This window comes from Marinactinospora thermotolerans DSM 45154, assembly GCF_900167435.1.
Taxonomy (GTDB): domain Bacteria; phylum Actinomycetota; class Actinomycetes; order Streptosporangiales; family Streptosporangiaceae; genus Marinactinospora; species Marinactinospora thermotolerans.
Map to the genome: position 1 here is coordinate 112,008 of NZ_FUWS01000003.1, position 57,243 is coordinate 169,250.

52 protein-coding genes (2 of these 52 running past the window's edge) are annotated in these 57,243 nt (G+C 71.3%); 30 read left to right on the plus strand and 22 right to left on the minus strand.

The annotated features are described in order from the left end of the window. From B5D66_RS06075 to B5D66_RS06090, 4 genes are all read right to left on the minus strand, one after another. Window positions 1–27: the beginning of a glutamyl-tRNA reductase gene (locus B5D66_RS06075; RefSeq protein WP_078760649.1), read on the minus strand. 1,422 nt of this gene lie to the left of the window's left edge; 27 of the gene's 1,449 nt are visible here — the first part of the coding sequence; the start codon lies at window positions 25–27; its stop codon lies off the left edge, out of view. A gap of 87 nt (window positions 28–114) precedes the next feature. Beyond that, window positions 115–807 carry a redox-sensing transcriptional repressor Rex gene (locus tag B5D66_RS06080; RefSeq protein ID WP_144389988.1) on the minus strand — a complete coding sequence of 231 codons (693 nt, stop codon included), beginning with the start codon at window positions 805–807 and terminating at the stop codon, window positions 115–117. Window positions 808–1,017: 210 nt separating this feature from the next. After that, window positions 1,018–1,269, minus strand: a complete 252-nt coding sequence (locus B5D66_RS06085) for a glutaredoxin family protein (protein ID WP_078760651.1) — start codon at window positions 1,267–1,269, stop codon at window positions 1,018–1,020. Window positions 1,270–1,303: 34 nt separating this feature from the next. Next, entirely contained in the window at window positions 1,304–1,564 is a 261-nt protein-coding gene (locus B5D66_RS06090) for a MoaD/ThiS family protein (RefSeq protein ID WP_078760652.1), read from the minus strand. Window positions 1,565–1,670: 106 nt separating this feature from the next. Here B5D66_RS06090 and B5D66_RS06095 point away from each other — a divergent pair, with 106 nt between their 5' ends. The 7 genes from B5D66_RS06095 (at window position 1,671) to pstB (ending at window position 9,399) form a co-directional block, all read left to right on the plus strand. Next, complete coding sequence (locus tag B5D66_RS06095; RefSeq protein WP_078760653.1) at window positions 1,671–2,417, plus strand: winged helix-turn-helix transcriptional regulator; 747 nt, start codon at window positions 1,671–1,673, stop codon at window positions 2,415–2,417. Window positions 2,418–2,677: 260 nt separating this feature from the next. Beyond that, a complete protein-coding gene (locus tag B5D66_RS06100; RefSeq protein WP_144389989.1) occupies window positions 2,678–3,739 on the plus strand; it encodes a hypothetical protein in 1,062 nt (353 codons plus the stop codon). Window positions 3,740–3,786: 47 nt separating this feature from the next. After that, on the plus strand, window positions 3,787–4,776 hold the full coding sequence (mshD, locus tag B5D66_RS06105) for a mycothiol synthase (RefSeq protein WP_078760655.1): 990 nt from the start codon (window positions 3,787–3,789) through the stop codon (window positions 4,774–4,776). A 271-nt stretch (window positions 4,777–5,047) separates the two neighbouring features. Continuing rightward, window positions 5,048–6,163, plus strand: a complete 1,116-nt coding sequence (pstS, locus tag B5D66_RS06110; RefSeq protein ID WP_144389990.1) for a phosphate ABC transporter substrate-binding protein PstS — start codon at window positions 5,048–5,050, stop codon at window positions 6,161–6,163. Window positions 6,164–6,484: 321 nt separating this feature from the next. Beyond that, window positions 6,485–7,471, plus strand: coding sequence for a phosphate ABC transporter permease subunit PstC (gene pstC, locus B5D66_RS06115; protein WP_078760657.1), 987 nt, complete (start codon window positions 6,485–6,487; stop codon window positions 7,469–7,471). Further along, entirely contained in the window at window positions 7,472–8,572 is a 1,101-nt protein-coding gene (pstA, locus tag B5D66_RS06120) for a phosphate ABC transporter permease PstA (protein ID WP_078760658.1), read from the plus strand. It begins immediately after the preceding gene. Between the two features lie 47 nt (window positions 8,573–8,619). Beyond that, a complete protein-coding gene (gene pstB / locus B5D66_RS06125) occupies window positions 8,620–9,399 on the plus strand; it encodes a phosphate ABC transporter ATP-binding protein PstB (RefSeq protein ID WP_078760659.1) in 780 nt (259 codons plus the stop codon). A 114-nt stretch (window positions 9,400–9,513) separates the two neighbouring features. Here the strand turns inward: pstB and B5D66_RS06130 are convergent, their stop codons facing one another. Continuing rightward, window positions 9,514–10,515, minus strand: coding sequence for an inorganic phosphate transporter (locus B5D66_RS06130; RefSeq protein ID WP_078760660.1), 1,002 nt, complete (start codon window positions 10,513–10,515; stop codon window positions 9,514–9,516). A gap of 98 nt (window positions 10,516–10,613) precedes the next feature. Next, the gene (locus tag B5D66_RS06135; protein WP_078760661.1) at window positions 10,614–11,231 is read right to left on the minus strand and encodes a DUF47 domain-containing protein; all 618 of its coding nucleotides are present in this window, start codon (window positions 11,229–11,231) and stop codon (window positions 10,614–10,616) included. A 491-nt stretch (window positions 11,232–11,722) separates the two neighbouring features. Between B5D66_RS06135 and B5D66_RS06140 the strand changes: the two genes are divergently transcribed. From B5D66_RS06140 to purM, 3 genes are all read left to right on the plus strand, one after another. Continuing rightward, window positions 11,723–12,196 (plus strand): sterol carrier family protein, encoded by a 474-nt coding sequence (locus B5D66_RS06140; RefSeq protein ID WP_078760662.1) that lies wholly within the window; start codon window positions 11,723–11,725, stop codon window positions 12,194–12,196. A 91-nt stretch (window positions 12,197–12,287) separates the two neighbouring features. Beyond that, the gene (gene purF / locus B5D66_RS06145; protein WP_235000842.1) at window positions 12,288–13,739 is read left to right on the plus strand and encodes an amidophosphoribosyltransferase; all 1,452 of its coding nucleotides are present in this window, start codon (window positions 12,288–12,290) and stop codon (window positions 13,737–13,739) included. Between the two features lie 85 nt (window positions 13,740–13,824). After that, complete coding sequence (gene purM / locus B5D66_RS06150) at window positions 13,825–14,880, plus strand: phosphoribosylformylglycinamidine cyclo-ligase (RefSeq protein ID WP_078760664.1); 1,056 nt, start codon at window positions 13,825–13,827, stop codon at window positions 14,878–14,880. Window positions 14,881–15,053: 173 nt separating this feature from the next. On the opposite strand, the gene B5D66_RS06155 is transcribed toward purM, so the two are convergent. Next, a complete protein-coding gene (locus B5D66_RS06155) occupies window positions 15,054–15,323 on the minus strand; it encodes a DUF3073 domain-containing protein (RefSeq protein ID WP_078760665.1) in 270 nt (89 codons plus the stop codon). Window positions 15,324–15,736: 413 nt separating this feature from the next. Here B5D66_RS06155 and B5D66_RS06160 point away from each other — a divergent pair, with 413 nt between their 5' ends. Continuing rightward, window positions 15,737–16,672: a DUF8083 family protein gene (locus B5D66_RS06160; RefSeq protein ID WP_078760947.1), complete on the plus strand. Its 936-nt coding sequence runs from the start codon at window positions 15,737–15,739 to the stop codon at window positions 16,670–16,672. Between the two features lie 688 nt (window positions 16,673–17,360). Continuing rightward, window positions 17,361–17,564: a developmental transcriptional regulator BldC gene (bldC, locus tag B5D66_RS06165; RefSeq protein ID WP_067965399.1), complete on the plus strand. Its 204-nt coding sequence runs from the start codon at window positions 17,361–17,363 to the stop codon at window positions 17,562–17,564. 138 nt (window positions 17,565–17,702) lie between these two features. Here bldC and B5D66_RS06170 read toward each other — a convergent pair whose 3' ends face one another. Beyond that, window positions 17,703–18,269, minus strand: a complete 567-nt coding sequence (locus B5D66_RS06170) for a TetR/AcrR family transcriptional regulator (RefSeq protein ID WP_078760666.1) — start codon at window positions 18,267–18,269, stop codon at window positions 17,703–17,705. A 48-nt stretch (window positions 18,270–18,317) separates the two neighbouring features. On the opposite strand from B5D66_RS06170, the gene B5D66_RS06175 reads away from it, so the two are divergent. Continuing rightward, window positions 18,318–19,286, plus strand: a complete 969-nt coding sequence (locus B5D66_RS06175) for a DMT family transporter (protein ID WP_078760667.1) — start codon at window positions 18,318–18,320, stop codon at window positions 19,284–19,286. Here the strand turns inward: B5D66_RS06175 and B5D66_RS06180 are convergent. From B5D66_RS06180 to B5D66_RS06205, 6 genes are all read right to left on the minus strand, one after another. After that, window positions 19,283–20,023, minus strand: coding sequence for an ABC transporter ATP-binding protein (locus tag B5D66_RS06180; protein ID WP_235000803.1), 741 nt, complete (start codon window positions 20,021–20,023; stop codon window positions 19,283–19,285). The two genes, B5D66_RS06175 and B5D66_RS06180, sit on opposite strands and share 4 nt — an antisense overlap. Before the next feature lie 11 nt (window positions 20,024–20,034). Further along, window positions 20,035–20,835, minus strand: coding sequence for an ATP-binding cassette domain-containing protein (locus B5D66_RS06185; RefSeq protein WP_078760669.1), 801 nt, complete (start codon window positions 20,833–20,835; stop codon window positions 20,035–20,037). Next, the gene (locus B5D66_RS06190) at window positions 20,832–21,743 is read right to left on the minus strand and encodes an ABC transporter permease (protein WP_078760670.1); all 912 of its coding nucleotides are present in this window, start codon (window positions 21,741–21,743) and stop codon (window positions 20,832–20,834) included. The genes B5D66_RS06185 and B5D66_RS06190 overlap by 4 nt, the downstream gene beginning before the upstream one ends. Before the next feature lie 185 nt (window positions 21,744–21,928). Continuing rightward, window positions 21,929–22,909, minus strand: a complete 981-nt coding sequence (locus B5D66_RS06195; RefSeq protein WP_327308099.1) for an ABC transporter permease — start codon at window positions 22,907–22,909, stop codon at window positions 21,929–21,931. Between the two features lie 51 nt (window positions 22,910–22,960). Then, window positions 22,961–24,526 carry an ABC transporter substrate-binding protein gene (locus B5D66_RS06200; RefSeq protein ID WP_078760671.1) on the minus strand — a complete coding sequence of 522 codons (1,566 nt, stop codon included), beginning with the start codon at window positions 24,524–24,526 and terminating at the stop codon, window positions 22,961–22,963. Between the two features lie 176 nt (window positions 24,527–24,702). Further along, window positions 24,703–25,065 carry a YkvA family protein gene (locus B5D66_RS06205; protein ID WP_078760672.1) on the minus strand — a complete coding sequence of 121 codons (363 nt, stop codon included), beginning with the start codon at window positions 25,063–25,065 and terminating at the stop codon, window positions 24,703–24,705. Window positions 25,066–25,238: 173 nt separating this feature from the next. Here B5D66_RS06205 and B5D66_RS06210 point away from each other — a divergent pair, with 173 nt between their 5' ends. Further along, on the plus strand, window positions 25,239–26,102 hold the full coding sequence (locus tag B5D66_RS06210) for an N-acetylmuramoyl-L-alanine amidase (protein WP_078760673.1): 864 nt from the start codon (window positions 25,239–25,241) through the stop codon (window positions 26,100–26,102). A 285-nt stretch (window positions 26,103–26,387) separates the two neighbouring features. After that, window positions 26,388–26,984, plus strand: a complete 597-nt coding sequence (locus B5D66_RS06215) for a DivIVA domain-containing protein (RefSeq protein WP_078760674.1) — start codon at window positions 26,388–26,390, stop codon at window positions 26,982–26,984. 39 nt (window positions 26,985–27,023) lie between these two features. Here the strand turns inward: B5D66_RS06215 and B5D66_RS06220 are convergent, their stop codons facing one another. Further along, the gene (locus B5D66_RS06220; RefSeq protein ID WP_078760675.1) at window positions 27,024–27,398 is read right to left on the minus strand and encodes an RNHCP domain-containing protein; all 375 of its coding nucleotides are present in this window, start codon (window positions 27,396–27,398) and stop codon (window positions 27,024–27,026) included. 393 nt (window positions 27,399–27,791) lie between these two features. Here B5D66_RS06220 and B5D66_RS06225 point away from each other — a divergent pair, with 393 nt between their 5' ends. After that, window positions 27,792–28,724, plus strand: coding sequence for a M48 family metallopeptidase (locus B5D66_RS06225; protein ID WP_078760676.1), 933 nt, complete (start codon window positions 27,792–27,794; stop codon window positions 28,722–28,724). A gap of 21 nt (window positions 28,725–28,745) precedes the next feature. Here B5D66_RS06225 and B5D66_RS06230 read toward each other — a convergent pair whose 3' ends face one another. After that, on the minus strand, window positions 28,746–29,357 hold the full coding sequence (locus B5D66_RS06230; protein ID WP_078760677.1) for a TetR/AcrR family transcriptional regulator: 612 nt from the start codon (window positions 29,355–29,357) through the stop codon (window positions 28,746–28,748). 298 nt (window positions 29,358–29,655) lie between these two features. Here B5D66_RS06230 and B5D66_RS06235 point away from each other — a divergent pair, with 298 nt between their 5' ends. The 3 genes from B5D66_RS06235 (at window position 29,656) to B5D66_RS06245 (ending at window position 32,703) form a co-directional block, all read left to right on the plus strand. Beyond that, the gene (locus B5D66_RS06235; RefSeq protein WP_078760678.1) at window positions 29,656–29,925 is read left to right on the plus strand and encodes a DUF6504 family protein; all 270 of its coding nucleotides are present in this window, start codon (window positions 29,656–29,658) and stop codon (window positions 29,923–29,925) included. A gap of 669 nt (window positions 29,926–30,594) precedes the next feature. Further along, window positions 30,595–31,278: a response regulator transcription factor gene (locus B5D66_RS06240; protein ID WP_078760949.1), complete on the plus strand. Its 684-nt coding sequence runs from the start codon at window positions 30,595–30,597 to the stop codon at window positions 31,276–31,278. 3 nt (window positions 31,279–31,281) lie between these two features. Then, a complete protein-coding gene (locus tag B5D66_RS06245) occupies window positions 31,282–32,703 on the plus strand; it encodes a sensor histidine kinase (protein ID WP_078760679.1) in 1,422 nt (473 codons plus the stop codon). A 52-nt stretch (window positions 32,704–32,755) separates the two neighbouring features. On the opposite strand, the gene B5D66_RS06250 is transcribed toward B5D66_RS06245, so the two are convergent. After that, a complete protein-coding gene (locus tag B5D66_RS06250; RefSeq protein WP_078760680.1) occupies window positions 32,756–33,241 on the minus strand; it encodes an NUDIX hydrolase in 486 nt (161 codons plus the stop codon). 39 nt (window positions 33,242–33,280) lie between these two features. Next, complete coding sequence (locus B5D66_RS06255) at window positions 33,281–34,213, minus strand: TAXI family TRAP transporter solute-binding subunit (RefSeq protein WP_078760681.1); 933 nt, start codon at window positions 34,211–34,213, stop codon at window positions 33,281–33,283. A 188-nt stretch (window positions 34,214–34,401) separates the two neighbouring features. On the opposite strand from B5D66_RS06255, the gene dctA reads away from it, so the two are divergent. From dctA to B5D66_RS06270, 4 genes are all read left to right on the plus strand, one after another. Beyond that, a complete protein-coding gene (gene dctA, locus B5D66_RS06260) occupies window positions 34,402–35,928 on the plus strand; it encodes a C4-dicarboxylate transporter DctA (RefSeq protein WP_078760682.1) in 1,527 nt (508 codons plus the stop codon). A 1,187-nt stretch (window positions 35,929–37,115) separates the two neighbouring features. Then, window positions 37,116–37,622, plus strand: a complete 507-nt coding sequence (locus B5D66_RS26535) for a DUF5753 domain-containing protein (RefSeq protein ID WP_394330035.1) — start codon at window positions 37,116–37,118, stop codon at window positions 37,620–37,622. A 176-nt stretch (window positions 37,623–37,798) separates the two neighbouring features. After that, window positions 37,799–38,275 (plus strand): hypothetical protein, encoded by a 477-nt coding sequence (locus B5D66_RS06265; protein WP_144389992.1) that lies wholly within the window; start codon window positions 37,799–37,801, stop codon window positions 38,273–38,275. A 642-nt stretch (window positions 38,276–38,917) separates the two neighbouring features. Beyond that, entirely contained in the window at window positions 38,918–39,538 is a 621-nt protein-coding gene (locus B5D66_RS06270) for a YigZ family protein (RefSeq protein WP_078760684.1), read from the plus strand. Window positions 39,539–39,582: 44 nt separating this feature from the next. Here B5D66_RS06270 and B5D66_RS06275 read toward each other — a convergent pair whose 3' ends face one another. After that, window positions 39,583–40,065 carry a glutathione peroxidase gene (locus B5D66_RS06275; protein WP_078760685.1) on the minus strand — a complete coding sequence of 161 codons (483 nt, stop codon included), beginning with the start codon at window positions 40,063–40,065 and terminating at the stop codon, window positions 39,583–39,585. A gap of 80 nt (window positions 40,066–40,145) precedes the next feature. Between B5D66_RS06275 and B5D66_RS06280 the strand changes: the two genes are divergently transcribed. From B5D66_RS06280 to B5D66_RS06295, 3 genes are all read left to right on the plus strand, one after another. After that, window positions 40,146–41,105 (plus strand): PfkB family carbohydrate kinase, encoded by a 960-nt coding sequence (locus tag B5D66_RS06280; RefSeq protein WP_078760686.1) that lies wholly within the window; start codon window positions 40,146–40,148, stop codon window positions 41,103–41,105. 83 nt (window positions 41,106–41,188) lie between these two features. After that, window positions 41,189–42,643, plus strand: a complete 1,455-nt coding sequence (locus tag B5D66_RS06290; protein ID WP_144389993.1) for a hypothetical protein — start codon at window positions 41,189–41,191, stop codon at window positions 42,641–42,643. 200 nt (window positions 42,644–42,843) lie between these two features. Next, on the plus strand, window positions 42,844–43,434 hold the full coding sequence (locus B5D66_RS06295) for a sigma-70 family RNA polymerase sigma factor (RefSeq protein WP_078760689.1): 591 nt from the start codon (window positions 42,844–42,846) through the stop codon (window positions 43,432–43,434). 13 nt (window positions 43,435–43,447) lie between these two features. On the opposite strand, the gene B5D66_RS06300 is transcribed toward B5D66_RS06295, so the two are convergent. Then, window positions 43,448–44,938, minus strand: coding sequence for a hypothetical protein (locus B5D66_RS06300; protein ID WP_078760690.1), 1,491 nt, complete (start codon window positions 44,936–44,938; stop codon window positions 43,448–43,450). Window positions 44,939–45,162: 224 nt separating this feature from the next. Between B5D66_RS06300 and B5D66_RS06305 the strand changes: the two genes are divergently transcribed. The 4 genes from B5D66_RS06305 (at window position 45,163) to B5D66_RS06320 (ending at window position 56,321) form a co-directional block, all read left to right on the plus strand. Beyond that, entirely contained in the window at window positions 45,163–50,058 is a 4,896-nt protein-coding gene (locus tag B5D66_RS06305) for a hypothetical protein (RefSeq protein ID WP_144389994.1), read from the plus strand. Between the two features lie 49 nt (window positions 50,059–50,107). Continuing rightward, the gene (locus B5D66_RS06310; protein ID WP_078760692.1) at window positions 50,108–51,181 is read left to right on the plus strand and encodes a hypothetical protein; all 1,074 of its coding nucleotides are present in this window, start codon (window positions 50,108–50,110) and stop codon (window positions 51,179–51,181) included. Window positions 51,182–51,553: 372 nt separating this feature from the next. Then, window positions 51,554–51,850, plus strand: a complete 297-nt coding sequence (locus tag B5D66_RS06315) for a WXG100 family type VII secretion target (RefSeq protein WP_078760693.1) — start codon at window positions 51,554–51,556, stop codon at window positions 51,848–51,850. A gap of 82 nt (window positions 51,851–51,932) precedes the next feature. Continuing rightward, window positions 51,933–56,321, plus strand: coding sequence for an FtsK/SpoIIIE domain-containing protein (locus tag B5D66_RS06320; RefSeq protein WP_078760694.1), 4,389 nt, complete (start codon window positions 51,933–51,935; stop codon window positions 56,319–56,321). 196 nt (window positions 56,322–56,517) lie between these two features. Here B5D66_RS06320 and B5D66_RS06325 read toward each other — a convergent pair whose 3' ends face one another. Beyond that, window positions 56,518–57,156 carry a hypothetical protein gene (locus B5D66_RS06325; RefSeq protein ID WP_078760695.1) on the minus strand — a complete coding sequence of 213 codons (639 nt, stop codon included), beginning with the start codon at window positions 57,154–57,156 and terminating at the stop codon, window positions 56,518–56,520. A 46-nt stretch (window positions 57,157–57,202) separates the two neighbouring features. Next, window positions 57,203–57,243 carry the 3' portion of a hypothetical protein gene (locus tag B5D66_RS06330; protein ID WP_078760696.1) on the minus strand. The gene runs 250 nt beyond the window's last position, so the window shows 41 of its 291 coding nt (coding positions 251–291); the start codon falls outside the window, past its right edge; the stop codon is at window positions 57,203–57,205.

The window sequence follows — 57,243 nt, forward strand, 5'->3', positions numbered from 1 at the left end:
GCTCAGCCCAACGGCGAGGACACTCATCTGCACTCCAAAGCAGGAACTACTGCTACGCTGCGCGCGGCGCGGCCGTGGTTGCCCGCGCGCGCGACGCTACGGCCATCGGTCATGTCATGCCTCCAGGGCCTCGATCCATTCGGGCCCTCCCCGGCCGTCGGCCTTCCGTTGCTCGTGGAAGGCCAGGATCTGAAGCTCGATCGACAAATCGACCTTACGCACATCCACGCCGTCCGGCACATTGAGGACCACCGGCGCGAAGTTGAGGACGCTGGTCACTCCCGCGCCGACGAATCGGTCGCAGACGCCCTGGGCGGCCGCCGCCGGCGTGGCGATGACCCCGATGGAGACGTGCTCACGCGCCACGACCTCCTCCAACGAGTCAATATGCCCTACGCGCAGGCCCGCGACGGCGTCTCCCACCACCGCGGGGTCGGCGTCGAGGAGGGCCGCGATGCGGAACCCGCGGGTCCCGAACCCCCCGTAGTTGGCCAGTGCGCGGCCGAGGTTGCCGACGCCGACGATCGCCACCGACCAGTCCTGGGTGAGACCAAGTTCACGGGAGATCTGGTAGATGAGGTACTCGACGTCGTAACCCACGCCACGGGTACCGTAGGAGCCGAGGTGCGACAGGTCCTTGCGGAGCTTGGCGGAGTTCACCCCCGCGACGGAGGCCAGCTCCTCGGACGAGACCGTGGGCGTGCCACGTTCGTCGAGCGCCTGCAGTGCCCTCAGGTACAGCGGGAGCCTCGCGACGGTCGCCTCCGGGATTCCCCTTTCCCGGGGCCGTGGTGGACGGCGGGTCACAGGCGTGCGCTCCTGGGCAACTGTCGGCGGTGCGGATGGTGTTCGGGCCGACATGGGTTCGATGCTCCCCTATAAGCACGCGTTCGACCCGTCGAGATCCCGGCCGGATGATGATTTGACCACCAGATTACGCCCTTGTGAATGTATGCACAAAGTGGGGTGGCCGTAGGGCCACCCGCCGGCGTGTCCGTTATTCGGGGTGCTCTCGCGTCAGGACAGGGCCGCGCGCAGACGCTTCTCGCTGACCCTCCAGAAGTCGTGCTGAACGCCATCGACGAACGTGACGGGGATCTTGTCCCAGTACTCGTCGCGCTCCTCCTGCGAGGCGTGGGTGATGTCACGCACCTCGTAGCGGACGCCCAGGTCGGCGGCCACGGTCTCGATGACCTTCAGCGCCTCGTCGCACAGATGACAGCCCGGCTTTCCGAGCATGGTGATCACCCGAGGTGATTCGTGTGACATATCCGCAATCTCCCCATCTCTTTCTCGCGGCCGTTCACCCGCCGGCGAAAGGAGGCAGCACCTCGATGACGCCCCCTTCGCTCAGGCGCACCTCGGCATGGGGCCGCCGCCCCACGGGCGCCTCGTCGACCAGGAACGAGCAGCGCCGCAGGACCTCGATCAAACGGGGGCGGTCGGCGTGTCGCCGGCGCACCTCCTCCAACGCCGTGGCCAGCGTGTCGGCCTCGTAAGGCTCCTCCGCCACGCCCGCGGCTTCTTTCGCCGCGGCCCAGTACCGAATGGTTCCGCTCACCATCGATTGATTATCCTTGTATTTCTCGGAGGCAACATTCAGATATTTCCGACCGGGGGCAATGGCGCCTTCGACCAGCCGCTTCATGCGGGGTGACGGGAAGAGACGCATGAGCCACCTGCTGTTACTGACGAACTCCAACGAGCCGTCCGACCACGTTCTGCCCGCCCTCGGCCTGCTCCTGCACTCGGTGCGCGTGGCCCCGGCCGAGGCGAGCGCCCTTCTCACCCCGGGACACGACCGTACGGGGGGTGCCCCCGTCGACGCCATCCTGGTCGACGCGCGCACCGACCTCGTCAGCGTCCGCAACCTGTGCCGCCTGCTCGACACCACGGGGCTCGACTGCCCGCTCATCGCGATCCTCACCGAGGGCGGTGTCGCCGCGCTCACGCCCGATTGGCAGGTCGACGACTTCATCCTGACCACCGCGGGCCCCGCCGAGGTCGAGGCCCGGCTGCGCCTGGCCATCGGCCAGTCCGAGGCCGCCGCCGACGATCCCGACGAGATCCGGCGTGGCGACCTCACCATCGACGAGGCCACCTATATCGCGCGGCTGCGCGGACGCATCCTCGACCTCACCTTCAAGGAGTTCGAGCTCCTGAAGTTCCTGGCCCAGCATCCCGGACGGGTCTTCACCCGCGCCCAGCTGCTCCAGGAGGTGTGGGGCTACGACTACTTCGGCGGCACCCGGACGATCGACGTCCACGTGCGGCGGCTGCGCGCCAAGCTCGGCAGCGAGCACGAGTCGCTGATCGGCACCGTGCGCAACGTCGGCTACCGGTTCGTCCCCGACACTTCGGCAAAGGCCCCGGTCGGGGAGCCCGACCCCGTCGCCCACCAGGTCCACACCGGTTGACCCGTCGCCGGGCGCGTGGACGGTGCCGCACGCGCCCGGCATGAACGAAACGCCGGAAATAATGGTGGATCCTCGGATTCAGGTCTCGTGATCATGGCACCCCAGCGCCTAGGATGCGGAACAGTCGACGTTCGCGGTCACCCCCGATCAGGAGACGAGCGCGCAGCGTCAACCTTCCGGTCGCGGTGTTCGTCATGTTCTCCGCGACCGGGGTCCACCGGCGCGAACGGAGAGTAAGGCGACCGAGGAGGTCATGGCCCATGGCCGGCGGCAGGGACCGAAACGCTTCCAGCAGATCGACGCGGATGGTCGCCTGGGCGCCCCTGGGGGCGCTGTTCGTCGGTGCCGCGCTGGCCGGACCGGCGTCCTCGGCCTGGGCCCAGCCCGATCCCTCCTCTCCTCCCCCACCTCCGACCCCTCCCCTGGTCACCCTCGCGCCGACCGCCAAGCAGTTCGAGCTCGCCGAGGCGACCGTCGAGGTCTCCTTCCTGCTCCAGGTGGTCGCCCGGGCCGAGACGGGGGTGTGCCTGTACGGCCCCACGGTCACCGCGGACGGCTTCACCGCCGCCCCGTTCGAGTCGCCCACCCTCCTCGCCCCCGGATCCTCCGCCCAGACCCGGGTGTCCGGCCCGGTCGGCGCCCCCGGACCGGTGTCCGCCACGGGCTCCCTCGACTACGCCGTGCCCGGCGAGGCGGGCGCCTGCCCCGAGGCCGGCACGCACACGGTCTCCTTCACGGGGTCGGCCCAGGTCGTCCGCTCCAAGCCCGACCCCTCGCCCACCCCCGACCCGACGCCTCCTCCCGAGACCACGCCTCCCCCTTCCTCCCCGCCTCCCTCGTCGCCTCCGCCCGACAACGATGACGGGGAGGACGGTGACCAGACCGGCGCCCCCTCTTCGACCCCCACTTCCTCGGCCTCTCCCACGCGCCGGCCCGATCGCGCGAGCGGACAGGACCGCCCCCCGCGCCCCACTCGCAGCGCGGCGCCGCACAGTCCCGTGTCGACCACCACGCGCGGCGGCGCCGACGACGGGGCACTGCGTCCCGCCCTGCCGACGGGCGAGGCCACGCTTCCCTCGGTGGGCTCCTCGGGCGGCGAGGGCATCGGCGAGGAGTACGCGGAACTGCCGATGGTGACCCCCGGCGAGGACGAGTCGGCCACCACCGTCGCGACCGAGGCCGCGCAGGTGCGCGGCGGGATCACGCCGAGTGTCCTGCTGCTCTTTCTGATGCTGCTGTTGCTGCTGTCGGCGCCGCTGGCGCCGGTCCGCCGGGTACGCACCGGTTCGGTCGGCTACCGGGGACGTCGCCGCAAGGGCTGAGCCCGGCACGCCGCACGCCTCCCCGGTCGAACCGTAGGCTCGCCACCATGAGCCACATCGACATCACCGACGCCCTCACCGGGGAGCAGGCCCGGGCCGTGGGCGAGCTCGCCGCCGCCGCCCGCGCCCACGACGGCATCGCCCCCCTGTCGGAACAGACCCTGTTGCGCGTACGCCATGGCGCCCCCGGCGGGGGCGCCCGGTTCCACCTGCTCTACGCGGACGACGGTGAGGACACGTCCCGGCTCGTCGGATTCGGTTTCGTCGAGCGTTCGGGGGAGGAGCCCGACTCCGGCGAGCTCGTCATCGTCCCCGACCACCGGCTGCGCGGGTTGGGACGGCGCCTGCTGACCTCCCTGGCCGAGGACGCCTCGCCGCGCGGCCTGCGCGTGTGGGCGCACGGCCGGCTTCCCGGAGCCGTCGCGCTCGCCCGCTCGGCCGGCTGGCGCCAGGCGCGCGGCCTGTGGAAGATGCGCCTTCGGCTGCGCGCCGAAGAGGGCGCGTCGGACTCCGCGGTCGCGAACCTCCCGGAACCTCACCTACCGGGCGGCCTGGGGGAACGGGTCGTCATCCGCGCGTTCGAGGTGGGCCGGGACGAGGAGGCGTGGCTGCACGCCAACGCGCGGGCCTTCGCCGACCACCCCGAGCAGGGCGCGGTGACCCTGGAGGACCTGCGCCAGCGCGAGGCCGAGGAGTGGTTCGACGCCGGCGGGTTCTTCGTGGCCGAGGATCGGGCCAGCGGACGGATCGCGGGGTACCACTGGACGAAGGTCCACGCCGACGGGGCGGGGCTGACCGACGGCGAGGCCGTGGGCGAGGTCTACGTCGTGGGCGTGGACCCCGACTGGCAGGGGACGGGGCTGGGCCGCGCGCTGACGTTGGCCGGGCTGCGGCACCTGCGCGACCGGGGTCTGCCCTGGGTGCTGCTGTACGTGGACGAGGAGAACCGGCCCGCGGTCCGCCTGTACGAGTCGCTGGGCTTTACCCTGTGGGACGCCGATGTGATGTATGCGGCACCGCAGGGACCGTCGGCCTGACCCTCCAGGGGTGATGACGCAACGTGACAGACTACCGGATAAGCCGTCATCACCCCTGTTCAAGACCGGACATTACCCCCCAAAAAGGACGTGGTTCATCCGACATACACCTGTGATCCAACCCCTTTTCCAGCACTTTCGCTCCGCCGTTCACCCTTCGTTCACCCTGCCTGGTACATCTGGTCACCTCTCCTCCCTACCTTCGCATTTGGCGAGGTCGTACGGCGTCTCGCCCAAACATGACGAAGTCCAGAGGAAGGACACCGGGGCTGTGAAGCTCTCAAGGTTTGGCCAGTTCGCGGGAGCGGCCCTCGCCGGCGCCCTTGCACTCACCGCCTGTGGCAGTGACCAGGCGGTCGCCCCCTCCGAAGGCGGCAGCACGGCCGCGGGCAGCGCCGAGTGCGTCGAGGGCGGTGGCACCCTCGCCGGCGCGGGCGCCAGCTCCCAGGAGAACGCCATGGCTGCCTGGGTCGCCGCCTACAGCGGTACCTGCGAGGGCACCACGGTCAACTACGACGCGGTCGGCTCCGGCGCGGGCGTGTCGCAGTTCCTCGACGGCGCCGTCGCGTTCGCCGGCTCCGACTCCGCGGTCGCGGGCGAGGAGCTGGAGCAGGCGACCGAGCGTTGCAACGGCTCCGACGCCGTGAACCTGCCCGCCTACATCAGCCCGATCGCCGTCATCTTCAACCTCGAAGGCGTCGACTCCCTCAACCTCAAGCCCGAGGTCATCGCCGAGATCTTCAGCGGCGAGATCACGAAGTGGAACGACGAGAAGATCGCCGCGGACAACCCCGACGTCGAGCTTCCCGACTCCGAGATCACGCCGGTCAACCGTTCCGACGAGTCCGGCACCACCGAGAACTTCACCGCCTACCTCGCCGCCGCCGCGGGTGACGCCTGGCCGCACGAGCCCGAGAAGACCTGGCCCGTCGAGCCCAAGGAGGCCGCTCAGGGCTCCTCCGGTGTCGTCTCCGCCGTCGAGGGCGGCCAGGGCACCATCGGCTACGTCGACGCCTCGCACGCCGGTGAGCTCGGCACCGTGGCCGTCGGCGTGGGCGACGGGTTCGTCGAGTACAGCCCCGAGGCCGCCGCCGCGATCGTCGACACCGCCGAGTCCGCCGCGAGCAACGACAACGACCACGCCATCGCGCTGGACTACACCACCGACGACACCAGCGTCTACCCGATCGTCCTGGTCAGCTACCACGTCGCCTGCATGGAGTACGCCGAGCAGGCCGAGGCCGACCTGGTGAAGAGCTTCCTCGGCTACGTCATCAGCGAGGAGGGCCAGCAGGCCGCCGCCGACGAGGCCGGCTCCGCGCCGATCTCCGACGAGGTCCGCGAGCGGATCCAGGGGACCCTCGACCAGATCACGGCAGCAGCCTGATCACCACAACCCACACCGTGAACCGGGGTGGGGCTCACACCGCCCGGTGCGAGCCCCGCCCTTCACGGCGTTTCGGGGAACCGGGCGCCGAAGGCCCCGGCCGACGGCCACACAGCCCCGGAGCCCCGATTCCACACCGGGGGACACGGCTCCCCCGAGCCGGCGACAGGCGGTCCGATCCCGCCCGCGGTACCCCGGTGCGGTCAGAGCTCCACCGGGCAAGCTTCAGAATGTAACAGGCCCCGTCAACGCCTGTCAGGGATACGCACAAGTTGCTCTGTCCGGGGGGCGGACCTTGAACCATTTCGACCGGAGTCTCACATGATCAGCAAAGAAGACTCGCCCACGACGACCCGGGCGCCCGAGGGGGGAGCCCGGGTGCCCAAAGGCAAGCGTCGTGCCGGTGACGTCATCTTCGCCGGCGGCGCGCAGGGGTCGGGGATCCTGATCCTCGCGATCTTGGCGGGCGTCGCGGCCTTCCTCGTCATCCAGTCGTTCGACTCGCTGATGGCGAACACCGCGAACTTCTTCACCACCAGCGAATGGGACCCCAACGTCCGCGAGGAACCGGCCTTCGGTGTCGCGGCGCTGGCCTTCGGCACCGTCCTCGCCGCCGCCATCGCGTTGCTGATCGCGACTCCCGTCGCCATCGGCATCGCGCTGTTCATCGTCTACTACGCGCCGCGCCGCGTCGCGGCCGTCCTGGGCTACGTCGTGGACCTGCTGGCGGCCATCCCCAGCGTCGTCTACGGCCTGTGGGGCATCGGCTGGCTGGTCGTCGAGCTCGGCCCCTTCTACCAGATCCTTGAGGAGTACCTCGGGTTCATCCCGCTGTTCGCCGGGCCGATCTCCACGACCGGGCGCACCATGCTGAGCGCCGGGATCGTGCTGGCCGTCATGATCCTGCCGATCATCACGGCCATGTCGCGCGACGTGTTCCAGCAGGTCCCCCAGGCGCACCGGGAGGCCGCGCTGGCGCTCGGCGCGACCCGCTGGGAGATGATCCGCATGGCGGTCATCCCGTTCGGCCGCCCCGGCATCATCGGTGGCGCCATGCTGGGTCTGGGCCGCGCGCTCGGCGAGACGATGGCCGTGGCGATGATCCTGTCGCCCTCCCTGGTCATCTCTTGGTTCCTGCTCCAAAGCGGCAACCAGACCATCGCCGCGCACATCGCCCTCCAGTACCCCGAGGCCACCGGCTACGGCGTCTCGGCCCTCATCGCGGCAGGTCTCGTGCTCTTCGCGATCACGCTGGTCGTCAACATGGCAGCGCGCTTCGTCGTCTCGCGCCGCAAGGAGTTCTCCTAAATGACCACCCCGACCCGTCAGACCTCCGCCGGCGCTCCTGGCGGCGGAGCCACCCCCAGCCCTACCGGCGGCCTGCTGCTCAGCAGGAGCCTGCCCCGGTTCTTCGAACCGGCCCTGCTCCTCGTCCTGGCCGCGGTGGTCGGCGGCGCGCTGTTCCTCACCGGTCTGTTCAACGTGCCGCTGCTCGCGGTGGTGACACTGCTGGCCTACATGGTGACCATCACCATCGCCTCGGCCGTCGTCGAGAACGGCCGCAAGGCCAAGGACCGGCTCGTCACCGCGGTCGTCTACGCCTGCTTCGCCCTGGCGATGGTGCCGCTGGTGTCGCTGCTGTGGACGGTGATCGTCAACGGTCTCCAGCGGCTCGACGGCTACTTCCTCACCGTGTCCATGAACGGTGTCACCCCGAGCATGGACGCCGGCGGCGTCTACCACGCCATCATCGGCACGCTGATGATCACCGGCCTCGCCGCGGTGATCTCCATCCCGATCGGCCTGATGACCGCCATCTACCTGGTGGAGTACGGCCGTGGCCGGCTCAAGCAGGCCATCACCTTCTTCGTCGACGTCATGACCGGCATCCCCTCCATCGTCGCCGGCCTCTTCGTCGTCGCGCTGTGGATGATGGTGTTCGGTCCGGGCAAGACCAACGGCGCCGCCGGCGCGATCGCGCTGTCGGTGCTGATGATCCCCGTTGTGGTCCGCTCCTGCGAGGAGATGCTGCGGCTGGTGCCCAACGAGCTGCGCGAGGCCTCCTACGCGCTGGGCGTGCCGAAGTGGCTGACGATCCTCAAGGTCGTGCTGCCGACCGCGATCGCCGGGATCACCACCGGAATCATGTTGGCCCTCGCGCGCGTTATCGGGGAGACGGCACCTCTCATCCTCACCGCGGGCTCCTCCGCGGTGGCGATCAACTGGAATCTCTTCAACGGCCAGATGATGAGCCTCCCCGTGTTCATCTACTCGCAGGTCCGGATGGGGAACGCGATCAACTACGAGCGGGCCTGGGCCGCGGCGCTGACGCTGATCGTCATCGTCATGCTGCTGTTCTTCGTCGCCCGGCTGGTCTCGCGCTTCTTCGCCCCCAAGCTCGGGCGCTGACCACCCGCGGACCGTCGCACAAGCTTTGAGAACCTGAGGAAAAGACAGTGGCCAAGCGCATTGACGTCTCCGGACTGCACGTCTACTACGGCGACTTCCTCGCCGTCGAGGACGTCTCCATGACCATCGAGCCCCGGTCGGTGACCGCCTTCATCGGCTCCTCCGGATGTGGCAAGTCCACCTTCCTGCGCACGCTCAACCGCATGCACGAGGTGACCCCCGGCGCCCGCGTCCAGGGCAAGGTCATGCTGGACGACCAGGACATCTACGCCCCCGACGTCGACCCGGTGGCCGTCCGCCGCGAGATCGGCATGGTGTTCCAGCGCCCCAACCCCTTCCCGACGATGTCGATCTACGACAACGTGATCGCCGGCGCCAAGCTGAACAACAAGCGCCTCAGCAAGTCCGAGGCCGACGATCTGGTCGAGCGCTCGCTGCGCGGGGCCAACCTGTGGGACGAGGTCAAGGACCGTCTCGGCAAGCCGGGCGCGGGCCTGTCCGGCGGTCAGCAGCAGCGTCTGTGCATCGCCCGCGCCATCGCGGTGGAGCCGGCCGTGCTGCTCATGGACGAGCCGTGCTCCGCGCTCGACCCCATCTCCACGCTGGCGATCGAGGACCTCATCTCCAAGCTCAAGGAGAGCTACACGATCGTCATCGTCACCCACAACATGCAGCAGGCGGCCCGGGTCAGTGACGTGACCGCCTTCTTCAACCTGGCCGGCACCGGCAAGCCGGGCAAGCTGATCGAGATGGGCGAGACCAACAAGATCTTCACCAAGCCGGAGAAGAAGGAGACCGAGAACTACATCACCGGTCGCTTCGGCTAAACCCTCTCCCCTCCGCACGACGGCGGCGGGCGGCTCATTCGAGCCGTCCGCCGCCGTCGTTTCCGGGCGCCCCGGTGGCCCCGCCGAGGCCACGGCGCCCCGGCCCGGACGGGATCAGAGCAGGGCGAGGTCGAGGAGGAGATAGGCCGCGACGGCCACCAGGGCGGCCCCCGGAAGCGTCAGCAGCCACATCAAGACGATGTCGCCGGCGACGCCCCAGCGGACCGCCGAGAGCCTTCGGGTGGCCCCCACCCCGATGATCGCCGAGGTGATCGTGTGGGTGCTGGAGATCGGCACCTGCCAGACGAACGAGGTGGCGTAGGTGATGGCCGAGACCGTGGCCTCCGCCGCGAACCCCTTCGGCGGGTCGAGCTGGATGACCCGGTGGCCGAGGGTGCGCATGATGCGCCACCCGCCGCTGGCGGTGCCCAGCGACATCGCCAGCGCGGCGGCGACGACGGTCCAGGTGGGCACGTCGTAGTCGCTCTGGTAGCCGGTGGTGACGAGCGCGAGCACGACCACGCCCATCGTCTTCTGGGCGTCTTGAAGCCCGTTGCCCAGCGCCATGGCCGCCGCCGACACGCTCTGCGCCAGTTTGAACCTGCGTCCCACCCCGCGGGGTGCCGCGTCGCGGAAGGTCCACAGGATGGCGAGCATCACGAGGTAGCCGAGGACCCCGCCGATGAGCGGGGACAGCAGCATCGGCAGCGCGAAGCTCGTCACGACCCCGCCCCAGTCGACCGTCGTCGCCGAGACGAGTCCGGCCCCGATCATGCCCCCGACGAGGGCGTGCGACGCCGAGGAGGGGATCCCCCGGTACCAGGTGAACACGTTCCACACGATCGCGCCGATGAGCGCCGCCAGCAGCACGAGGAGCCCGTGGGTTCCCGTGGGGGGAGCGATGATCTGGCTGCCGATCGTGCGCGCGACCCCTTCGCCGAGGAAGGCCCCCACCATGTTCATGACGGCGGCCATGACGACCGCGACACGAGGGGTGAGGGCGCGGGTGGAGATCGAGGTCGCGATGGAGTTGGCCGCGTCGTGGAAGCCGTTGGTGTAGGCGAAGACCAGCGCGACCGCGACGACCGCGACCAGGGTGGCTGTTTCGGGGGACACGGGATCGGATTCCTGTGAGGGTCAGGGACGCCGGGGAGCAGGGCGGGTGGCCGATGCGGGCGGGTTCGGCACCCCTCGGTCGTGTCGCCTCGGCACGGTCAGGATTCCTTGACCGCGATGCTCTCGACGGTGTTGGCGACGTGTTCGAAGGCGTCGGCCGCGGTCTCCAGTTCCTCGATGACGTCCTTGAGCTTGAGCACGGTCAGCGCGTCGTACTCGCCGCTGAACAGGTGCGCCAGCAGCCGGCGGTAGATCTGGTCGGCCTGGTTCTCCAGCTGGTTGATCTCGATCCAGTAGCTGGTGAGGTCCTTCATGGATCGCAGCCGGGGCATGGCCTCGGAGGTGAGCTCGGCCGCGCGCTCCAGGACCTCGACCTGGTCGATGATGCCCTTGGGCAGGCGGTCGAGCTGGTAGAGCCCGATCAGGTCGACGGCGGCCTCCATGGAGTCCATGACGTCGTCCAGGCAGGAGGCGAGGCGGTAGATGTCCTCGCGGTCGAAGGGGGTCACGAAGCTCTCGTTGAGCCGCCGCATGATGGCGTGGGTCCGCTCGTCACCGGCGTGCTCGCAGGCGCGCATCTTCTCGGTGATGGCGTCGCGGTCGGCGTCGTCGCTGATCAGCTCCACCAGCAGGCGGGCGGCTATGACCAGGTTGTTCGCGGAGTCCGCGAACATCTCGTAGTAGCTGTCATCGCGCGGAGTCAGGCGCAGACGCACATCTCTCTCCCGAAGTGCGGTTTTCGTCCGTGAGGATGTTATGGGCACCAATCGGGCAAATGGGTCACTTCATGTCCATGTTGCGACCGCATGACACCCCCTGCTGAATCCGGCGGCGCGTCACTCCTTGTTTGCCGCGGCACGACGGCCTTCCAAAAGCCGACGTAGTGGAGCATTCATCCTAACCACCCCACTCCGTCACGCGGTTGTCGGCGAACCTCTCCCCCTCCGCCCGAACCCACCGGGCGACGTGCGCGAACAGGACGGAAATCACAGTAGAACACACGGTTTCCAGCCCTCTCCGCATCGAGTCCACCGACGCGACGCCGCTCGTTCACCCCAGGGCCGCAGACCGTTCCCTTCGATGCCAGTTTCAGCGCTTTGGCCGTCCGGGGCAACCGCCGTCCACCGACCTTCCGCCCTCCGCCGCGCCCCGCCGATCGTTTCAAGATCGTGACGCAAAGGTCCCGCCAGCGCCTAGGCTCACTCCCGTGCCATCTCGACCCACCGTCGCCCAGCGCCGGCACGCGGCACTGCGCGCGGCACTCGACGACCAGCTCCGCCACCTCGGCGAACCTCCCTACTCCGGCCCCGACCGCCCCTCCCTCGTCCTGGAGGCGTGCGCCAGCGCGGTACTGCGTGCCCACGCGGCCGGCCTGGACCCCGACCGCGCCGCCGTCCGGGCCGCCGTGCGGGGCACGTTGGCCGAGCTCGCCGAACGGGCCCCGGGGCACGCCCTGGAGGTGCGGGTCCCCCCGTTCGGGGCCGTCCAGTGCCTCGAAGGACCCCGGCACACCCGGGGGACGCCGCCCGGCGTCGTGGAGACCGACTCCCTCACCTGGCTGGCCCTGGCCGCGGGCACGCTCGTCTGGGAGGAGGCCGTGGCCGGCGGCCGGGTGACGGCGAGCGGGGTCCGCGCCGACATCGGCCCGCTCCTCCCCCTGTGGGGACCGCCCTCCCGCTGACCCTCACGGGTCCGCGGGAGACCCGCTTGACACGGCCCGGGCCATCAACCACTAAGCTGAAGGCGTGTCGCATCCCGACGGCCGGCTCAGCATGGACATCGATCCACTCGAACGCGGACCGCAGGACGCCTGTGGAGTGTTCGGGGTCTGGGCTCCCGGCGAAGAAGTCAGCAAGCTCACCTACTTCGGTCTTTACGCCCTGCAGCACCGCGGACAGGAGTCCGCAGGCATCGCCTTGAGCGATGGCGAGCGCATCGTCGTCTACAAGGACATGGGACTGGTCTCCCAGGTCTTCAACGAAGCGACGCTCGACTCGCTGCGGGGTTACCTGGCCATCGGCCACTGCCGCTACTCCACGACCGGCTCCCCGGTGTGGGAGAACGCACAGCCGACCTTCTACACCGCCCGCGACGGGGGACTGGCCCTCGGCCACAACGGCAACCTCATCAACACCCCCGAACTCGCGGCGATGCTGCCCTCCGACAGGCTCACCGCGACGACCGACACCGAGGTCCTGACCAGCCTGCTCGCCGCGCAGTCCGACCGCACCACCGAGGAAGCGGCCCTGGAGCTGCTGCCCCGGGTCAAGGGGGCGTTCTCCCTCGTCTTCATGGACGAGCACACCCTCTACGCGGCCCGCGATCCGCAGGGCATCCGCCCGCTCGTCCTGGGACGGCTCGAGGGTGGCGGCTGGGTCGTGGCCAGCGAGACCGCCGCCCTCGACATCGTGGGCGCCACCGTGGTCCGCGAGGTCGAGCCCGGTGAGATGTTGACCGTGGACGACCGCGGGGTCCGCTCGCTGCGCTTCGCCCCGGCGGCGCCCAAGGGCTGCCTGTTCGAGTACGTCTACCTCGCACGCCCCGACACCACGATCGCCGGGCGCAACGTCAACTCCACCCGCGTGGAGGTGGGACGCCGTCTCGCCCGCCAGCACCCGGCCGAGGCCGACATCGTCATCCCGGTGCCCGAGTCCGGCACCCCGGCCGCCGTCGGCTACGCCGAGGGAAGCGGCATCCCGTTCGCCCAGGGCCTGGTCAAGAACTCCTACGTGGGCCGGACCTTCATCCAGCCCAGCCAGACACTGCGCCAGCTGGGCATCCGGCTGAAGCTCAACCCGCTGCGCGACGTCATCGCCGGCAAGCGCCTGGTCGTCGTGGACGACTCGATCGTGCGGGGCAACACCCAGCGCGCCCTCGTGCGGATGCTGCGCGAGGCCGGCGCCGCGGAGGTCCACGTGCGGATCTCCAGCCCGCCGGTGATGTGGCCCTGCTACTACGGCATCGACTTCGCCACGAAGGCCGAGCTGATCGCGGGGAACCTGTCCAACGAGGAGATCCGCACCTCGATCGACGCGGACTCCCTGGGCTACATCTCCCTGGACGAGCTCATCGCGGCCACCGAGGTGCCCAAGGACCGGCTGTGCCGCGCCTGTTTCGACGGCGTCTACCCGATCGAGGTCGACGAGGACTCCCGGGGCAAGTACCTGCTGGAGAAGTCCTGCGGCGTCCCCGGAAGCGCGGCGCCCTCCCCCGCTTCCCGGTAGTCCCGTCCTCCCCGGGAATCGTCCCGGGGTCGTGTCCCGTGGGCCGCTCCCGTGGGACGATCGCCGATCGACTGAGAGGTTTCGCGTGGCAGAGGGTGCCAACACCACTCCGGCGTACGCCGCCGCCGGCGTCGACATCGCCGCGGGTGAGCGCGCCGTCGACCTGATGAAGAAGCACGTGTCGCGGACCACGCGGCCCGAGCTCGTCACCGACGCCAGCGGGTTCGCCGGGCTGTTCCGGCTCGACGTGGGACGTTACGAGTCCCCGGTCCTGGCCACGTCCACCGACGGCGTGGGCACCAAGGTCCTGCTCGCCCAGGCGCTGGACCGGCACGACACGATCGGCATCGACCTCGTCGGCATGGTCATCGACGACCTGGTGGTCAGCGGCGCCGAACCGCTGTTCATGACCGACTACATCGCCTGCGGCAAGGTCGTGCCCGAGCGGATCGCCGAGATCGTCGGCGGGATCGCCGAGGGGTGCGTCCAGGCCGGATGCGCCCTGATCGGCGGAGAGACGGCGGAGCACCCCGGGGCCATGGCACCGGACGAGTACGACCTGGCCGGAGCCGGGACCGGTGTCGTGGAGGCCGGGGCGATCCTGGGCCCCGACCGGGTCCGCGAGGGGGATGTGGTCGTGGCCCTGGCCTCGTCGGGTCCGCACTCCAACGGCTACTCGCTCATCCGCCACGTCGTGGACCAGGCGGGGCTGGACCTGCGCTCCCACGTCCCCGAACTGGGCGGCGAGCTGGGAGAGGTCCTGCTCACGCCGACCCGTATCTACGCCAAGGACTGCCTCGCGCTCGTCTCCGAGGTCGAGGCCCACGCCTTCGCCCACATCACCGGCGGCGGACTGGCCTCGAACCTCGAACGGTCGCTGCCGCCGGGGCTGGACGCGGTCCTCGACCGCGGCACCTGGACGCCGGCGCCCGTGTTCTCGTTCATCGCCGAGCAGGGGGGCGTGTCACGGGAGGACATGGAGGCCACGTTCAACATGGGGGTGGGGATGGCCGCGATCATCGCCCCCGACGACGCCGACCGCGCGATCGCGCTGCTCGCCGACCGTGGCGTGGAGGCGTGGTCCATGGGATATGTCACGACCGGCACCGGACGGGTACGGCTCGACGGTGACCACCGCTGAACACCGCGCCTCCGGGCCCGCGCGACCGCGGGTCCGGGGGCGGGCATGTCCGGCCGGAAACACAGACAAGCCGGTCCGGTCCACCGAGGTGGTCCGAACCGGCTGTATCCGCCTGCTATCAGCGGACCCGGTCACGCGGCATGCGCGTACTGTCGACGGAACGGCGCGCCGACTCAGCGAAGGCGGTCCGAACGCTCGGACCCGTCCTCGGCCGTGTCGTCGCCGTCCGCATACTTGTCGGCATAGTCCGCATAACGTTCGACCAGGTCGTCGTAAGGGTCCTCATAGGTGTCGCCGGGTGAGCCCGAAGGCTTCGACGACGACACGTCTTCCTCAGCGACACCCAGCTCTGCCCGCAGCCGGTCGAGGTCGGTGGCGCCGGCGCTGTACTTCAACCGCCGGGCGACCTTCTGCTGCTTGGCCTTGGCTCGGCCGCGCCCCATTGGCTCGACCCCCTCAACGATTGGGTTTTCCCAAACCCCAGATCACTAGCAAAACCGCAATGCCGGGCTGACGGCCGTCACCGCACTGACGACAGGCGCCAGCTTACGTACGGATACAACCGTACCCGGTTTGGAACCAACCTGCCTACGCCGCCCGCGGATAAGCGCTCGTGCCGCGCGCCACCACGCCTGTGGTGGCTCCGCTCGGGCGCGTCTGGAACTCAGCCGGAAACACGCATATGTTCGCGCTCGCCACCCTCCGGTTGTCGGTTCGCGGGCTCATACGGCTCCCCGGTTGCCGACTTCCCGTCCGGCGGCCGTCAGGGCCAGGGTACCCCCTCCGCCCGGAAGTGCCCTCGTGGGGAATCCCCGAACGGCACCCCTCGGGGAGAGGCGTGTGCCACGATGCGTTCGTGCTGCCCTACACGGCCTATTTCCGCATCTACCAGCCCGTGATCGCCTACTCCAGCCGTGAGCGCGCCTACTGGCGGGCCTACGCCCAGTCCCCGCACCGCCCCCGCAGGGCCGAGGCCGTGGCGGCCGAGCACGAGGAGTCACTGCGCAGACTGGTCACCTCCCCGCCGACCGTCGCGCCCTCCCGCGAGAGCGGTGACGCCTACGTGCGGCGTTCGGGCGGCGAGCTGTTCGTGTGTCCGTGGCAGACGAGATTGCGTTCCTGGCTGGCGTTGCGGGAGTTCCGGGCGACGACCTCGGCGCGGGTCGCCTCGGCCTTCGTCCCCGAGGCCGTGGTCGAGGCCGCCGAGGCCGACGCCGAACGGCACCTCGGCCGTGGAGAGGACAGCCGTCCCCAGATCCTGACGAGCCGGTGGACGGTCCCCACCGCCTGGTTCGTCCCGTTCGGCGCCGAGGAGCGCTGTCTCGTCCTGGGGGGCCGGCGGGAGTGGGATCCGGCGCTGGAGGGACCGGGGACCTTCCCGGGGGAGCCGTCCTCCGCCCTCCCCGTCGAGGAGCCGGCCCCGCGGTCCGCCGAGTCGGCGGCGACGCGCGCGTTGTTGTACGTGACGGAGATGGGCACGGCGCGGCGCAGGTTGGAAAGGGCCGTGCGCGTGCTGCGCGGTGTCCCGGACGGCGAGGGGTCGCTCGCCGCGGTCGAACGGCTGGAGGACTGGCTGACGGCCGTGGCCCACCCGCGGGCGTTGCTGGAGCTGGACTACGGCGGCCTGGTCCACCTGCTCGGCGACGCGGAGCTCCGCGACGACCACTCGGCGGCCGAGGTCGAGGCGGCGCTCACCGGGCTGGAGACCGGCCAGGAGGCGGTGACGTTGGCGGCGCATCGGCGTCTCGTCCGGCGCTGGCGCGCGGTACAGGCGCTGGAACGCGCGAACTGACCCCGCTTGCGGCTGCTCCGGCACCCGCTCAGATCCGAAACCTCATCACATTCGCCCCTCGTCCCCCTCGCCCCGAACCTGGTGTACCAGGTTTTTCCTGACGTGATTCTTAATCTCGAAGGGGTAGAGGTGGGATGAGTGCGGATGAGTCACCACACTTGACGCCATCTTTGCTGAAACTGGGCATAGCACCCAATAGATGACGACGTAGACTGTGGCCAACTCGTTACAGAGAGCACTCTGAGTAACCGAAAACCCGTACTACGCCGAGAGATCGGCACGGTAACCGGGAGTCTCCAACCCTCCGTTCCCCGCCCCGGGGACGTCCCGAACGCCCCCCGTTAGAGCCGGTGAACGAGCCGGATTGAAGATTCCCCAGCCAGGTGAACGCCGTTTCAGGCCGAGTGGACCTAGCACTTTCGGGCCGCCGGATCGAGAAAAACAGGGCCGGAGAACGAAGTTTTGACCGAATACGCCACATGCCACTAAACGTGTCGCTAGAATCACTCAGCGTGACGCACCGCATGTGTGACTTTGGATCTCCCATCCAGCAAAGTCGCGTTAAGTGGTCGCGTAATCACCTCGGGTGATGCCAATATAGACCTAGAGGGCAATATTGGACATCCGGGCCAAGTGCCAGGATAAGGCTCAGGATCGGCACACAGATCCAGGAGGAGAGGCCGTACACATGTCAACTCGCACGCCCGAGGCGGAGCCCCTGTTGACCCCTGCCGAGGTCGCCACCATGTTCCGCGTGGACCCCAAGACCGTCACGCGCTGGGCAAAGGCGGGCAAGCTGACCTCGATTCGGACCCTGGGTGGCCACCGCCGCTACCGCGAGACCGAAGTCCGTGCGCTGCTGGCCGGGATCCCCAACCAGCGCGCGGAGTAACCTCCCCCTCCCACACCGTATCCGGGGGGATGAACGGGGGGAGAACCTGTCCGACCACCGAGGGCGGGGCGCCGGAGACGAGCGCCCCGCCCTCGTCGCGTCCGCCCGCCCCTACGCACCAGTGGCGGTCGCCCCGGCCTACCGGAGCAGCGCCAGCGCCGCGGTGGCGGCGCGGGAGAAGGGGTCGTCGACGACCCCCATGCCCGCCGTCACGAGCGCGCCCTCGTACAACAGCAGCATGTGCTCGGCGACCCGGCGCGGCTCGGCGATCCCGGCCTCGTCCACCAGCTCGGCGAACAGGGCCAGCATCCAGCGCTTGTGCCCGACGATCACCGCGTAGGCCGGGTGCGCGGGGTCGCTGATCTCCGCGTGCGCGTTGATCATGGCGCACCCCTTGCTCCCCCGTACCCGCGCCCATTCCGCCGCGGCGGCGAAGACCGCTTCCAGCCGGGCCTCGGGTGTGCCGTCGGCCGCGCGGAGGTAGCCGTCGAGAAGCTCCCGCCATTGGACGTCCCGGGCGGAGAGGTACTCCACGACCAACCGCTCCTTGGAGCCGAAGCGGTCATAGAGCGTCTTCTTCGTGACGCCGGCGCGTTCGGCGATGGCGTCGACCCCCACCGCGTGGATCCCACGCTCGTAGAAGAGTTCCGAGGCGGCCGCAAGGAGGGCGCGCGCCTTCGGGGTCCACTCGATCACCGCAGCCATACACCAGAGATTACCGCCGAGGTAGACCGAACTGTATAGTCCGGGGATATGGGTATACAGATCGGTATAGTCACGAGATCCCGGACGTGGGTCACCGGAGCACTCGCCGTACTGTTCGTACTCTGCTGGTCGTCGGGGTTCATCGGCGCCAAGCTCGGAGCCGCGGACGCCCCGGTCACCACCGTGCTGATGTGGCGCTTCGTCCCCCTCGCGCTCGCGCTCCTGCCCTTCCTCCTGGCCCAGGTGCGGCAGTCGGCGGCGCACCGGCGGATACCCGGGCTCGGCCGCCACGTCCTCATCGGGATCCTGTCCCAATCGGTCTACCTGCTGACCGTCTACTGGGCCATCGAGCTCGGGGTCGGCACGGGCACCACCGCGCTCATCGACGGTGTCCAGCCGCTGGTCGCGGCCGCGCTCGTGGGTCCCCTGCTCGGTGTCGCCGTGACCGGACGGCAGTGGGCGGGGCTGGCGCTCGGGCTCGTCGGCGTGGTGCTCGTCATCTGGTCCGACGCCGCCTCAGCGGGACAGGCGCCGGCGTGGGCCTACCTGGTGCCCTTCCTCGGCATGCTCGGCCTCGTCGCCTCCACGATCGTCGAACGCCGGGCCCCCGCGCCGATGCCCCCGCTGCGCGCGCTGGCGATCCACTGCTCGACCTCCGCCGTGGTGTTCACCGGCCTCGCGATCGCCACCGGAACCGCGGTCCCGCCCGCGTCCGGATCGTTCTGGCTGGCCCTGGCCTGGCTGCTGGTGTTCGCCACCTTCGGCGGTTATGGCCTCTACTGGCTGCTGGTCGAGCGCATCGGCGTCACGCCCGTCAACGGCCTGATGTTCCTCATCGCACCGGTCACCTCGGTGTGGGGAGGCGTCATGTTCGACGAACCGTTCACCCCCCTCACCGCCGTCGGACTCGCCCTCGCGCTCGTCGCGGCCCTGGTCGCCGGTATGGTCCGGGACGGAACCAGGCCCCCGAAAGGGGAGCGTGACGCCCAGCCGGCCGGGCGGAGACTTCGGATCTAGTGGTCGAGGCCCGGGGTCGCCTCCAGCAGCCGGGTGAGTTCGGGGGCGGCCCCGGCCAGCCCACCGACCGGAACGTCGGCGACCACGCGCCCCTCCTCCAACGCGACGACCCGGTCGGCCAGGCGCAGCGCCACCCGCAGGTCGTGGGTGACCAGGACGAGCGCGCGGTGGCCGCGCTCGACCGCCAGGACGTCGAGAACCCGCTCCTGGGCCAAGACGTCGAGACCGCTCGTCGGCTCGTCGGCGAGCAGCACGTCAGGGTCGGTCGCCAGGGCCCGGGCGATGGCGACGCGCTGGCGTTCCCCACCGGACAGCGTCACCGGCCGCCGCCCCGCCATCCCGGGGTCGAGCCCCACCCGGGCGAACAGCTCGAAGACGTCGGTCCCCCGGTCACCCACCGCCTCGGCCACCACCTCTCCGGCGGTGTAGCGCGGGTCGAAAGAACTCAGCGCGTCCTGCGGAATCCAGCCGAACCGCCGTCGAACCGCCCGGCGCTCACGCTCCGACACCGCCCAGACGTCCACGCCCCCCACGGTGACCCGCCCCGTGTGCGGCCGGTCCAAGGCCGCCAGGACCCCGACAAGCGTGGACTTGCCCGAACCGCTGCGGCCCACGACCGCCACCGACTCCCCCGCGGCGACGTCCAGATCCACTCCGCGCAGCGCCTCGATCCGGCGACGCCCCGCGGTGAGGACCCGCCCCACCCCGCGACAGGAGACCAACGCCTCGTCCCGCACCGTTCCCCTCCTCATCTGCCGGCCCGTGCCACGGCCCCGCTCGCGCGGACCAGGTCGGCGGTGAAGGGGTGGGCCGGAGCCGCCAGCACCGCCCGCGCCGGCCCGGACTCCACGACCCGTCCCCCCTCCAGCACCACGACATGGTCCGCCCAGCGGCCGGCGACGGCAAGGTCGTGGGTGATGAGCAGCAGAGCCCGCCCGGCCGCGCGGGCCCCCGAGCACAGCGTGTCCAGCACCCCCGCCTGGGTGACCGGGTCCAACGCCGAGGTGACCTCGTCGGCGATGAGCAGCCGGGGCTCCGGGGCGCAGGCCAGCGCGATGGTGACGCGCTGAGCCTGTCCGCCGGAGAGTTCGAAGGGGTGGCGGCCCCACATGCGCTCCGGCTCCTCGACGCCGGCGTCGCGCAACGCGGCCAGTCCACGGGCGTAGCGCAGGGAACGGGGCACCCCGTGGGCGCGCAGTGTCTCCGCGAAGTGCCGGCCCACCGTCACGGTCGGGTTCAGCGCCGCCTGGGCCTCCTGGAACACATAGCCGACCCACGCCCCGCGCAGGGCCCGCAGGCGACGGGGCGGCAGGGCGAGCAGGTCCTCCTGGACGCCGTCACCGACCCGTAGGAGCGCCCGCCCCTCGACCTCGGCGGAGCGGGGACGCAGGCCGACGAGGGCGCGGGCGGTGAGGCTCTTGCCCCCGCCGCTGCGGCCGACGAGCGCCGTGACCTCGCCCTCCGCGAGGCGCAGGTCGACGCCGTCGATGATCGGGCGTCCGGCGATTCCGATCCGCAGCCCCTCGACGGTGAGCAGGGACGCCGTCACCAGGTCCTCCCCTCGGTCGCCTCGTGGCGGTCCAGGCCGGTGGCGATGACGTTGACCGCGACGATGGTGACGACGATCGCGGCGGCCGGGATCGCGACCGTGTACCACTGGCCGGTGAGCAGGTGGGAACGCGCGTCGGTGAGCAGGTTGCCCCAGCTCGGTTGGTTCGGCGGCAGGCCCAGGCCGAGGAAGCTCAACGTGGACTCGGTGAGGATCGCGTGCCCCACCTCGAAGGCGGCGATGGCGGCGATCGGCGGCAGGGCGTTGGGCACGAGGTGACGGCGCACCACCTGGCCGCGCGACAGCCCCAGGGAGTAGGCGGCGCGGACGAAGGGACGGGCGCGCAACGCCCGCATCTCGGCCCGGGCGACCAGAGCCACCGGCATCCACGCGGTCACCGCGATCGCGATGACGACCGTGGACAGCGAGGAGCCCGCGACGGCCGCCAGCGCCAGCGCGACGACGATGAGCGGCAGGGCCAGCAGCGCGTCGGCGGTGCGCGTGATCGCGGTGTCCAGCCACCGTGGCCCCGTGGCGGCGAGCGCGCCCAGCCCTGTTCCGGCCACGACGGTGATCGCGGCGGCCACCAGGCCGACCAGGAGGGAGGAGCGCGCCCCGTGGAGCATGCGGGTGTACAGGTCGCGGCCGAGCGCGTCGGTGCCGAGCGGATGCCCGGGGGTGCCGGGCGGCAGGGAGGTCGCCGTGGTGTCGGTGGCCGCCGGGTCCATATCGGTCAGCCAGGGGGCGAACAGGGCGGCGGCCCCCATGAGGACCAGTACGCCCACCGCCGTCCACAGGGCGGCCCGTCCCCCGCCCCCGGGCGGCGCGATCCGCGCGGCGAGCAGTCCCCGCGGCCGCACCGGTCCACTCGCCCCCTCCTCCACCGACACGGTGGGGCCTGTGACCATGTCCTGTCCCCTTCCGCCCCGCCGAGCGGGGCCACGTCGGCCGCCCTCGCGGCCCTTGTCGCACGAGGTTCGCGATCGCGGGGCGTACCCGCCACGGCCGGTCCGCGACGCGAGGCGCCCGCGGCGTCCTTCCGAAGGGCGTGAGGCGGCCGGCGCCGCCCGCTCCGCGGCCCTTCGCCCCTTGGTCAACGGGCCACCGCCACCGACCGCGCCCGCGGGTCGAGCCGGGCCGTCACCAGGTCGCCGAGGAGGTTGGCCGCGATCACCACGAGCCCGGTGACCAGGACGACCGCGACCAGCACCGGGTAGTCGTCGCCCTGCGCCGCCTCCACGCCGAGACGGCCCATCCCCGGCCAGGCGAAGATCAGCTCGATGGCGTAGGCCCCGGCGAGGAGCTGGGCGACCCCCACCCCGAACCGCGCCGCGAACGGCACGAGCCCGGGGCGCAGGACGTGGCGGGTGTGGACCGCCCACGGCGGCACCCCCCGCACCTCGGCCGCCGCGACGTGCGCCGACCCGCGCACCCGGCGCACCCCCGACTCCACCAACCGCACGTACACCCCGAAGTGGTGGCCGAACGCCAACGCGAGGGCCGGCAGCGTCACGTGGGAGGCGACGGTGGCCAGGGTCATGGGTTCGCCGGGCCGTCCGAGCCCTCCCGAGGGGAACCAGCCCAGCCACACCGAGAACACGAACAGGCACAACAACGCGCCGACGAATCCGGGAACCCCGCCGAGCACGAACATGGCCAATCCGATGGCCCGGCGCAGCGTGGCGCTGCGGGACAGACCGGCGACCAGCCCCACCACGACGGCGCCGACCAGGCTGAACAGCGTCGCCACGGCGGCGAGCAGCAGGGTCCACGGCAGCGCGTCGGCGATCTGGTCGGCGACCGGACGGCCGTTGAGGTAGGAGGCGCCGAGGTCCCCGCGCACGACGCCGCCCAACCAGTCCGCGTAGCGCTGCGGCAACGGCGCGTCCAGCCCCATCGCCGCCCGTTGCGCCTGGACCGCCGCCTCCGGAACCGGCCGGCCACCGGAGCGGGCCTCCAAGAGTGCGCGCGCGGGGTCGCCGGGGGCGAGATCCAGGAGCAGGAAGCACAGGACCGACAGCACGACGGTGACCGCCGCGGCGGTCACGGCCCGGACGGCGATGAACCTGAGGATGGCGGGCTCCCCGAAGAGGGCCGGCGGCCCGGTGAGGCCGCCGGCGGACGGTCAGGACGAGTAGGACCAGTCTTCGACGTTCCAGAAGAAGCCGTAGCCGTGGTGGGCGAGGGCCCGCTCCTGAGGTCCGGTCAGGTTCGCCGGAACGGCGTTGACCGCGTCGAGGTAGGTCAGCCACACATAGGGCGGGTCCTCCGCCAGGGCCCGCTGGAAGTCGGCGTAGGCGGCGGCGCGCTCGGCCTCGTCGTTGGTGCCGCGGCCGGCCTCCAACGCGGCGTCCACCTCGTCGTTGGCGTAGCTGCCGTAGTTGGAGCCGCCGTCGGCCAGCGCCTCGGAGGAGTGGAACGGTCCATACAGCGAGCTGTCGGCGTCGTAGGGGGTTCCCCAGCCGATGAGGAAGGATTCCAGCCCGGCCCAGTCGACGGCGTCGCGCGGCCGGGGCTCGGCGGTCACGTCGAAGCCCTGTTCGCGGAGCTGGGTGGCCACCACCTCGATCATCGCGGAGCGCACGCCGTCCTCGGCGAACGTGGTGAGCTCGAAGGAGACCGGTTCGCCCTCCTTCTCCCACACGTCCTCGCCGTTACGTTCGTAGCCGGCCTCGGTCATGATCTCCTCGACCCGCCCCGGGTCGAAGGAGTAGTCGACGGCGTCCTCGACGTGGAAGGGGCTCTGGTCGAGTGGCCCGCCGGCGGGGGTTCCGTAGCCGTAGAGGACGCTCTCGACGATCGCCTCGCGGTCCACCGCGTAGTTCATGGCCTGGCGCAGGGCCGGGTCGGCGAACCGCTCGTCCTCCATGTTGAACAGCACGCCACGGTAGTCGGCCGTGGGATAGACCTCCAGCCGGAGGTCCGGGTTGCCCTCGACCTCTCCGGCCTGCTGCGGTTCCAGGTAGGCGGCGTCGATCTCGCCGTTGTTCAGCTGGATGAGCCGGGTGGCGGCGTCGGGGACGTAGGAGATGGTCACGGCGTCCAGGCCGGGCGGCCCCGCGTAGTAGTCGGCGAAGGCGGTCAGGCGGGCGTAGGAGCCGTGCTCCCAGGTGTCGAGCTGGAAGGGTCCGGTGCCGATGGGGTGTTCCCCAAAGGCCGGATCGTCGATGCCGGAGTCGGCGAGGAGGTGCTCGGGGAGGATCCCGTTGGAGAGGGTGTCCAGCAGGGCGGGGGTCGGCCGTTCCAGTTCGACGACGACGGTGGTGTCGTCCTCGGCGGTCACCGACGTGACGTTGGCGTACTTGTTGCTGGTGGCGAACCCGCCGTCGCGCACGCCCTCGATGGTGAACACGACGTCGTCGGCGGTGAAGGGCTCCCCGTCGTGCCAGGTGACGCCTTCGCGCAGGTGGAAGGTGTAGGTCCGTTCGTCGTCGCTGATCTCCCAGCTCTCGGCCAGCGCGGGGACGACCCGGTTGTCGGCGTCGTGGGCGGTGAGCCCGCGGAACACCATCTCGGTGACCGGGTCCAGGTGCTCGTCGACGAGGGCGGGGTTGAACGCCTCGGGTTCGTCGCCGAGGGCGTAGGTGAGGGTGTCCTCGTTGTCCTCCGGACCGGAGCCGCCGGCGGCGCATCCGGTGGCCAGCGCGCTCAAGGCCACGCCGACGGCGATCAGTGCTCGGAACCTCGTCATGCTCTCCCCACAGATGCGGATCCTTTGCAAGAGAGAACTGTACGCGGATGGCCTGGAGAGACGGACAGCAGGGCCACAATCCGTCTTAACGGGCAGGTGGCTACAAAACGCCCACCCCGAAACAGAGAAAGGGGTCCGCCGAAATCCGGCGGACCCCTGTGGAGTGACGGGCGGGATCAGGACACGACGTGCCCCTGGACGTACTGGGGACCGTGCCGCTCCCACTCCAGGAAGCGTTCGGTCTCGCCCAGCAGACCGGCGGCGAGCCACACCGCGACACCGATGTCGTCGGCCACGCCGAGGAAGGGGATGAACAGCTCGGGGACGAGGTCCACCGGGGAGGCGATGTAGGCGACGGCCAGCAGGAACAGCGCCAGCCGCGAGGCCGGGAGCTGCGTGTAACGGCCGCTCAGTCGGGCCTTGAGCAGACGTGGGAGGGCACCGATACGCGCCCACACCGAAGGGGCTTCGGGACGGGCGGCCTCGTGCACGACCCGCCAGGCCGCGGCGCCGGCGGCGGCACGGTTGGACTTTCGCATTCTGTTCACCTCGACAGGATCGGCCGGGGGCACTCTCAAGATATGACGCGTCTACTCCTCTTCTTGTTCCCTCGGACCCGCCCGCCATACACGTGGGAAACGGCCACGGGGGGACGGTGGCGTAGGTTGTGGCTGTCCCCGACCCCCGATCCCCGGGAGCCAACATCCACACCATGCGCGGCGACATTTCTCCCCCCTCTCCCTCCCCCCGGCCCGCCGGTCTCGCCGCGGCGGCGATGGCGGTCGCGCTCACGACCGCCTGCGGCACCGGAGCCGGCGCCGAGGACGCCCCCGCCCCCGAGGTCACCGCGACCCTCCCCCTCCCCGATCCGGCGGCCCCCTCCCCCGGAGAGGCCACCCCCGCCGCGGACCTCCCCCTCTCCGGCACGACCGTCGTCATCGACCCCGGGCACAACGGCGGAAACGCCGAAGCCCCCGACCAGATCAACGCCCTGGTCCCGTCGGGCCCCGGGACCAAGGCGTGTGACACCGTGGGCGCCGAGACCGACAGCGGCTACCCCGAGCACAGCTTCACCTGGGACCTCTCCCTGCGCCTGCGCGAACGGCTGGAGGAGGAGGGCGCCCGGGTCGTGCTCACCCGCGCCGACGACGAGGGCGTGGGGCCGTGCGTGAACGAGCGCGCCGAGATCGGCAACGAGGCCGGGGCCGACGCCGCCATCTCCATCCACGCCGACGGGGCCCCCGCCGGCGTGCGCGGGTTCCACGTGATCGCCCCCGGGGTGGTCGAGGGCTACACCGACGACATCGCCACCCCCTCCATGGAACTCGCGGAGGACGTGCGCGACGAATTCCTGGAGCTGTCCGGCCACCCCACCGCCGACTACATCGGCGACGAGGGCATCGACGTGCGCACCGACCTGGGCGGCCTGAACCTGTCCGACGTGCCGAAGGTGTTCCTGGAGGCCGGCAACATGCGCAACGCGACGGACGCGCGCAACATCGAGGACTCCCAGTGGCGGGCCCGGGCGGCCGACGCGGTGGCCGCCGGGATCTCGCGCTACCTCCGTGGTTCCTGAGGAGCGCCGCACCGCCTACGCCGCCCTCGCCGGGGATCGTCCGGCCGTGGCGTCCCCGCGGCAGGACCACGGGCCCCTGACCGACGTGGGCGTCCGCGGTCACGGCCGCCCCGCTGTAAAGGGCCTGGTCGGCCGCGCCCCGAAGCCGGGGACGCGCCGCCACCGCGGCCACCGACCGGCCTCCAGGGAAGGGAGGTCGGTCCCGATCCTCCCCGGTCCGTTCCACCTCCGGCGGCTTGGGCGCGCCTCTCCCCGCTCATCCCGAGGCTCGGCAGAATGTGAAGCATGCCACTGACGCCCGAGGAGGTCCGTGATCGGCGCTTCCCCAGGACCCGGCTGCGCCCCGGGTACGTCCCCGAGGACGTCGGCTCGTTGCTGGAGCGGGCCGCGGCCACGTTGGCGGCGGCGCGAGGCGGTCCGGCCGCGCCCGACCCCGTGACCGCCCGTGACGTCGAACGCTGGCTGTTCCGCGTCACCCGGTTGACCTCCGGTTACGACATGCACGAGGTGGACGGCTTCCTCGACGCCGTGGTGGCCGAACTCCGCTCGGCGGAGGAACGCGCCCCCGAGGCGTTCCGGCGTCCCGACCGGAGGGCACCGGAGGCCGGGCTGCGCCCCGAGGACGTGCGCGCCAAGCGCTTCACCACCACCTGGCTGCGTTCGGGGTACGACGAGCTGGAAGTGGACGACTTCCTGGATCGCGTCGAGATGACGTTCGAGGCGTTGCTGGCAGAGCACCGGGACCCCCGCCTGCTCACGGCCGCGGAGGTGCGGGCGGCCCGGTTCAGCGTGGTGCGGATGCGCCCGGGCTACGACGCGGACGAGGTGACCGCCTTCCTCGACGTGATCGCGGCGGAACTGCAACGGCGGGGCAGAGGGTGAGCGGCCGGGGCGGGCGGACCCGCCCCGGCCGGGCCGCGCTCACAGCGCGGCGAGATGCTCCAACGGGAACGGCGGACGCGCCAGCGGGCGCACCGCGATGCGGATGAGCGACAACGGATTGTCGTCACCCGCCGCGCGGTTGCCGCTCAACACGTCGCAACCGGTGCAGCGGTGGATGATCACCCATTCGCCGTCGCCGCGTACGGCGATGGAGAGGGGTTCCATCCGGGCGTGGCACTGCGACGCGCGATCACCGGGAACGCGGTCGTCGAGATGCCTGCTCCACAGGCAGTTGGGGCAGTGGTTCCGGTGCGCGGTGCCGGGCGCGTCCATGGGGACGTCGAGGCGGCAGTTGGCGCAACGGAACGATTCGGCTCGCTGCCGGGTACGGCTGCGGTGGTGGTGTCGGGACACGGTTTTTCGCTCCGGGCGAGAAGTGTGGGAACGCGACGCTGTCGAGCCTGCTCGCGCTTCCCACGGGGCCGTGCCCTGCTCCGTGTGACCTGGAAGGACCGTGGATCAGCGTGGGGCGGGCCCCTGCGGGACGCAAGGCTGGCTCGCAGCGATCCGGGCCATAAGTCACCTCTCACCGTGTTCGGGCGGCGCGCCCGGGCGGGCGCGCGTCCTGCCCAGTGAAGCCGGATCCGCGCCGGCGCGCAACGGGTTTTCCGCGGGCCGGCCCTGACGCGAGACACGCTCGGATGGTTCAGGTCCCCCCGTTACCACGGAAAGTAATATTCCATTACTTGACGTAGTTGACGTACGTCGTCCACCCCATTGTTCTGGACGGCCGGGAGGGAGCGTCGTATGACCCACGCGAGAATCGCCGGAGGCGAGGGCGACTCCGCGCGTTTCCCCTATGGCCGGCCGGGCGAGCCCGCCGTGTTCCCCCAGGGCCGTCCCCCGGGAGCGCTGTACCGGCCCCATCTCCCGGTGGGCCCGGCCGGGCGCTCGCCGACCTCCTTCGAGGAACGCCCCGGACGCCACCCGTGGGAGAACCCCCTTCTCGTCGCCTGCCTGACCATCCTGGCCGGCGCCGTCGCCCCCCTTGTCCACAGCCTGTGGACGTCAGGGGCCCTGCACCGCGTCACGCTCGGCGCGGCAGCCCTCCTGCTCGCCGGCTGGGTCGCGCGCGGCGTCCGCGACGCCGGCAGGCGCGCCCGCGGGGTGAAGGTCTCCCCCACGCAGTTCCCCAAGGCCCACCGGATGGTCCGCGAGCTGGCCGTGGACATGGGACTGAACCGCGTTCCCGACGCCTACGTCGTGGCCGGCGCCGCCCCGGGCGCCTGCGCGCGGGGAGCCGGCGGGGGCCGCTGGGTGGTCGTGCCGGGCGACCTGTTCGAGGTCGGCGGCCGGCTGCGCGATCCCGACGCCCTGCGCTTCCTGCTCGCCCACGAGCTCGGCCACTTCGCCGCCGGGCACGCCGCGCCCTGGCGGCGCGCCGCCGCGGCCGGCGCCCTGGCCGTCCCCCTCCTCGGCACGGCCCTGTGGCGGGCCATGGAGTACACCGCCGACGACCACGCCTGCGCGCACTGCCCCGAAGGCTCCCACGGCATCCGCATCCTGGCCGGCGGCAAGTACCTGTACCCGATGGTGAACCTGGGGGAGATGGCGGGGCGGGCCCGCACCGAGCGCGGCGTCTTCCCGCTCCTGCACAACATGCTGTCCCGGCGTCCCCCGCTGGTCCGCCGCATGGCGGCGGTGCGCGACCGCTCCCGTCCCGGGCGCCTGTTCCGCTAGGAGCGGGGGCGCCCGCCGCCGCTACGGGCGCAGGCTGGCCAGGAGCAGATCGGCGTAGTAGGCGCCGATCTCGGCTCCGCCCAGTTGACCTTCGGGCCGGTACCACATGCCCAGGTGGTGGACGGCGCCGAAGTACTGGGTGACGACGATGTCGGCCGGCACGTCGGAGCGGAAGACCCCGGCGCGCGCGCCCTCCTCGATCATCGCGCGGAAGCACTCGTGGTAGCGGCGGCGTTCCTTGCGCACGGCGCTTTGCCGGTCGGGGGAGAGCATGTGCAGCGAGCGGAAGAAGATGACGGTGTCGTCGAGGTTGTCCACGGTGGTGTGGACGACGTCGGCCGCCGCCGCGCGCAGCCTCTCCTCGACCGGCCCCCCGGCCTGGGCGAACTCGTTCAACCGGCGCGTCTGCATCGCCAGGACGCGCTGGTAGATCGCGTAGAGCAGGTCGTCCTTGGACGAGAAGTAGTGGTACATCGCGCCCTTGGTGACGCCCGCGGCGTCGACCAGTTCCTGCACCGAGGTGCGCTCGAACCCGCGTTCGGCGAACAGGCGGGTCGCGACCGACAGCAGCCGGTCGGGTACGGAAAGGGAGGAACGCCGCTCAGCCCGGTCCTGCCCCGCCGTCCCCGTCATGTCCCACTCCCAGCTGATCGACCGGTCCGGACGGGCCGAACGGCCCGCCTCGCCGTCCTCCAGGATAGTCCACCTGGCATACCGCCCGGTCGGTTGCCGCGCCGCCCGCTCGGCGCGACACGCCCGGCCTCGCGTCCGGGGATGGATTTTCCGCCGTTTCCGCACGTCAGCCGACCGGGGGCGAAATCGACACCGCCCACCTGACCCACAGTGGAGCCCGACGGTCCTAGGGTGAGAGGGGTCGATCCGAAGTTCACGAGCCCCCCTCAGGCGAACACTTGTTCGATAGGATGCGCGCGTGAGTCTCTACAACGAACGGATCGACGTCAGATCGACCACCGGCGGGCACCCCGCCCTCTTCGCGTGGCGGGGCCACATGTACCGGGTACGCCGGGTCATCGGCACCTGGAACGGCGACTCCCAGGGAAACGGGCCCACCGCCCGTCCCGGCTCCGATGTCCGCCTCGTTCGGGTCGCGGCCGAATCCGACCACGGTCAGGCCAACATCGCCGACATCAGCCTCGACGTCGCCACCAACCACTGGACGATGCGACGTCTGTGGAGCTGAGCAGCGCCACGTAGGACGGCGGGATCCTCGGGCGAGGGTCCCGCCCTTCAGACCGCCCGGCGCGAATTCCGGTGACCGACGCGGTGCCGCCCGGCCGATCGCCTTCTCGGCCACCGGACAGCGCCACGGAGCTGGGCACCGGGGCGCGAAGGACGACGTTTCCCGGGGCCGTCGATCCGGCGGCGTGGAGCGGTCATCGACGGCGCACCCGCTCCTGCGGCCCCCACGACCGGCGGCGCGCCGGTCGAGGCACCGCCGCCCCGATCTCCGGTGACGTCCACCTCGATCGGCCCGTCCTTTGGAGACCCTCCCCTACGGCACCGGCGTCCGCCCGGGCATCGCCGGCCGCGCCGACACGTCCGATCTCCTCCCGCGTCCGCTCCGCCGCCGAAGACGCCCCCGCCTCTTTCGCCCCCACCTTCTCGGTGCCGCGTCGGCCGTGGCGGGTGGTCGGGGACGCGGGGAACACCGGAGGGACGAGCCGTCCGGACGACGCGACGGCGTATCCGCGCACGTGGCGGCGTGTTCCCGCCGCGGCGGAGATCGATGCACACGATGCCGGTCTTCCAGCGAACAACCGACTATGAGCGCGTGTGCGGCCGGCCGGGGGCGCCCACCCCCTCCTCGGCGCGGACGGCCCGGTGTCCCGGCGTTCTACCATGTCCGATGATGCGCATCCTCGTGGTCGAGGACGACGACCGCGTCGCGCGGGGCCTGGTCACCGCGCTGCGCCACGCCTCCTACGACGTTCATCGGGTCTCCACCGCCGCCGCCGCACTGCACGCGCCGGCGGTGGACGTCGTGCTGCTCGACCTCGGCCTGCCCGACGCCGACGGCTTCGAGGTCCTGCGCCGGTTACGCGACAGGCCCGAGACCGCCATCATCGCGGTCACCGCCCGGGCCGAAGAGCACGAACGTGTCCGCGGGCTGCGCGCCGGCGCCGACGACTACGTGGTGAAACCGTTCGGCATCGCCGAACTGCTCGCCCGCATCGACGCGGTGCTGCGCCGCACCCGCGCCGCGCGGGCCCGGGCCCGCCACACCGACACCCCACCGCTGCGCGCCGGGGCGCTGACGATCGACGTCGGCGCGCGCGAGGCCGAACTGGCCGGTGAGCCGCTCACCCTCACCCGCAAGGAGTTCGACCTGCTCGCCCTGCTCGTCACACGCTCGCCGGCCGTCGTCTCCCGCGACGTCATCCTCGACCAGGTGTGGGGGGCCACCTGGGAGACCTCCTCGCGGACGCTCGACACCCACATCGCGGCGCTGCGCGCAAAACTCGGCGACGCGGTGCGCATCCGCACCGCCCGCGGGGTCGGCTACCGGCTGGTCCCCGACACGGAACCGGCCTGACCCGTGCTCCGCCGGCTCATCGCGCTCCTGCTTCCCCTGTCCTTCGTCCTCGTCGCCGCCCTCGCGGGCCCGCTGGGCACCCTCATGGCCCAGCGCGAGACCCAGGAGCTCTACGTCGACCGGCTCAACGACATCGGGCGGTTCGCCTCGCTCGCCGACAACGCGCTGCGCACCGGTCGCACGGAGGCGCTGCGCACGGAGCTCGAGGGCTATGAGGAGCTGTACGGCATCTCGGTGGCGCTGCTGGACCCCTCGGGTTCGCTCCTCATCGCCTCGGGCCCCGGCCACGAGGCGGCGCAGGCGATCGCCGACCCCGCGACACGGGAGGTGCTGGACGACGCGATCGCCGGATTCCGCCCCGAACCCCCGACCGCGGTGTGGCCGTGGCGCGACGCCCCTCTCATCCTCGCCGAACCCGTCGGCCGCGACAGCGAGGTGGTCGGGGTCCTCCTCCTCGTCTCCCCGACCGACGCGATGCGCGACCGCGTCCTCGCCGACTGGGGGGTGCTCGCGCTGCTGTGCCTGATCCCGCTGTCGGTACTCGCCGCGATCACCTGGCCGGTGTCACGGTGGGTCCTGTTGCCGGTCCGCCAACTCGACTCCGCCGCGTCCAAGATCGCCGACGGCGACCTGAGCGTGCGCGCCGACGAGGTGGGCGGTCCACCCGAGCTGCGGCGCCTCGCCGCCTCCTTCAACGCCATGGTCGACGTCGTGGAACGCGCGCTGCACCGGCAACGGGCGTTCGTCTCCGACGCCTCCCACCAGCTGCGCAACCCCCTGGCGAGCCTGCGCCTGGCCGTGGAGAACCTGGCCCCCCACCTGTCCGGCCCCGAGGCCCGACAGGCCCACGAGGACGCGGTGGAGGAGGCCAAGGCGATGAACCGGATGCTCAACTCCCTGCTCGCGGCGACCCGGTTGGAGAGCTTCGGGACCGCCCGCCCCATCGACCTGGACAACGTGCTGGACACGCGCCTGCAACGCTGGCGGGCGCTGGCCGGCGAGCGCGGCATCGACATCGAGACCCACGTCCCACGCGGGTTGCGTCTGCTCGAACCGCCCGGCGGCCTGGGCAGCGTGCTGGACGAACTGATGAGCAACGCGACACGGCTGTCCGGTGGGACCCGGGTGGTACTGCGCGCCCGCTCCGGGGACATGGTCGAGCTGCGCATCAGCGATGACGGCGTCGGCCTGTCCCCCGAGGAGCGGGACAGCGCGTTCCGGCGCTTCTGGCGCGCGCCCAAACACCAGAACACCGTCGGGACGGGCCTGGGGCTGGCGATCTGCGCGGAACTGGTCGCGGAAGCCGGTGGGGAGCTCCTCCTCGAACCCGGCCTGCCCCGGCCGCGTGGCGACGGTTACGGCCTGGAGGTGGTCCTGCGCCTTCCCGACGCCTCAGCCGCCCAGTCGCCGCACGAACCCTCCTGACCTGCGGAGACCTCGAACCGGACGGCGCCGCGCCGGCGCCCCGGCCGCCGGGTCACGCCGCGGACGGGGGCGGCGGCACGAACCACGCCTCCCCCTCCTGCACGGCGTGGCCGATCCGGCGCAGGATCGCCGCGCCCATGGGCGGCAGCCCGTCCAGGGGGAACCAGCGCACCTCCAGCGACTCGTCGTCGGCCGGCCGGGCGACGCCCTCGATCGGGCGGCAGCGGAACGCGATGTCGAGGAACTGCACCCGGTCTCCGTTGGGGTAGGCGAACGGTTCCTCGGTGACCACGCTGACGATCCGTTCGGGGAGCACCCGCAGCCCCGTCTCCTCGTACACCTCGCGCACCAGCCCCGCCGCCGGCTGTTCGCCCGGCTCCAGGATGCCGCCGGGGGTCGCCCACGTCCCGTCGTCGGAGCGTCGGTGCAGCAGGAGGCGGCGCTGCTCGTCGAAGACCACCGCCGTCACCCCCACCAGGGGCAGGAGGGCGTGGCCCACATGCTCACGCATCGCGAGGACGAAGTCGGGTGTCGGCATGGTCCGACCCTACAGAAACAGCCGGGGACGGCCGCCGGATCACGCCTTCTGCTCGCGGAACCAGGCGCGCGCGCCGGGGTGCAGGGGGACGGGCCCCGTGGCGATACCGGTGCGGACGTTGATGTGGGTGGCCTCGGGACGGTCGGCGGCGATGGTCCTGGCCTGGGTGAAAACCGTCTCGGTGACGATCCGCGCCACCTCGTCGGACAGCTCCTCGCCGACCACCAGCAGGTTGGGGACCGCCACCGTGTCACAGGCCGGGATGCCGGGATAGATGGTGGCCGGGATCGTCGCCGGGATGTAGGGGCCGGGGTAGGCGTCGGCGAGGAGGTCGGCCTCCTCACGGAGGGGGACGAAACGGACGTCCCCCTGGGAGGCCAGCTCGAAGACCGCCGGCGTGGGGATGCCCGTGAGGGAGAACAGGGCGTCGATCTCCCCGGAGGTCAACGCCCGCGCCGACGACGCCTGGTCCAGTCGCACATCGTCGACGTCCAACCCCGTCAACTCGGCGAGCCGCTCCACGGTGAACTCCGTACCGGAGTCGCGCGCCCCGTAGGAGACCCGGCGCCCGGCGAGGTCGGCGAGCTCCTCGACGTCGGAGCCGGCGGGGACGACGAGGTGCAGGTGGCTGTCGTAGACGCGGCCCAGGGCGCGCAACCGCTCCGAGGGCCGCCCGCCGTGGCCGACCGCGGCGTCCAGGCTGGTGAAGGCCACGTGCACCGCCCCCTCGGCCAGGAGCCGCAGGTTCTCCGCCGACGCGGCCGTCTCGACCGTCTCGACCCGGGTGTCCGGCAGGCGGTCGGCGAGCACCCCCGCCAGGGCGGCCCCGATCTCACGGAACACCGCGCCCGGCGGCCCGGTCGCCACGACGAGCTCGGGCAGGGAGGGCGGTTCCTCTCCCGAACACCCCGCGAAGGCCAGGAGCCCGCCGAGAAGGACGGTGCGGCGGGACACGGACGGACGGAGGGCCATGGACGCAGCCTATGGCGTCGCCTCCCGGAAGACCGGCGGCGTGGACGCTCGGTGACCAGGCGTGGCACAGAGTGCCGAAATGTCAGATGAACCTGAAGTTTCGCCCGTGTGGCTTGTCCGTTTCATGCCTTGGTGAAGAGCATCACGTGATGCCCCGCACAACCCCGCAGTAACAAAGGAGGACCAGAGTGCCCGCCTTCGGACGAGCCTCCGCGACCGGAGACGGCGGTTCCGCGACCGCTCCGGACACCGCCAAGGACACGCGGCCGGCCGGCCGCAAGCGCCTGTACCAGCAGCTCTACTTCTGGGTCGTGGTCGCGATCGCCCTGGGCATCGCGATGGGCCTGGCCTTCCCGGAACAGGCGGCAGGGCTGAAGTGGCTGGCCGATCTGTTCGTCAAGCTGGTCAAGGTCGTCATCGCGCCGACGATCTTCTGCACCGTCGTCGTCGGTATCGCCAACCTGGGCGACCTCGCCAAGGCGGGTGGTCTGGCGCTGCGGACCCTGACCTACTTCATCGCCATGACCGTGGTGGCGCTGGGCATCGGCCTGATCACCATCAACCTGTTCCGCCCGGGCGTGGGCCTCAACCTGTCCTTCGACGAGGCCGACGCCGCCGAGACCATCGCCAAGGCCGGTGACGCCGGCTCCGAGGGCTTCACCGGGTTCGTCCTCCACCTGGTGCCGGAGTCCTTCTTCTCCGCCTTCGTCGACGGCCAGCTCATCCAGGTGCTCGTCCTCGCCATCCTCGTGGCCTGCGCGCTGACGATGATCGGCGAGCGCGGCAAGGGCGCCATCCGCGGTCTGGACACCTGCGCCAAGATCATGTTCGGTGTCATCAAGATCGTGATGTGGGCCGCCCCGATCGGCGCCTTCGGCGGCATGGCCTACACCATCGGCGAGTACGGTGGCGAGGTGCTGGGCAACCTCGCGTTCTTCATGCTCAGCTTCTACGTCACCTGCCTGCTCTTCATCTTCGTGATCCTCGGCGCGGTCTGCCGTCTCGCCGGGTTCAGCCTGCTCAAGTTCCTGCGCTACATCCGCGACGAGCTGCTCATCGTGCTGGGAACCTCCTCCAGCGAGTCGGTGCTGCCGCGGCTGATGACGAAGCTGGAGGCCGCGGGGGCGAAGAAGTCCGTCGTCGGCCTGACCGTCCCCACCGGCTACTCCTTCAACCTCGACGGCACCGCGATCTACCTGACCATGGGCGCGATCTTCATCGCCCAGGCCACCGGTTCGGACGTCTCCGTCTGGCAGCAGCTCGGCCTGCTCGCCTTCATGCTGCTGTCCAGCAAGGGCGCGGCCGGCGTGTCCGGCGCGGGCCTGGTCACCCTGGCGGCGTCGCTGGCCGCGTTCGACGACATCATCCCGCTGGCGGGCATCGCGCTCATCGTCGGCATCGACCGCTTCATGTCCGAGGCGCGCTCGCTGACCAACCTCATCGGCAACGGCGTGGGCTCGCTGGTCATCGCCCGTTGGACCGGCGATCTCGACCGCGAACGGCTGTCCTACGTCCTGGACAACCCCCGCGACGTCAACGTCGACGCCCTGATGGCGGCCGAGGACAGGGAGTTCGCGGAGCAGGCGACGGTCGGGGCGGACACCGCCACACCCGCCCCGGCGGCCTCGCCCGCGGCGGACGCCCCGTCCACCGCCGCCGACGGTGACACCGCTCCCGCGCAGGAGGGGCGTACCGGGGCCGGCGTCTCCGGCTGACGGCTCCTCCCGGCCATCGGCCACCTCCCCCCACGGGCGCCCGCGCACCCCCTCCGCGCGGGCGCCCGTCCCGTTTCCGGCCCCCTTTCGGTGGCACCGGCCGAGATGGGCGCCACCGTGGACCGCCGGACCGGACGGCCCGTGACCGCGCCCATCCGGAGAAGATCCCGCCGGTCTCACCTGTCGGGGTCTCCCGTGTTCTTCGGAGGCTCCAGGACGTAGCGCCGATAGGGACGTTCGTCGAGGACGGACACCGGCGCCCCCTTGCCGGCGCCGCGCGCGCCTCCCACCATCGGGAAGAACCGAAGACGTAGGGCCTGGCATCGGAGCGGGAGCAGGGGCGCATCCGGCGCCTCCTCGGTTCCGAACGGACAACACCCTCGGACGGTGGCGGAGGGACCGAGACCCCAGGGACCTCGAACGCACCGCCGCTTCAAAGGAGTCTGAGGACCTTGGGAGCGACATCGGGGTATATGAGCGCCGGCAGCATGACCGCGAACGCGGACACGCAGCGCTAAGGTCGCGCACAGCTCTTCTTCCTGGGTACAGCAGGTTGGAGGGTCAGGTCCCGTGACAGGTGTCGGCGCACCTGCCGGGACCGTTCTCATGTAACGGTGGAAAGCTCAGTACGGGTGCGATGTCAGAGCGGGCCTGCTGGCTCCTGGCACCATTCCGCGTGCTCGGGTCATCTCCGGTGATGGGGACCGGGGAAGCAGGAACCGAGATGGCTTTCATGTCCACCTCGTAGCCCGAAGCACAGGCGTCGCCAAAAGCCGAGCTATCTCATCCGCGCACTTCTCCGGGGTGTCAGAAGGCGCCACCATCCATTCGCCGAGCGCGTTCCGGAAGTGATGGAAGCTTTCACAGGGGTGGCTCTCGAACTTGAGAGGCGCATCCATCGGCCCCTATGAACGAGCTCTGCGTACCCACCTCGGCCAGGCTGGATGAGGCCCTTGAGGCGAACGGCCGCATGTTGGCCCTGTGTGAGGGCGCGAGCCGGGCCAGTTATCCGGAGTATGCGGGCAATTCCTTCCAGGCCGTCCCCTTGGCAACCGTCATGCGGGACTACCGCCCTCTCCTGATTCCTGTCCTCTTCCGACCGAGGAGTACGCTCGCGCGACCTTCCGTGCCGGCAGCGTCCTTGCCTCGGAAGACAAGGTCACCCGGCTCGTAGAGAGCCGCATGCAGTGAAAAGAAGAGCTGGAAGAGGCACAGACCCCGTCATCTGGGCGATCATTCCCGAGGCCGCGATCAGGCGGCTTGCCAATGATCCAGATATCCTGTCCGGGCAGGTCGGAAAACTTCTTGAGCCAGTGGATTCCGGCCGCGTCGAACTCCAGGTAGCGCCTGCCGGCCTCGGCGTGAGACGCCATCCGGGACCATCTGGGCCTTTCACGATTCTCTCCTTCATTGACGAAACCGATGTGGTCTATGTCGAAGGCGCCGGGAGTGGGAACCTGTTCAGCGGCTCGGACACAGCAGAGGAGATGACTCTTCTGTTCGGAGAGTCGCAGGCTGCCGCCCTGTCCCCAGACCGGACAGTGAAGCCTCTTGGACGAATTAGAGGAGGAGTAAACGGATCCCGGTTGGAACAGGTCCAGCTACAGCAAGGGCTAAACAGACAAATACGTGGGAGCATGCACGAGAGGCCCCGGCGAAGTCAAGGCCAGAGACCCCCGGAACCGCAACCTTGACCCCCCATCCTTCCTCGGAAAAGAACGGGACTCCCGCCTGAAGGATTCGAGGTCAGGAAACCCATAAGCAGCCACCCCCTTCCAGCTCCACACAAAAGGACTTCTCGGTCGGATCCACCCTTTTCAAACAGGAAACGGAATCCCGAAAAAACCCAGGCGGACGAAAGAGGGTCAAGATGAGAGACGGAAAAGAACCGAGTGGTGCACTTTTCTTCGCATTACAGTGCACATCCACGGGAGGGGTCGCCTCGACGATCACGATCGCCTTGACCTTACTCAACAGCGTTGACGACACCCATAAGCTCACGGTTCTCCATTATTCGATCGCCCTGCTTTCAGGCTACGCCACCCTGTCTCTACCTCTCTTCTTGATCGGCCTGCTCCACAGGGGCACCGAGAACGACCTACTACCCCCGGTCGCAACTCTTCTCGTCGGAGTAGCGTACGGCACGCTCTTCACCTACCTCCTGACAGCCGACGTCGGATTTTGGGCATCTCTACTCTATGGGATGATCTTCTGGCTCCCCCTCGAAGGAATCCGCAGACTCTCACTAGCGATCCACTCGAAGAAGACCATCAGACTTCTCTCACTCATCTTGCCCCTCTCGCTCTTTCTCGCGGCACTCTTAATGCGCCACCTCTTTCAGAATTGATCGACAGGAGAACGGCCCATCCTTCGTTCACCCATAGAAGCATTGAGACCACCGGGCCGCGAAGCTCGACCGTACTACTTCAACCGCTCGACAACCGCGTACGCAACGATCTCGGGGACGTATTCACAGCGGCACCGGCATCCGAGACGCAGCGAGACTTGTCCGGACTGTCCCGAAGTACGAGTGCGCCGTTAGGAGCCGGCTCGAAACTACTTCACGAGACCGGCCGGAATCGCAGCAACAGTGCGTTCTCGGCAATGGAAGGAAACAGCCACCGACATAGAGCACGCCCAAAGAGCAGTCACTCTCCGAACATGCTGTACGCCCCAGAGTCCCATCGCAGCAGGACTGCCGTACCGTCGGAGAGTGTCCGCGGGGCGCCCGGCGGAGGGGAGGTGTGTGGGGCCGGGTGGGGCTCCTCCTCCGTTGTCATCCGACGCGACGTCCGGGCATGACCGGCCCCGTCCCGGTCGCGGTCCGGCCCGGAGCCTCGGGATGCCCGATTACCGAGATCGCCACGCAGGCGGAGACCACCGGGGCCACGGAGAGGGGCGACGCCCTCTGGCACCTCGGGGAAGACCGCGATGGCCCCAGGGCGCCCGTGCCGCCCGTGGTGGAGCGGCGCGTACGATCGAAACGGTCATGAGAACGATTCGACGCGGCGGCGAGCACGAACTCGACATCCGCAAGTCCCGCTTCATCTGCGCGCTGGCGCGGGTGGGCGACGAGGACGAGGCGCGGGCGTTCATCGCCGAACGGCGCAAGCTGCACTGGAACGCCAACCACAACTGCACCGCCTACGTGATCGGACCCGACGGCCGCATCCAGCGCTCCAGCGACGACGGCGAACCCTCCGGGACCGCCGGCGTGCCGATGCTGGAGGTGCTGCGGCACCGGGAGCTCACCGACACCGTCGCCGTCGTGACCCGCTACTTCGGCGGGATCAAACTGGGCGCCGGCGGTCTGATCCGCGCCTACGGCAACTCCGTCTCCGCCGCGGTGGACGCCCTCGGCGTGCTGGAGCGGCGCACCCTGCTGGTCGTCGCGGTGGTCGCCGACTATCTTCGGGCCGGCCGGCTGGAGAGCGAGCTGCGCGCGTCGCGCCACACGGTGCTCGACGTCCACTACGGCACCGACGTCCAGATCGACGTGGCGCTCCCCGAAACCGAACTCGCGGAGTTCGAGGCGTGGCTGGCGGAGACGTCGGCCGGAGAGGCCCTGTGCGAGGTGCAGGGCACGACCGTGGTCGAGGTCGAGCCCTGACCCCGCTCCCGCGCGGACTGAGCGGCCCCGCGGGAACACGCCGTTCAGGAGGGCAGGTTGGCCTCGATCGCGCCGACGACGGCCGGATCCTCGGGTTCGGTTCCCGGCCGGAACCGGGCGAGCACCCTCCCGTCCGGCGCGACGAGGAACTTCTCGAAGTTCCACTGTACGTCCCCGGCCTGCCCCTCGGCGTCGGGGGTCGCGGTCAAGACGTCGTACAGGGGGATCCGGCCCGGGCCGTTGACCTCGCTCTTCTCCAGCATCGGGAAGGTGACGCCGTAGGTGAGCGAGCAGAACTCCCGGATCTCCTCGGGGCTGCCGGGCTCCTGCCCCATGAACTGGTCGCAGGGGACCCCCACCACGGAGAAGCCCCGGTCGGCGTAGCGTTCGTGGAGCCGTTCGAGCCCCTCGTACTGCGGGGTGAGCCCGCACTTGGAGGCGACGTTGACGATCAGCAGCAACCGTCCGCTGGGCAGCGAGGTCGGCTCGCCCTCGAGGGTGCGCAGTTCCAGATCGGTGATGGACATGGCCCGAGCCTAGCCTCCGCCCCCCGCCTGTCCCGGGCGGCGCCTCGAAGGCGGGATGATCGGGAGGACAGGGAGGTGACATGGGACGACTCGTGCACTGCGGCGCGGTGATCGCCGATCTGGTCATGACGGTGCCGGAGCTCCCGCCACCGGGTGGCGACGCCTTCGCCACCTCGGCCGTGACGACGCCGGGCGGCGGGTTCAACGTGATGTCGGCCGCGGCGCGGGCCGGGATGCCGGTGCTCTACGCCGGCGCCCACGGGACCGGGGACCGCGGCGACCTGGTGCGCGCGGCGCTGGCCGCGGAGGGAATCGGGATCCTGCACCCCCCGGTCCCCGGTCAGGACACCGGTTTGTGCGTGGCCCTGGTGGACGCGCGGGGCGAACGGACCTTCGTCACCCGCCTGGGCGCCGAGATGGTGCTCGACGCCCAGGCGCTGGCCCGGATCTCACCGGCGCCGGGCGACCACGTCTACGTGGTCGGCTACGGGCTGATGGCCGGCCCCCACGTGGCCGAGCTGGACCACTGGATCGGCGGACTCGACCCCGGGGTCCGCCTGGTCGTGGACCCGGCGCCGGTCGTGGCGTCGATCGCCCCCGACCTGCTGGAGCGTGTCCTGCGCCGCACCGACGTGCTCAGCCTCAACGCCCGCGAGGCCGGGCAGGTGACCGGGGCGCAGACCCCTGAGGCCGCGGCCGAGGCGCTGGCCGGGCGGATCCGGGCGGAGGGGACGGTCGTGGTGCGCGACGCGGCCCGGGGGTGCGTGGTGGGCCGGGCCGGCGGCCCGCCGGTGCGGGTGCCCTCCTTCCCGGTCGAGGCCGTCGACACCATCGGCGCGGGGGACGCCCACGTCGGCGTGTTCCTGGCCGGCCTGCACGATGGCCTGTCCCCGGTGGAGGCGGCGCTGCGGGCCAACGCCGCCGCCGCGATCGCGGTGACCCGGCGGGGACCGGCGACCTCCCCCCACCGGCGGGAACTGGAGGACTTCCTCTCCGCCCACCCGCCCCGTTCCGGCGCCCCCATCCACCACGTCCGGTGACGATCCGGTAAGGAGGCGTGTTCACGGGCCGCCACCCGTTTTAGGATCTCCCTACACGTAGTCGTCCGAGGGAGAGCCGGTCCATGCGCACTTGGCGGCGGACCCCCCTGGCGCCGGTCACCGGCCTCGTGCTGCTGTTCACCGCGGTGGCCTGCACGGACGAGCCGCCACCGGAGCCGGCGGGCTCACCCAGCGCCGTGCCCACGAGCTACACGGGCGCGGCGCCGCCCGGCCTTGGCCCCAGCCCCGTCCGCGTCCTGCACGGCCCCGGCTCCGACGGCCCCGACATCCTGGACGACCCCATGGGGGTCCGCTTCCAGGGGGTCGGCGGGTCCTTCCTGATCAGCTCCAACAGCGAGGAGCACCACGTCCTCCAAGACGCCCTTGACGGCACGGCGCTGTGGGAGGGCGAGCAGCGCGTGGAGCGCTTCACGACCGACCGCGAGGGCGATGACGTCTTCGAGGTCAGCGCGCGACGGGACGGGCGGACGGTGACGGGGGTGGTGGACGACTCCGGCGCCCGGGTGTGGAGCGGATCGGACCCGCGCGAGAGCTATCTGAACGGCTGGGTGGTGCGCCGTCCCGAGGGCTGGAGCAGCGACGACCCCCACGGCCGGTTCTCGCTCCTCGACCTGGACGGGTCGACGGTGTGGGAGTTCGTGTTCGAGCCGCCGGCGGATCCGGAGGAAACACCCGGCTCGTCGACCGAGGAGGAACCGGAGGAGGCCGACGCCGAGGACACCGGCGTCCCGGTGGCCGCCCACGGGAACGTGGTGTTCCTGGACGACGGGACGGGGCAGGTGCAGGCGCGCGACCTCGACGACGGCGGCGCCCTCCTGTGGCGGGCCTCGGGAACCGACCCGCAGATCGCCGGCGCCAGCGCCTTCCCCCGCCCCCTCCCCGAGTTCGTCGGCTTCTACGACCTCCCCCTCCCCGAGGGGGACGCCTCTGCGCCCGGCAGCGCCTCCGAGGCGGAGGCGACGCCCACCGAGGGCGAGGAGCCGCCCCCGCGCACGACCGTGCTGGTGCGCTGGGGCAGCGACGAGGATCCCTCGGTCCTGTCCCTGCACGACGTGCACTCCGGCGAGATCGTGTGGTCGCTGACGGAACCGGGCGCGAACCCGGCCGATGGGGACTTCGGCCCCGCGTTCGTCCCGGGGACCGTCCACGACACGGTGACGCACACGCTCCTGCTGCCCCAGGGCAGCGGGGCGACGCCGATGATCGCGGTGGACCTGGTCTCGGGCAGGATCCGGTGGACCTTCGACGACGAGACCGAGCGGTCGATCTCGCCGGCGTTCGCGCTGGGCGGGCACGTCTACGGGGACGCGCGGGGCGCCGCAGAAGACTCCCAGGTCGTCCTGGGCGCGGCGGACAAGGAGATCTCCGGCGGCGGGCTCACCGGTTACGTGGAGGCCGTCACCGACGACGGGTACGCGCTCGTGGTGCAGGACGGACAGCGGTTCGTCTTCCCTCCCGTGGCCGGTTCCGGCCCGAGCCCGACGCCGGGGCGGGGAGAGAGCACCGGGATGCACTGAAGCGACATAAGGCCACTTCAACCTTGTTTTGTCACTTTAAGTGACATTACGACTTGGTGAAAAGCCGGGGCACTTCATCCCCGGAGGACAGCCGCGCGGATAAAACGGACGATGTAGCCGGATAACTTCGTACCGGTACGAGCGCCATCGGCCCTGTCCACGCCCAGGCGCCGCTCTCCGCCCGCCTCCGGGAAGACCCCATGCACAACGCCGAAAAAGGCCCTTGCCCCGATTCCAGCGACCGTTCGGCCGAACGCCGGGCGGTCGACGTCCGCCCGAGCACCGATGACGAGTACTTCCGGTTCCGAGAGCTGTTCGACGCGCACTACGACGCGCTGCTGAAGTTCGTCGTCCGGGTCAACGGCGGCAACCGCCACGCGGCCGAGGACATCGCCCAAGAGACCCTGCTCAAGGCCTGGCGCGGCCTGGACGGCCTGCGCGGCGACGCCCAGGAGATCAGGCCCTGGCTCTACACCGTCGCCCGGCGCCTGGTCATCGACGCCGACCGCTCCCGCCGGGCCCGGCCGCAGGAGGTCGCCGACGCCCCGCTGGAGGAGATCCCGACCAGGGACCCCACGACGTCGCTCGTCCAGACGATGGCGGTGCACCAGGCGCTGGCGACCCTGTCGATGCAGCACCGCACCGTGATCGAGTACGTCTACCTGAGGGACTACGCGACGGAGACCACCGCGCGCATCCTCGGCATCCCGGTCGGCACGGTCAAGTCGCGCCTGCACTATGGGCTGCGCATGCTGCGCCGGACGCTGGGGATCGGCTCCGCCGGCTCCTGAGAAGCACGCCGGGTCACTGGGGGTCGGGGAGCCGCAGCAGGGGACGCGGACCGATCGCTCCCGTGTCGAGCACGCCGGTCTCGTCGACCCGCCACTGCCAGTGCGCGTAGACCGACTCCCCCGTCACCACCACCAGGGTCCCCGGCGGCGCGTCGGCGAGGGCGTCACGCTCGGCCGGCGTCAGCGGCCGGGCGACGGCGATCACCTCGCGCAGTTCCGACGGCGCGTCCGGGCCCCACATCGCGTTCGAGGTCACCCGCCGCACCCCCTCGGACACCTCCGGCCGCTCGGGCAGCAGACGGTCCAACGGCCGGTCCGGCGTGGCCCAGGTGACCGTGCACCCGATGCCGCGCAGCCCCTGGGCGATCACGGTGACCGCCTCCGCCGCGGTGGCGCGGTGCCCGGCGATCGCGACCGGGCCGCTCGCCCGGGAGAAGTCCACGAAGACCTGCCGGTCCTCCTCCATCCCCAGCGCGACGAGCATCGCCTGGGCGGGGCGGACGATCACCTGCGAGGCCGTCGCAAAGGACACCGCCGACGACGAACGCCCCGCCGCCCGCTGCCAGAGGGTCGCCTCCTCGCCCGTTCCGGCCCGCCACGCCCCCGCGGGCGGCGTGCAGTCGGCGGGGACGACGAGCCGCAGGTCATCCCCCCGTCCGGCCAGCACGGCGAGGGGGCGCGCCGGGACCGCGGCCGGCGCGCTCTGCACCTCGATGACGGCCGTCCCGGCACGCACCCGCGCCCCCTTGTCCTGGAGCATGAGGTCGGTGACCTCGGCCCGGCGCTTGCGGGCGATGCGCACCCGCAGGAACTCCGGGAGCCGGGGGCGGGGCCAGTTGAGCGACCCGAGCTTCTTGAACGGCCACCACAGGGTGCGGAAGATCGGACGCCACCACAGCGCGAGGACGGTGAGCAGGACCAGCACGCCCGCGCCGGCGGCGAGCAGCTTCGGGTCCAGCCCGCTCCCCTCGTCGTCGGCCTGGGCCGCCGCGGGGGAGGCCGACACCGACGGAGAGGGCTGGGCGCTCGGCGAGGCGCTGGGAGAGGGCGACACCGACGGGGAGGGAGAGGGGGACTGCGCCGCCGCCGCGGCCGCGGCCGCCGCCTCGCGTTCGGCCTCGGCGACGCACAGCGGATCGGTGCCCTCGGTGACACCGGGACCCGAGGCGTCGTCGGGCAGGATCAGCTTCCAGCCCGCCGCGAGGGTGCGCTCGGCCCCCAGCGCGCCGCCGTCGGGCTGCTGCCGCCCCTCGTTGAGCTCGTAGATCTCCTGGGCGCGCAGGGACTCGTCCAGCTGCTCGGCGGCGACCTGGAACAGTCCCACCGAGCCGTCGGGGACGGTGTAGTACTTCACCGTCGGGCACTGCGCGATCGCGGCGTCCAAGGAGGTGGCGGACGGGTCGACCGGCGCGGCGAGCGCGGCCCCCGGCGTCGCGAGCGCCACGACGCCCCCCAGCGCGAGCAGCACGCCGCCTCTCCGCAGGCGCTCAGCGCACACGAGCATCCCCTCTCCTGGCCATGGCGGTACCCGTCCGACGAACGTGCCGGGCGGGGCCTCATCACGCGGTCGTGGAACCGCCGGCGCACCCGCCCACACAGGGGAGTACGGACGCGGACCTCCCCGGGTTCACTCTCGGACCGAAAAAGAAATATCCGACTGAACCGAACGCCCTCCAGGACCGTACTGGTAAGTGGAGTGTCGTCAGTCCGAGTGTCACGGGGGTCGTGTTGGGCCGGGATCTTCGCTGGGAAGTCATCGATCGGGCCTCCGACCCCACACCGTGGGACCTCGAGCGCGTCACGGCGCTGAAGAACTACTACGACAGCCTCTACCAGGCGGCCTACGACGCCTACGAGCTGAGCAAGTCCGGGGGCGACCTGGAGTCCGGCAAGGGCGAGGCCATGGACGCCCTCAAGGAGCTCATGCGCGAGCTGCCGGGCATGCTGGAGAAGACCTACACCTCCTACGAGCAGGCCCGGGACGCCTACGGCGACTACTACACGGCGCTCGAAACCGTCCAGGACGCCGTCAAGACGGCGATCACCAACGGCGCCCCCCACTACGACGCCTGGAAGGCCGACCCCGAGGACGAGGACGCCAAGTCCCAGCTCGACGTCTACCGGACCAACGCCGAGAACGCGATCTCCACGTTCCAGGAAGCGGTCAGGGAGATCGCCGGGAACCTCGAGGACGCGGCCGACGCCGGGATCGAGGAGCGCAACCCCTGGGAGAAGGTCGTCGACTGGTTCGAGGACAACCCCTGGGTGAAGGTCGCGCTCGCGATCACCGCCGGCGTGCTGATGATCCTGCTTCCCGGCGCCTGGGTGATCCTGGCGGTCGCCCTCGGCGGATTCCTGCTCGCGCTCGACGTCACCTCGCTGATCGAGTCCGGCAAGTTCGGCTGGAACTGGGAGACCGTGCTGACGCTCGGCCTGGGCCTGCTGTCGATGGTCCCCGGCTTCGCGCTGGCCCGGGGGATGAGCCTGGCCGGGCGCGGGATCACCAGCGTCACCAGCACCGCGCTCACCCGCAGCGGGACCATCGGGGCGGGCATCCGCAGCGCCGCGGCCTCCGTGCGCACCGCCGCCGGCGGCACCGCGGTCGCCCGCTCGCTGGGCAGCTCGCGCGCCTGGTACTCCTCGGTCCGGGCGGGGACCTGGCGCAGCCCGCTCACCAGCACGGTGACGCACCTGGGCATCCAGGGAGCGCAGGACTTCGGCGTCGGCTTGGCCGCCAACATGGCCGTCAACGCGCTGACCGGGCAGAACAAGGACTTCGGCCAGCTCGCGCTGGAGACGCTGCTGACCACCACGCCCGGCGCCGGGGCGGCGGTGTACCGGGAGCACGTCAACTTCTCCCTCTCCGGCGGCTTCTCGTTGACCGGTGGGGACACGATCCCCTCCGCCTTCGGCGTCAACGACCTGTCGCCGCACATGTCCACCGACTCGCCCAACGCGGGCAACTACGACGGCCTCACCAGCGAGTTCGCCAACGGCAGCGGCACCATCACCTCCGGTGACGGCACGCAGACCTCGGTGACGACGCCCGACAGCGGCGGTTCCGGCGACCCGCAGGTGAGCACCACCACCCCCGACGACCTGTCCACGGTGTCCACCTACGACTCCACCGGGAACCTGACGGACACGCGGGTCACGATCGGGAACGACGGCCCCACGGTCGTCCACTCCCCCGACTCCGCCGCCCCGTCCACGTCGGTGACCACCACCCTCCCCGACCAGGGGACGACGACCCCGCCCACGGCCACCACCACCGCGATCGACGGGGGCGTCACCTCCTCCGGCGACTTCGGCTCCTTCTCCTTCGACCGCTCCACCACCCCCGCCGGCGAGACGCCGACCGCCCACTACAGTCACGGCGACTCCGGCGGCGGCACGAACCTCCAGGTCGACTTCCCGGGCAACGGCACCGTCCAGGTCCGCCCGGACGGGGACACCGGAACCCCGCCGCTGGACGTGCGCACCACGCCCGACTCCCTCACGGTGACCACCCCCGACTCCACCGTCACCACGACCACCACCCCCGACGGCGGCCACACGACGACCGTCACCTCCTCCGACGGCACGGCCGGCCCCTCCTACGACAGCGGCGCGCAGCAGGTCAGCGTCACCACCGACACCGGTCCGGCGACCGCGACCCGGACCGAGACCGGCACCCGGTTGGAGGGCCCCGACGGCACGACCGTGGACGTCCCGGCCGACCGCGGCGCCCCCACACAGATCCACCCCGGCGGTTCCGGCGGGCCCGAGTCGATCAGCCACGACCCGGTCCACGGGACCGTCGACGTCCGCTCCGGCGACTCGGTGGTCACCGCCAACGGGTCCGGCGACCTGCTCGTCGGCAACAGCGCCGACACCGTCCGGATCACCCAGTCGGGCGACGGCGCCGGCCACGCCTCGTCGGGAGGGGCCTCGGCGAGCTGGAACGGCGACGGCTCCGCCACCTACGGCTCCTCCGGCTCCCGTTCCCCCTCGGGCGACATCACGTTCGGCGACACGACCGCGCGCCCCGACGGAACCGTCTCCCACCCCGGCTTCGCGGTCCGCGACGACGGCACGCTCACCGTCCGCGAGACCGACGGAACGGAGTGGACGTTCGACTCCAGCGGGCAGGTCGTCGCCGTCTCCCCGTCCGTCGCGCCGGACGCGACCCCGCCGTGGCCGGTGCCCGACCCGGCGACCGGCGCCCCGATGCACACCGCCTCCGACGGCACCCGGGTCGTGCTCGGCCCGGACGGGACCGGCGTCACCACGTCGGACGGCTGGACGGTGACGGTGCCGCGCGGCGGTACCGCCCCCGGTGACGTGCAGGTACGCGGCCCGCGGGACGGCAACGGCGACGCGCTCACGATCACCCACACCGCCGACGGCGGGGTCCGCGCCGAGAGCGGCGGCTACGCCACCGAGTCCGGGCCGGGCGGCGTGACCGGGCGGACCCCCGACGGGCAGACGGCGCACTCCTCGGGGGCCGGCGACACCACCATCTCCTCCGGCGCATGGCACACCGACGTCGGCTCCGGCGACGTCACCGTCACCCACCCCGGCGGCCGGATCGCCCTGGACGGCGACGGCGCCGTCGGCAACGGGACGCCCTCGGCCGGGTCCTCCTGGCGGGTGGAGGCGACCCGGGACGGGACCGTCGGCGCCACCACCGGGTCCGGCGCGGGCGTCACCGCGCCGCGCGACGGCGACGTCGTGTTCGACCGGAACGGGACCACCCAGGCGACGCAGTCGCCCGACGGCGAGGTCACCGTCTCCGACCGGGGCCTCAACGTCACCGGCCGCCCCGGCGACGGCGCCGTCGTCGACGGCGGGCCCGACCGCCCACAGGTGCAGGTGCGGCCGGACGGGAGCAGCGTCCTGTCCCCCGACGGCCAGGCCCACCACGTCGAGACCGGGAGCGACGGCGTCCAGCGGGTGCACGTCAACGAGGGCGCCGACGGCCAGCCCGTCATCGCCTCCGACGGCAGCGTGCGCGTCGAGACCCCGAACGGCACCGTGGAGGCCCGCGCCGACGGGTTCGACGCGCGCGGCAACGGCAACAGCCACGTGCACGCCGACGGCACCGGCACCTCCGTGCGCACCGACCGTCCCTTCCAGCCCGAGACGACCGTCACGCACGCGCCCACCACGTCCGGTGGCGCCGATCCGCTGGTCACGGTCTCCCGCGACGGGACGACGACCACCTACGACACCACCGGCCCGCTCGGTCAGGGCCCCGACGCCGGCTCCGGGTCCACCGCGCCCAGCCTCACCCGGCAGCCGGACGGCACCTACACCGTGGAGACGCGGACGCCGCACCGCGGCGAGCACCCCACCCCGGGACCGCTCATGGAACGTAACCCCGAGACCGGCACGAGCGGCGTCTCCCACGGCGACCTCACGATCCGCCAGACCGGGTCCGACGGTTCCGGAGCCTCCCCCACCTCCACACCGGGCGTGGAGGTCCGCCCCGCGCCGGACGCCCCCACCACGCGCCACAACCCCGACGGCTCCTCCACGATGGAGGGCCGCGACGTCACCGTGCACCGCTCGGCCGACGGCCAGCAGACCACGGTCGCGCCGGCGTCGGGCGACGGACCGCGCGTGCTGTGGGAGGGCCGTGGCCCCGGCGAAGGCGGAACCGTCAGGGTCACCGACGGATCGGGCGGCCCCCTGCTCTCCCGCGATCCCGACGGGATCGTCACGGCCGCCGACGGCCAGGTCGTGCCGCGCGGCGCCACCCACACCCCCGCCGACGGGGGGCCGGCGATCACCCACGCCCAGGACGGCACGGTCACGGTCGGCGGCGGGGACCCCCGGACCACCGTCACCATCGACCCCCGCGGCCGGACCGAGGTCACCACGGCGGGTTCACACGAGACCGTGCGGATCAGCGAGAGCGGCACGGCCACCACGACCAGCGCCCCCTCCGGGGACCGTCCCACGACGACCGTCCGCCAGTTCACCAACGGCCAGGTCGCCGTGGACCACCGTCCCCCCGCGGGACAGGCCGGGCAGCACAGCACCACCCGGATCGACGAGTTCGGCGCGGCCGAGTCCCGGGTGCGCACGGTGGACGCGGACGGAAACCGTGTCGACAGCTGGGCCGTGGGCATCGACCAGCGCGGCCAGGTGACCAGCGCCGACACCCGGATCTGGCACTACAACACCGAACCCGTCCGGCTCCGGCCCAGCGGGATGCTGCACACCGACAGCAACCTGCGGGAGATCTACCTGTCGGGCGGCCAGTTCCGCCCCGACGGGACCATGACCCCGCAGGTGCGCCAGGACATGCGGACCACCGCCGTGGACGAGCTGAAGAACGACTCCGCCAACGCCTTCACCTCCTGGGCCTCCGACCTCGCCGGCGGCAAGAGCCCCCTTGAGGCCTTCACCGGCTGGATGTACGGACTGATCAAGGGCAGTGGTCAGGGCCGCTGGATGAACACCCCCGGGTTGGGCGAGAACAGCTGGGCGGACGGGAGCTGGAAGTTCGTCGCCGAGGTCGCCAAGGTCAACACCGTGGGCCACTGGGAGGACTGGCTCGGCGGTCCCACGAAGGAGACCGAGGACAAGGCCAAGGAAGAGGCCGAGAAGCTCGAACAGGAGGCGGCACAGAGGTGAGAACGCTTCTCCCATCCCGGCGCGGTGGCGCAGCCCCCGGAGCGCGGCCATGAACGGCCTGTTCGACGCCGTTCCGGTCTGGGCCCAGGCGGCACTGCTGGTGGGGCTCATGTCGGCCGTCCTGTTCCTCCTGCAATCCTCCCTCTACCGGGGACGCGGCGGCGAACGCAAGAAGTTCGCCAACACCAGCGAGGTGAAGGCGCACACCCGTGGCGAGATCGAACGGCTGCGGGAGGCGGCGGCGGAGCTGGACGACCGCCTGGCCGCCGCGCTCGGCACCGGACTTCCCCAGGAGCGCCAGGCCGAGGCGGAACGGCTCCGCACGATCGCCGCAACCGCTCTCGAAGAGGCCGAGGAGCTGTGGGCCGCCCTGTGGTCGATGCAGTACGAGTACAGGACGGCGACCGACCAGGCCTTCGGCCTGCGGGTCCGCATCCTGGAGCACCGCGACCGGATCACGGCCCTGCGCGCCGAGGCCGACCCTCTCCTCGGCGCGGTCGATCCCCTCCCGTGTCCTGCCCCCGCTCCCGCGGTCCAGCCGGAACCGGTGACCGCCTCCCCCTCTCCCCCACCTGGTTCTTCCAGGACCACCACCGCTCCCAGGTACTCCCGTAAGGAGTGGAATGCCCGGATCGGCCTTGTCCTGAGCGGTATCGCCGTCTGCGCGATGATCGTGGCATCGCAGTGGGTCGCCTATCGCTGGGGCGACGGTTCGATCGGCCTCTACTTCCTCATGCTCCTTCCTCCCCTCGTTCTGGGAGGAATCCTCTACGCCAACTGCTTCGTCGGGATCACAATCGAGAAGGGGGTTCTCCGCCTGCACGGTGGCATAAACCAGGAGAAGAAGATCCCCGTCGCGACCATCCGCTACGTGGGCCGTGGCCACCTGAACTGGACCAAGGCCACCTTCGGCGGCCGGCGGGTCTTCGCCGGCGCCACCACCGGTCCGGCGCTGGAGATCGCGGCCGGGCTGGGAAGCAACCTGGTCGTCCGCACCTCCCACGCCGACGAGCTGATCGCCGCGCTCATCGCCGCGGGCATGCCACCCGCCGCCGCATCGGCGCCCCGCCCCCTAGGGTTCCCGAAGCGGATCCGGCTGGATCCGCCGAGGACCGATGGCTAGGGGGCGCCACCGTCACGGCCCCTCCCGGCCAGGCGAAGCGAGTGCGCAGAGCACACGGCTCCCCGGCCCGGAGGGCGAGGGACCGGGCCGCCGACCGCCTCGTCGGGGAGCGCCGCCGGATCCGACCGCCCCCACGGCTCCGGCCGCCGCTCCTCGCGCTCCCGCGCGGATCCCGCCCCGAACCGCCCGAGGACCGGACTTCCGCCGCCACGGGCCCCAAAACGGAAAAGTCTGAACCCCGTCGCGTCCGCATCCGTATTAACCAGTGTGCGCTCCATCCGCGTCGTCGTCAGGACGGCCGGGAGCGCCGGTTCCCAGCGGTCGGTGCGCCACGGCCCCACCGTGGCGGCCTCGAACTCCTAAGGGTGTGACATGCCGGTTTACTCCGTCGACTCCGACAAGACCTCGGAGACCTCCTCGTCCCTGCTCGCCGACTTCAACGACTTCCAGGAGAGGCTGGAGACGATCAAGTCGAAGGTCGACGGTCTCCTGGAGGACGGCTACAAGACGCCCGGCGCCGAGAAGGACTTCAAGCCGTTCTTCGAGCAGTTCCACCAGGGATTCAAGGACGTCAACGACGGCCTGGAGGGCATCAGCAAGTACGTCAAGCAGGTCGGCGACTCCTTCGACGAGACCGACACCAAGCTGGGCGAGGGCCTGCGCGGCTGACGCCGACCCGCCCCACCTGACGGGCCGTCCCGGAGCACCGGGGCGGTCCGGGTCGTTTCCCCAACCGGAAGAAGATCAGGCCGTGCGTCTCATCCTCACCGCAACAGCTCCCGTGGGCGCGGCCGGCGGCGGCACGCCGTCGCCCGGTCCACAGGTCGATCTCCTCGTCGAAGCTGAGGCGAGCTCCTCGGTCAACCAACTGGCGAGCTCGATCGCGCCCGTCCTGGGGCTCCCGCCGCACCAGGACAACTGGGCGCCGCGCCTCTACGTCGGCCAGCGCCAGATCGCCGGTCACAAGTCGCTCACCGAGGCCGGCCTCTACGACGGGGCCGTCGTCAGCGTCGGGCTTCCGGGGCCGTCCGCGGAGGAGCCGGCGGCCGTCGCCGAGGTCCGCGTCGTCTCCGGCCCGTCCTGCGGGCTGGTGCACCGGCTCGACCCGGGCGACTACACGATCGGCGACGCCCTCGCCGCGCGCGTGCCGGTGGACTCCGCCGGGATGTCGGTGCGCGTGCGCGTCCACGCCGACGGCACGGTGACCGTGCTGTCGGTGGACGGCGACGCCGTCACGTTGGAGACCGACCCGATCGAGCCCGGGACGGCGTGGCTGCCGGGACGGCAGCTGGTCATGGGCGACAGCCTGCTGGAGGCGCACCCGACCCAGCGCGCCGACGCCTCGGTGCTGGCCTCCTCGGACGGCACCGGACTGGACTACAACCGGCCGCCGCGCCTGCACCCCGCCCCCACGCGGACCAACTTCCGCCTGCCCACGCCGCCCGAACCGCCGGACCGTCCCCTGGTCCAGCTCGCGGTGATGGTCCTGCTGCCGCTCCTCATGGCGGTGGGCAGCGCGCTGGTCCTCCAGCGCCCGCACTACCTGCTCATCGGTCTGCTGGCCCCGGTGTCGGTCATTGTCATGCAGATGCTGCAACGCCGGACCAGCAAGATGCGCTACGAGAAGGACGTCAAGGAGTACGAGGAGAAGGTCGAGCGGATCACCGCCGACGCCACCGAGGCGCTGCACGCCGAACAGCGGGCGCGTCGCGACGCCTGCCCCGACCCCGCGGCGGCCCTGCTCCTGGCGACCGGACCGCGGGCCCGGCTGTGGGAGCGGCGCCGCACCGACGAGGACTTCACGCTGCTGCGGGTGGGCACGGGCGAGATCCCGTCGAAGGTGGTCCTGACCGACCCGACCAAGGACGACCACCGCAAGGAGGTCACCTGGCGGCTGCGCGACGTCCCGGTCACCGTGTCGCTGCGCGACAACGGGGTGGTCGGCGTGGCCGGGCGCGGCGAGCGGGTGGACGCGCTGAACCGGTGGCTGGTCGGCCAGCTCGCGGTACTGCACAGCCCCACCGAACTGGAGCTGTACATCCTGTCCCTGGGACGCGACGAGCCCCAGTGGGCGTGGACGCGCTGGCTGCCGCACCTGCGGGGGCGGACCACGGGCGGCCCGTTGAGCCGGATCGGTGTCGACGCCGAGACCTGCGCCCGGCGCATCGCGGAGCTGTTGGCGATCGTGGACGCCCGCAGCGGCCCCGCCGCCGCGGGCGCCGACCCCGGCAGCGAGATCGTGGTCGTCCTGGACGGCGCGCGCCGCATGCGCTCGCTGCCCGGTGTCGTGCAGCTGCTGCGCGAGGGGCCGGCCGCGGGCGTGTACGTGCTGTGCCTGGACACCGAGGAGCGGCTGCTGCCGGAGGAGTGCCAGGCGGTCGTGTCGGTGTCGTCGGAGGGGCTGCGGCTCAGCCGGACCAAGTACGACAGCGTGGAGCAGGTCCGCGTCGACGCGCCCCCCGCGAGCTGGGCCGAACGGGTCGGCCGCGCGCTCGCCCCCATCCGGGACAGTGGGACGAGCGAGGAGGACGGCACCCTGCCGCGCAGCGCCCGGCTGCTCGACGTCATGGGCCTGGAACCCCCGGACGCCGAGGTCATCGCGGCGCACTGGGCGGCCGGCGGCCGCAGCACGGTCGCCACGCTCGGCGTGGGGGTGGACGGCCCGTTCTCCGTCGACATCCGCCGCGACGGGCCGCACGCGCTGATCGCCGGAACCACCGGTTCGGGTAAGTCGGAGCTGCTTCAAACACTCGTGGCGTCGCTGGCCGCGGTGAACCGCCCCGAGGCGATGTCGTTCGTGCTGGTCGACTACAAGGGCGGCAGCGCGTTCAAGGACTGCGTGAAACTCCCGCACACCGTCGGCATGGTCACCGACCTCGACACCCACCTGGTCGGTCGGGCGCTGACCTCGTTGGGCGCGGAGCTGCGGCGGCGTGAGCACATCCTCGCCAAGGCCGGGGCCAAGGACATCGAGGACTACATCGAGCTGCTCGACCGGGACCCCCAGTTGCCGGCGATGCCCCGGCTGCTGCTGGTGATCGACGAGTTCGCCTCGATGGCGCGGGAGCTGCCCGACTTCATCAAGGGTCTGGTCAACATCGCCCAGCGGGGCCGCTCCCTCGGCATTCACCTGGTCCTGGCGACGCAGCGGCCGGGGGGCGTGGTCACCAACGACATCCGCGCCAACACCAACCTGCGGATCGCGCTGCGCATGACCGACCCTGCCGAGAGCCGCGACGTCATCGACGCGGTGGAGGCTGCGCAGATCGGGATCGACACGCCGGGCCGCGCCTACGCCCGGCTCGGACACGCCTCCCTGCTGCCGTTCCAGTCGGGCCGGGTCGGCGGCCGGCGCGTCGTCATGTCGACGACGGCCAGCGCGCCCGAGCCCCGTCCGCTGCGCTGGAACGACTTCGCCGCCCCCGCGCCGATGCGGCGCCGCGCCGAGTCCACGGAGAGCGGTGACGTGGAGGTCACCGACCTGACGGTCCTGGTGTCGGCGATCCAGGAGGCGGGCGAGCGGGTGCAGGTGCAGCGTCAGCCCAGCCCGTGGCTGCCGGCGCTGCCGACCGCGCTCACGCTCGGCGAGATGCTGCGCGGCTCCCCCATCTCGGCGCCCCGCCCCGGGGCGGTGCAGGCCGTCCCGATCGGGCTGATCGACCAGCCCGAGGTCCAGGCCCAGCGGGCCTACACCATCGACCTGTCCTCGACCGGTCACCTGCACGTGATCGGATCGGGCCGCACCGGCCGCTCGCAGGCGCTGCGCACGATCGCCGGTGCGCTGGCGCTCGGCCACGACGTGACCGACCTCCACATGTACGGCATCGACTGCGGCAACGGCGCGCTGCTGCCGTTGACGGAGCTTCCGCACTGCGGCGCGGTCGTGGCGCGGACGCAGGAGGACCGGGTCATCCGGTTGATGGGGCTGCTCGGCCAGGAGCTGGAGAGGCGGCAGCGGTTGCTGGCCGCCCACGGCTGTGCCGACATCAACGAGCTGCGCGCGACGCTGCCGGAACAGGAACGGCCCGCGCACATCGTGGTGTTCCTCGACCGGGTGGAGGCGTTCGAGCAGGTCTTCCAGGAGTACAACCACGGTGCGCTGATCGAGGACCTGGTGACGCTGCTGCGGGACGGCGCCGCCGTCGGCGTCCACCTGTTCCTGGCCGGTGACCGCACCCTGGCGCGCACCCGCTACGCCACCACGACGGAGGAGCGGCTGATCCTGCGGTTCAACGACCGCAACGACTACAGCCAGGTGGGGTTGACCTCCCGCAAGCTGCCGGAGAACATCCCCGACGGCCGCGCCTTCCGTTCCTCCGACGCCGCGGAGGTGCAGCTGGCGATGCTGGCCCGTGATCCCGCCGGCGCGGCGCAGGCCGCCGAGCTGAGCCGGATCGGGGCGTTCGTGAAACGGCGGATCAGCGACTCCCCCGCGCAGCGTCCGTTCCGCGTGGACGTGCTCCCCGACCAGTTGACCTACGAGCAGGCCGACGCCTACCGGAGCGACGCGCGCGGCCCGCTGTGGGCCCTGGTCGGCGTGGGCGGCAACGAGCTGACCGCCTACGGCGCCGACCTCGCGCGCACACCGACCTTCCTCATCGGCGGGCCGCCCCGGTCGGGGCGTTCCAGCCTGTTGCTGAACATGGCGCGTTCGCTCATCGCGGGCGGCAGCCAGCTGATGCTGGTGACGCCCCGTTCCTCCCCGCTGTTGGAGCTGAAGGGCCACCCGGGCGTGCCCGCGGTCCTGGACAGCGCCAACCCGCTGTTGAGCGACTTCCGCGAGTCGATCGGCAGGCTGACGGCCGACACCGGCGTCATCGTGATCGACGACGCGGAGCTGCTGCTCAACAGCGACCTGGGCAAGGAGTTCTCGCGGATCGCGCGAGGGCTGGTCGGCGAGGGCTGGGGGGTCATCGCGGCGGGCACGACGGAGGCGTTGCAGGGCGGCTTCTCGGGCTGGCACGTCCACCTCAAGCGCAACCGCATGGGCGCGCTGCTGTCGCCGCAGTCCTCCTCCGACGGCGAGATCCTGGGACTGCGCCTGCCGAAGGGGGTGGCCAGCAGCCGGATCACGCTGGGAACCGCCTACCTGCACCTGGCCGACGGCCAGCTGGTCCAGGTGAAGGTGCCCATCCCCTAGGACGACCGGCTCCGGGGCCGCCCGGGGTGTCCTGCGAACAGGTCGCCCCCGGGCGGCCCCTTTTTGTTTCCGCCGCTTCGTCTCCGCCACGGCCACGGGCGCGCCGGGCCCAAGAGACGGCTCGGGCCGCCCGCCGGCGGGTGCCGGAGGGCGGCCCTGGACGCCGCCCGCCTCGTCGCGCGGGGCGGGCGTCGGATCAGACGTCCTCCCAGAAGACGATGGTCCCGGTGATCGCGTCGAACAGGTCCAGGAGCGGATCGACCTGGTCGATGTTGGGGCTGGCGCAGCTGATCAGCAGCTTCTTGCGCATGCCGGGGACGTTGACCGCCGTGTGCGTGACGACCTGGAAGGTCGGCACCCCGGGGACCATCTCGTGCTCGGCGACGCCGAAGATACGACCGCAGACGCCCGCGCCGGGGATCTGCACCGTCGTCGTCTTCAACCAGGTGTGCTCCGCCCGTTGGCCGGCGGCGGGGTGGATCTCCTCGACCATGCGGATCAGGTCGACGTCCTCGCCGGGCGGCGGGTTGAAGGAGAACACGGCGACGTTGGCCATGAACAGGCCGTCCTCGTACTTCTCGAACGCGCCCGCCGCGAAGACCAGTCCCGTCTCGGTGGCCGCCCGGGACAGCTGCCGGAACTGGGCGAACAGATCGTCGACCGCTTCCAACGCCTCGGGTCGTCCGGCGAGCTGACGGGTCAGCTCGGCGCGGCGTTCGGCGAGCGTCTCGCCGGTGAGGTCGAACTCGGTCCACCCCTCGGGCACGCGCAGTTCGAACCCGACCGGCACGATCGGGTTGTCGCCGCCCGCGTCCTCCTCCTCGAAGCGGTACACGCCGTCCTCTCCTCCCCACCGGCCCGCGCGCGGGCCCGGATGGTCGCTACTTCTCCTCGGTCTCCAGCTGGGCGCCCAGGTCGTCCT

Bases quoted from the DNA above. Each gene is read 5' to 3' on its own strand.
- B5D66_RS06085 (WP_078760651.1), bottom strand. From the start codon at position 1,269: ATGTCACACGAATCACCTCGGGTGATCACCATGCTCGGAAAGCCGGGC.
- B5D66_RS06090 (WP_078760652.1), bottom strand. From the start codon at position 1,564: ATGGTGAGCGGAACCATTCGGTACTGGGCCGCGGCGAAAGAAGCCGCG.
- B5D66_RS06095 (WP_078760653.1), top strand. From the start codon at position 1,671: ATGAGCCACCTGCTGTTACTGACGAACTCCAACGAGCCGTCCGACCAC.
- B5D66_RS06100 (WP_144389989.1), top strand. From the start codon at position 2,678: ATGGCCGGCGGCAGGGACCGAAACGCTTCCAGCAGATCGACGCGGATG.
- mshD (WP_078760655.1), top strand. From the start codon at position 3,787: ATGAGCCACATCGACATCACCGACGCCCTCACCGGGGAGCAGGCCCGG.
- pstC (WP_078760657.1), top strand. From the start codon at position 6,485: ATGATCAGCAAAGAAGACTCGCCCACGACGACCCGGGCGCCCGAGGGG.
- pstA (WP_078760658.1), top strand. From the start codon at position 7,472: ATGACCACCCCGACCCGTCAGACCTCCGCCGGCGCTCCTGGCGGCGGA.
- purF (WP_235000842.1), top strand. From the start codon at position 12,288: ATGGACATCGATCCACTCGAACGCGGACCGCAGGACGCCTGTGGAGTG.
- B5D66_RS06155 (WP_078760665.1), bottom strand. From the start codon at position 15,323: ATGGGGCGCGGCCGAGCCAAGGCCAAGCAGCAGAAGGTCGCCCGGCGG.
- bldC (WP_067965399.1), top strand. From the start codon at position 17,361: ATGTCAACTCGCACGCCCGAGGCGGAGCCCCTGTTGACCCCTGCCGAG.
- B5D66_RS06170 (WP_078760666.1), bottom strand. From the start codon at position 18,269: ATGGCTGCGGTGATCGAGTGGACCCCGAAGGCGCGCGCCCTCCTTGCG.
- B5D66_RS06175 (WP_078760667.1), top strand. From the start codon at position 18,318: ATGGGTATACAGATCGGTATAGTCACGAGATCCCGGACGTGGGTCACC.
- B5D66_RS06190 (WP_078760670.1), bottom strand. From the start codon at position 21,743: ATGGTCACAGGCCCCACCGTGTCGGTGGAGGAGGGGGCGAGTGGACCG.
- B5D66_RS06200 (WP_078760671.1), bottom strand. From the start codon at position 24,526: ATGACGAGGTTCCGAGCACTGATCGCCGTCGGCGTGGCCTTGAGCGCG.
- B5D66_RS06205 (WP_078760672.1), bottom strand. From the start codon at position 25,065: ATGCGAAAGTCCAACCGTGCCGCCGCCGGCGCCGCGGCCTGGCGGGTC.
- B5D66_RS06210 (WP_078760673.1), top strand. From the start codon at position 25,239: ATGCGCGGCGACATTTCTCCCCCCTCTCCCTCCCCCCGGCCCGCCGGT.
- B5D66_RS06215 (WP_078760674.1), top strand. From the start codon at position 26,388: ATGCCACTGACGCCCGAGGAGGTCCGTGATCGGCGCTTCCCCAGGACC.
- B5D66_RS06225 (WP_078760676.1), top strand. From the start codon at position 27,792: ATGACCCACGCGAGAATCGCCGGAGGCGAGGGCGACTCCGCGCGTTTC.
- B5D66_RS06230 (WP_078760677.1), bottom strand. From the start codon at position 29,357: ATGACGGGGACGGCGGGGCAGGACCGGGCTGAGCGGCGTTCCTCCCTT.
- B5D66_RS06240 (WP_078760949.1), top strand. From the start codon at position 30,595: ATGCGCATCCTCGTGGTCGAGGACGACGACCGCGTCGCGCGGGGCCTG.
- B5D66_RS06250 (WP_078760680.1), bottom strand. From the start codon at position 33,241: ATGCCGACACCCGACTTCGTCCTCGCGATGCGTGAGCATGTGGGCCAC.
- B5D66_RS06255 (WP_078760681.1), bottom strand. From the start codon at position 34,213: ATGGCCCTCCGTCCGTCCGTGTCCCGCCGCACCGTCCTTCTCGGCGGG.
- B5D66_RS06265 (WP_144389992.1), top strand. From the start codon at position 37,799: ATGAGAGACGGAAAAGAACCGAGTGGTGCACTTTTCTTCGCATTACAG.
- B5D66_RS06270 (WP_078760684.1), top strand. From the start codon at position 38,918: ATGAGAACGATTCGACGCGGCGGCGAGCACGAACTCGACATCCGCAAG.
- B5D66_RS06275 (WP_078760685.1), bottom strand. From the start codon at position 40,065: ATGTCCATCACCGATCTGGAACTGCGCACCCTCGAGGGCGAGCCGACC.
- B5D66_RS06280 (WP_078760686.1), top strand. From the start codon at position 40,146: ATGGGACGACTCGTGCACTGCGGCGCGGTGATCGCCGATCTGGTCATG.
- B5D66_RS06290 (WP_144389993.1), top strand. From the start codon at position 41,189: ATGCGCACTTGGCGGCGGACCCCCCTGGCGCCGGTCACCGGCCTCGTG.
- B5D66_RS06295 (WP_078760689.1), top strand. From the start codon at position 42,844: ATGCACAACGCCGAAAAAGGCCCTTGCCCCGATTCCAGCGACCGTTCG.
- B5D66_RS06300 (WP_078760690.1), bottom strand. From the start codon at position 44,938: ATGCTCGTGTGCGCTGAGCGCCTGCGGAGAGGCGGCGTGCTGCTCGCG.
- B5D66_RS06310 (WP_078760692.1), top strand. From the start codon at position 50,108: ATGAACGGCCTGTTCGACGCCGTTCCGGTCTGGGCCCAGGCGGCACTG.
- B5D66_RS06315 (WP_078760693.1), top strand. From the start codon at position 51,554: ATGCCGGTTTACTCCGTCGACTCCGACAAGACCTCGGAGACCTCCTCG.